Source organism: Pseudonocardia sp. ICBG601 (genome assembly GCF_020496245.1).
In genome coordinates, this window is the sequence record NZ_JAHLJA010000178.1 from 56,835 (window position 1) to 98,305 (window position 41,471).

The following is a 41,471-nucleotide window of genomic DNA, read 5'->3' on the forward strand; positions in this document are numbered from 1 at the left end:
GTTCTTGCGCATCAGCGTCACCACCATGGCCACTGACCGGAACAAGCCCAACGCAACAGGCCTACCTGCAGAAACGAACTTGCCGCCGCATCGGGCGTGTACTCTCACCACCAGATCGGTGAGTTGTCTATCGTCCAACCCTGTCATAGCTTTGAATCGCAACAGCTCTTCGCCGATCCTCGTTCGATGCCTGGGAACACCGAACAAACCGGCAAGGGCTGTTGCACTTCAAGCGCGACACACCGCCGTGCCGGTATCGAGACAAAATCGCCGGTGACGGCTTCCGTAGATCAACAGAATTACTCCCTTGTGAATAAGCCCCCGGCGTGGACCTGTTCTACGCGGTCAAGGCGAATCCGGACCCACGGCTCGTCGCATTCCTGGTCGGTCTCGGCGCACGATTCGACGTCGCCAGTCGGCCGGAGCTGGAACTGTGCCTGGCGGCCGGTGCCCGGCCCGCGGACATCTCCTACGGCAGCACCGTCAAGAAGGAACGCGACATCGCGTTCGCGCACCGCAGCGGCGTGCGCCGGTTCGCCGTCGACTCGGCCGCCGAGCTGGCGAAGATCGCCCGGTGCGCGCCGGGTGCCGAGGTGTTCGTCCGGGTCGCCTGCAGCGGCGCGGGCTCCTGCTTCCCGCTGGACCGCAAGTTCGGGTGCTCGCCCGCCGCGGCCGCGTCGCTGCTGCTCGACGCCGACGCGGCCGGGCTGCTCGCGGCGGGTGTGTCGTTCCACGTCGGCTCCCAGCAGCTCGACCCGGGAGCGTGGCGGGCCGGGATCGCCGACGCCGCGGAGGTGTTCCGCAGGGTCCGCGCCCGTGGTCTGCGGCCGTACCTGCTCAACCTCGGTGGCGGCTTCCCCGCGCACTACGACGCGCACGTCCTCCCCCTGGCGGACTACGGCGTCGCGATCCGGGACGCGGTCGCCGCGGAGTTCGGCGACGACCGGCCGGAGCTGATGATCGAACCGGGCCGGGGCCTCGTCGCCGGCGCGGGGACGCTCTACAGCGAGGTCGTGCTCGTGTCCGACCGGGACGGCGACGCCGGTCCGCGCTGGGTCTACCTCGACATCGGCCGCTTCGGCGGGCTCGCCGAGACCGAGGGCGAGCTGGTGCGCTACCCGATCCGCACCGCCCACGACGACGGTCCCCGCTCGCCGGTCGTCCTGGCCGGACCGACCTGCGACAGCGCCGACGTGCTCTACCGCAGGCACCCCTACCTGCTCCCCGACGACCTGTGCGCCGGTGACGTGGTCCGGCTGCTGCACACCGGTGCCTACACCACCAGCTACTCCTCGGTCGGCTTCAACGGGTTCGCCCCGCTGCGCTGCGTCTGCACCGGGGACCCCGCCACGGGCGGGTCCGGAACGTCGGTGCGTGCGGCTAACGTCGCCGTGTGAGCTTCCTGCGCCATCCCCACCTGTCGGGTGACACGCTCGTCCTGGTCGCGGAGGACGATCTGTGGACGGCTCCGGTCGCGGGCGGGCGGGCCCACCGCCTGACCCGAGTTGCACAGGTAGTCAGGGGTCGTGAGCCGTCGGTGCTGGTCAGCTGGCTGCTTGATCGGAGCAATCGTCAAGACCTGTGGATGAAGATCTTTTAGGCGGCTTCGGTGTGGGTGTGGGCATCGGGTCGTTCGACGAGGCGGCCGGCGTCGAATCGGGCTCCGGCTCGGACGAGGGCGACCAGGTGCGGTCCGTTCACGGCGCGCCATCGGTTCTGGGCGGCCTCGATGAGTTTGAACGCCATCGCCAGTCCGGCCGCGCGTGACCCGGGCCCGCGGGTGACCCGGGTGCGGTGGCGGACGGTCGCGAACGTGGACTCGATCGGGTTCGTGGTGCGTAGGTGTTGCCAGTGTTCGGCGGGGAAGTCGTAGAAGGCGAGCAGTTCGTCGAGGTCGTCACCGATCTTCGTGACGGCCTTGCCGAACTTCGCCCGGTAGGCGGCCTCGAAGCGGGCCACGGCGTCGAGGGCTCTGCGCTTGTCCTCGGCGTTCCAGATCTCGGTCAGCGCCTTCTTCGCCCCCGGATGCGCTGACTTCGGCAGCGCGGCAAGGACATTGGCGGTCTTGTGGACCCAGCAGCGCTGCTCGCGGGTCTGCGGGAACACCTCGCGCAGCGCGCCCCAGAACCCGAGCGCGCCGTCAGCGACCGCGAGCACGGGTGCTCGCATGCCGCGCCGCGCGCAGTCGCGCAGCAGATCGGCCCAGGACTCGCTCGACTCGCGGTAGCCATCGGTCAGGGCGACGAGTTCCTTGCCGCCGTCCGCGCGGACTCCGATGAGCACGAGTAGGCACAGCTTGTGTTCCTCGAGGCGGATGTTGACGTGGATCCCGTCGGCCCACAGGTAGACGTAGTCCACACCGGACAGGTCTCGGCGGGAGAAGGTCTGCTGTTCGGTCTTCCAGGTCTCGGTCAGTCTGGTGACCATCGACGCCGACAGGCCCGCGGTGGAGCCGAGGAACTGCCCGAGCGCGGGCACGAAGTCCCCGGTCGAGAGTCCGTGCAGATACAGCAGCGGTAACACCTCGGTGATCTTCGGAGTGCGGCGGCACCATCGCGGCAGGATCGCCGAGGAGAACCTGCAGCGGTGCCCGGTCTCGGGATCGATGCGGCGGTCGTCGACCCGCGGCGCCCGCACCTCGACGACGCCCGCGGCCGTGGCCACCTCGCGGGGCTGATGCGAGCCGTTGCGCACCACCAGCCGGTGGCCGTCGGTGTCGCGTTCGTCGGCGTGGCGGGCGACGTAGGCGTCGACCTCAGCCTGCAGCGCTTGCGCGAGCATCCGGCGGGCGCCTTCGCGGACCAGGTCGTCGATCAGCGAGCCGCCGCCCCGGCGGGGTTCATCGGTGTCAGCAGCTCCAGGAACTACGGTGAGCACGGGTCGTACCCTTCCGGCCGGCGTTGACCCGCCGGCCTTGCTTCAGAGCCTCAAGATCACCGGGAGGGTACGGCCCCTCCAGGTCATCCACAGGTCTCAAGCATTGCTCGCTTGATCGGGATCTGGGGCACTAATCGGTAGTCTCGGGTAGTGCCGTTCGTTCGGAAGGTGAAGACGGCCTCCGGGGCGACAGCGGTGCAGGTCGTGGAGAAGCGCCACGGCGTCCGCCGGATCGTCGCCCACGTCGGCTCCGCGCACGATGACGCCGAGCTCGCAGTCCTGATCGCCTCAGCACGAGACCGCATCCATGCAAGCCAACAGGCGCTGGACCTGGACACCCCGGCCGCTGGGGGTGCAGGTGGGGCGATCGTGACCGAGTCGTCGAGCGAGGTCCTGTGGAACGTCCTGATCGAGGCCTACCGTCGCCTCGGCTTCGACCAGCTCGCAGACGAGGCGTTCCGGGCACTCGTGCTCGCGCGAATCGTCGAGCCCACCAGCAAGTCCGCCGCAGTAGGGGTCCTCGACGAGCTCGGCGTGGCCGCGCCGCACCGCAACACCTTCACCGCGGCGTTGCGCCGCTGCGTGGACAAGGACTACCGAGCCGCCCTCGCCGCCGCCTGTGCTGCGGCCTCGCGCCGGTCGGGTCCGGTGTCGCTGGTGCTCTACGACGTGACCACGCTGCACTTCGAGGTCGAGAACGAGGACAAGCTGCGCAAGGTCGGGATGAGCAAGGAACGCCGGGTCGACCCGCAGATCCAGGTCGGGCTGCTCGTGGACCCGTCCGGGTTTCCACTCGAGGTCCGCTGCTTCGAAGGGAACAAGGCCGAGACCACCACCCTGCTCCCGGTGCTCGACGAGTTCCGTAAGCGGCACCAGGTCAGGGACATGGTCGTCGTCGCGGACGCCGGGATGTTGTCCGCGAGCAACCTAAACGCGTTGGAGGACAACGAGTTCTCGTTCATCGTTGGGTCGAGGATCAGCAAGGCGCCCTACGACCTGGCCATGCACTTCGAACGCCACGGCAACGCCTTCGACGATGGCCAGATCCTCGAGTCACGCCGCGACATAGGGACGGGTAAGGCGAAACGCTCGCGCCGGACCGTCTACCAGTACCGGTTCGCCCGGCACAAACACGACGACCGGGCGATCAACGCCATGGTCGACCGCGCCGAGAAGGTCGCCGCCGGCACCCGGCCGTTGAAGAAGGACCGCTTCGTGCGCATCGCCAACAGCGGAACCGAGGTCGACTGGGCCCTGGTCGAACGCGCCCGCCAGCTCGCGGGTTTGAAGGGCTACGTCACCAACCTGCCAGAGGCCACCATGGGTGGACTCGCGATCGTGGCCGCCTACCACGACCTGTGGCAGGTCGAGGCCAGCTTCCGCATGACCAAATCCGACCTACGCGCCCGGCCGGTCTTCCACCGCGAACGCGACACCATCGAAGCCCACCTCACCGTCGTCTTCGCCGCCCTCGCGGTCTCGCGGCACCTGCAGGACGCCACCGGAGTGACCATCAAGACACTGATCAGGACCCTGCGTCCGCTACGCACCATCCGCGTCGACGTCGGCGGTCACCCGATCACTGCAGCGCCGCAGATCACCGACCAGGCCCGCGCCATCCTCAACCGGCTACCCGCCATCAACGCCCCGGGGCACTAAACCTGTGCAACTCGGGTCCGACGGCCGGTGGCATCGCCGGGTTCGTTCGGCCCCGATTCGGGCGCCGAGCGGCGGCCGGGATCGAGATGGTCCTGCTCGGCACCGTCAGCCTGGGCATGCCGGCCATCGCGTTGAGCGGCGGTGGCTACCTGGCCGCGGCCGTCGGTGCCCCTGCGAACACCGCGTGGATAGGCGCGGTCCTGCTGTTGCTGCTGGTGACCGGAACGCTCTGTGTCGGTGCGGCCCTCTCGGCTCGCCTGCAGACCGTGTTGGCCATCGTCCTCACGATTGCTCTCGTTGCTGTCGGCCTCGTCGGTCTTCTGTCACCGGCGGCGGAGTTCACTCCACCGTCGTTCACGGTGGCAGGGTGGGAGAACGCCCTCGGGGTGGTGGGAGTGCTGTTCTTCGGGTTGACCGGCTGGGAGATCGTCGCGTTCACGCTCGGGGAGTACAAGAATCCGAAGCGGGACTTTCCTCGTGTGGTCGCCCTGAGCTTCGTCATCGTCATCGGTGTCTACCTGGTACTGGCCGCGGGTATTCAGGCGATCCTTCGCCCGGGGGATGCGACGAACGAGACTGCACCCGTCGCCGAGCTGGTCAGCCGGGCGGTCTCCCCGGAGGCGGCCGTGTTCGTCTCTGTCCTCGGGGTCGTCATCCTCGCGGCGAACCTGGTCGGGGCCATGTGGGGCGCGTCCCGGCTGGTCCACTCCAGCTCGGGCGAAGGGTTGCTTCCGCGAGGTCTGTTCCATGTCGCAGGCGCCAGCCGGACTCCTCGTCGGGCCGTTCTGGTGGTCGGAGGCGTCTTCGCCCTCCTGGTCGGTGCCTCGGCGCTGGGCCTGATCAGCGTCACGACCATGTTCGAGGTCGCCGGCCAGAACTTCTTCCTGCTCTACGTGGTGACCGCCGTCGTCTACGGACTCGAAGCGCGCAGCCGGGTTGGGCGATGCTTCGGATTCCTGCTGGCCGCCGCTCTCGCAGTGGTTGCTCTGCTGGGGTTCGACCCCCTCGCCCTGTGCTACCCCGCCGCCCTGTTCATGATCGGTTATCTGATCTTTCGGTCGCGAGCCTGAGCCGGAGCGCTCGTCACTCTTTCCACTCTGACCGCCGGTGAACACCCTCCACTCGGCAGTGGAAGTAAGTGATCACATTCACGATCTCATCCTCTCGAACACGCTCCTGGCTGGAGCGTTCCACTATGAAAGATCTAACCTCGAAAAGTGGCGGTCTTGGCTTTATTCAGAACCTTTGAGACTAATTGCGCATCGGCTTCGATCACGTGGGGGCCCCTCTAGGACGCCACAAGCACGACACCCGACGAAAGAGCTCTCCTGTGACGACAACCCTCCGCGCTCGTGACATCCGCCTCGCAGCGCCCCCCGCAGCCGCAGCAGCGCGGAGGTACTGCGAGGGTGCCATATCGATCTGCGGGGTGGCGGGCTCACTGCGGTGGTGGGCCCGTCGGGATCCGGGAAGTCGTCACTGCTGGCGTGTCTGAGCGGACTCGACCGGCCGACCGGCGGCATCGTCGAGATCAACGGGCGCGACGTCTACCGGCAGTCCACGGCCGAGCGCGCGGCCATGCTTCGCTCGGAGGTCGGGTTCGTCTTCCAGCAGTACAACCTCGTGCCGTTCCTCACCGTCGACGAGAACATCGCGCTCCCGTTCCGGCTCGATCACGCGAGAGTCCCGCGCGGCGTCGTCGACGATCTGATCGCCTCTTTCGGGCTGGGCGAGCGACGCCATGCTCCGGCTCGCACGCTGTCCGGCGGAGAGCAGCAGCGCACAGCCCTGTGCCGGGCGCTCGCCCGGCGCCCGGCGATCGTGTTCGCCGACGAGCCGACAGGTGCGTTGGACTCGCGCAGCACACAGCTCGTGCTGGGGACCCTGCGACGGATGGCCGACGACGGGCAGATGATCGTGATGGTCACCCACGATCTGGACGCCGCGGCCCTGGCCGACTCCGTCGTGGTGATGCACGATGGCCGCACCGTGCGCACCACCGGCCGCACCACCAGCCGCGCGTTGCTGGACCTCATGACCGAGCCGGGGGCGTGACCGCGTGTCGCGCTACGCGCTCAGAATGGTCGCCGACGAGTGGCGGCAGTGGTCACCCGCCATCGCCCTGATAGCGGTGATCACGACCATGGTGGGCCTGTGCGTCCACCAGTTCGCCTGGACCGCCGACCCGGCGTTCCGTGCCGCCGTGGCCACCGCCGGTGTCCCCTTGGCGGAGTTCCAGATCGTCTCGATCACCGTCTACACCGTGGTCGCCCTCGTCGGCTGGGTCGGTCTGACCGTGGTCGGACGGGCGAGCGTCCAGGCGACGCGCCGGACCCACGCGCTCTGGTTGCTGCTCGGGGCCGCCCCCGCCACCGTGTTCGGCGCGACGCTGCTCGTGCTGGCTGTCGTAAGCCTGTGCGGGGCGGTCCTCGGTGCACTCGCTTCGACGATTCTGGCGGCAGGGGCCGTCCCGGCGTTCAACGCCGCAGTCTCGTCCGCGGTCGAACAGCCGGAGTTCACGATCTCGCCGTGGGCGCCGGCGGTCACCGTCGTGCTCGGCACGGCGACAGCTCTGGTGGGCGGTCTCCTGCCGGCGCGCCACGCCTGCCGGACATCACCGATCGCCGCCCTCCGAAATCCGGACGAGCCGGCACCCCGCTCCGCGAGGACCGTCCTGCGCATCGCCGGCGGCCTGATATTCCTGCTGATCGCGGGGGCACTCGTCGCAGCCGCCGGCTTCGCCGACCAGCTGGGAGCAACGGGTCCCGCCCCGATGGTCAACCTCGCCCTCGACGCAGGCGGCAGCGCGCTCGTCGGCGTCTATCTCCTCTGTCCGCAGATCGTCGGCGTCGTCCTGCGAGCGCTCCACAGGACCTTCCGAGCGCCGGGTCTGATCGTGCCTGCCGTGGGCGCCCGCGCCGCCGCGGCCCGCGTTCAGATCAGCGCGACCACCGTCGCACCCCTGGCAGCCGGTCTGGGAGGCATCGGGGTCCTGCTGTGCGCCGTCAACTCTGCCGTCGCCCTGACTGAGGCGCTCCAGCCGGGCCTCCCGACGGACCTGGCCGACGTGTGGACGATCATCGCCGTCGTCGCGGTGTCGATGCTCGCCACCAGCGCCGCCGTGGTCGCGCTGTCGGCCCGCGGGCGGGAACGCGAGATCGCCCTCCTGCTGGCGGCCGGTATGCGGCCGCGCCAGGTGACGGCGTTAGTTGCATCGGAGAGCTTCGCGATGGCCCTCGCCGCATCGATCACGGCCGCCGTCCCGGTCGTCGTCACCGGGCTCGTCTGCGGCCTCGTCGCCCGAGCGGTGCTGGGGGACCGGGCCACGGTGGCGTGGCCGGTCGGGACCATGCTGCTGGGGCTAGCCGGTTCCTGGCTCGTGCTCCTGGCCATCCTCCTCGTGCCCGCGAGCGCGCAGCTGCGTTCCCAGCCTGGTGCGCGGCTACGCGAACAACACGGAGCATGACGAGAAGGTCGCGGAGGCGCGGAGACCGCTGCGGCTGGTTCCCGTCCTTGAAGTGCCCCCGGCAGGATTCGAACCTGCGGCACCCGCTTTAGGAGAGCGGTGCTCTATCCCCTGAGCTACGAGGGCGCGAGTGCAGGTTACCCGGAAGCCCCGGGCTCCACCTCGCCGCCGTCATCGCCCGGGACGGCGCCGGCGTGAGAACGCCGAACCGGAGAGGGGGTCCCGTTTCCTCCGGAGGGTGCGGAATCGCGGCGGCGTCCATTCGTGATATCAGCCACTACGACATCGGAAGGCTCCTGCGAGCGAGCGGCGACAGCGATTCTCTCGCAGCTCGTGCGCCCGTTCATGGGGCGCTGACCAGCGGATTCGTGCGCCGTCGACGCGCCGGGTCGCTGTCGCCGGAAAGTCGCAGATCGCGTTGTCCGGCTGATGCTCAGGATCGGCAACTGCTCCGTGGGGGCGATGGGTAAATCGTTCTAGGGTGCCCGCAGTCGACGGGGGAGGGTCAGTGCGATCGCTGTTCCGGAACACGCGGTTCCGTCGGTTGTTCACGGCCCAGGTCGTCGCGCTGGTCGGGACCGGGCTCACGACGGTCGCGCTCGGGCTCCTCGCCTACGACCTCGCCGGCGAGCGGGCCGCTCTCGTCCTGGGCTCGGCGCTGACGATCAAGATGGCGGCCTACGTCGTCGTGGGGCCGGTGGTCGGCGCGGTCGCCGACCGGGCCCCGCGGCGGATGCTGATGGTCGCTGCGGACGTCGTCCGCGCTGCGGTCGTGCTCGTCCTGCCCTGGGTGAGCGAGATCTGGCAGGTGTTCGCCCTGGTCGGGGTGCTGCAGGTCGCCTCGGCGACGTTCACGCCGGTGTTCCAGTCGGTCATCCCCGACGTCGTCCCCGACGAGCAGGGCTATGCCGGAGCACTGTCGGCCGCACAGCTCGCGAGCAGCGCGGAGACGGTGCTGAGTCCGTTGCTGGCCGCGGCGGCGGTCGCGGTGACGAGCTACTCGACGCTGTTCGTCGGCACCTGCGCCGGGTTCGTCCTCTCCGCGGTCCTCGTGGCGTCGACGGTCGTCCCGCCGGTCGCGGGTCGTGCCCAGGGTGACTTCGCGACCCGGCTGCTGCTCGGGGTCCGGCTGTTCCGGGCGATCCCGCAGCTGCGGGGGCTGCTGGCGCTGAACGTCGTCGTCGCCGCGGTGGGGGTGGTGTCGCTCGTGACGACGGTGAACGTCGTCCGCGACCTGCTCGGGGGCACCGAGGTCGACGTCGGGCTGCTGCTCGCGGTGTCCGGCGCGGGGACGGCCGCGGCGGCGCTGACCTCCCCGTGGCTCGCCCGACGGCTGCCGGCCCGGACGGTGATGCTGGCCGGCGCGACGATCTCCTGCCTGGCGGCCGGGGCGACCCTGCTGCTGGCGGCGGCGCCGTCGTGGACGACCGCGGCGCTCGCGTGGGCGCTGATCGGCTTCGGCCCGGGGTGGATCATGGTCAACACCGGTCGTCTGCTGCGCACCTCGGCGGGGCCCGGTCAGCGGCCCGCCCTGTTCAGCGCGCAGTTCTCGCTCTCGCACGCCTGCTGGCTGGTCACCTACCCGCTCACCGGCTGGCTGGCGGTCTCGGCCGGCTGGACGGTGACCTGGTCGGTTCTCGCCGCGCTCGCCGTCGTCGCGCTCGGGGTGGCGGTGAGGGTCTGGCCGACGGCCGGCGCCGACCTCGTCCGGCACCGTCACGACCACGACGCCGATCACGCCCATGTCGTCACCGCGCGCCGGTCGGTGCACGGCTGGACGCACGCGCACCGGCTCGTCGTCGACGACCAGCACCCGCACGGACCCGTCCCGGTGTGACCGTTCAGGCCGCCGGGAGCAGACCGTCGGCCACCTCCCGGGCCGCGCGGATCGGCCCCGGCCCGCGCTCGACCACCGCCGTCGCGACCGCGCCCTCCAGGAGGATCATCAGGGTCCCGGCGAGCGCGGCCGGATCGGCCGTGCCCAGCCGCTCGACCTGGGCCTGCAGGTAGCTGCGCAGCGCGGTCTTGTGGTGCCGGACGACCTCGCGGGCCGGGTGGTCGAGCCGCGGCAGCTCCGAGGCCGCGTTGAGGAAGGCGCAGCCGCGGAAGTCCTCCCGGGACTGCCAGGTCTCGTAGGCGTCGAAGACGGCGAGGATCCGGTCCCGCGGCGACGCGTGGTCGGCGGTGATCCGGTCGATGTCGGACTGCCATCGGCGGTCGCGGTCCCGCAGGTAGGCGACGACGAGCCGGTCCTTCGAGCCGAAGTTCGTGTACAGCGCCGTCTTGGTGACGCCCGCCTCCGCGGCGACGGTGTCGACCCCGACCGCGTTGATGCCGTCCCGGTAGAAGAGCCGGGACGCGGCGTCGAGCACCTTGGCCCCGGCGTCGCCACGCCGTGTGCGTGCCATGCGGCCCTCCTCGGACAACCGAACGGTCTGTTCTTTTCACGGACCCTACCAGCGGCAACTGCTGCATCGGGCAGTTCGAGTTGCAAACAAACAGACAGGTCTGTTCACTAGCGGCATGACGGCGACCTGCGAACGCTCCGCGCCCACGACCGACCGGCCCTGGTGGACGACCGCGCTGCTCGGCGCGGGGGTGATCGCGCTCTGCTACGGCGTCGCCCGCTACGCCTACGGGCTGTTCGTGCCTCGCTTCACCGAGACGTTCGGCCTGACCCCGGCCGCGGTCGGCGTGCTCGGCGGGCTCTCTACGGCCGGCTACGTCCTCGGGTTGCTCGCCGCTCCGGCGCTGTCGGCGCGGTCGGCGCGCGGTGCCACGGTCGCGGCCGCCGTCTCCGCGACGGTGGGGCTGCTGCTCATGGCCCTCGCCCCGGGAGTGGTGGTGTTCGGTGTCGCGATCGTGGTGGCGGGAGCCGGGGCCGGCATCGCCACCCCGGGGGTGGCGCAGCTCGTCGTCGAGGCGGTCGGTGTCGCCGCGCGCACCCGGGCGCAGTCCTGGGCGAACACCGGCACCGGGGCGGGGCTCGCGCTGACCGCGTTCACGCCGCTGCTGCCGGGGGACTGGCGGGCCGTCTGGCTCGGGTTCGGCCTGGTCGCGGTCGTCGCCACCGTTGCCGCCGCATGGCTGCTGCCGCGGGGCGTTCCCGAGGCGGCGCCCACGGAGCGGGGGCGCGGCCGGGTGCTCCCGCTGCTGGTCGTCGCCGGGTTGCTGGGGGTGGTCAGCGCGCCGTACTGGACCTTCTCGACCGCGCGGCTCGACGAGGTCAGGGCCGGGCCGGTCCTCGGCACCGTCGCGTGGTGTGCGATCGGTGTGGTCGGCGTGCTCGGCGGCGCGGTGGGACGGGCGGCGCAGCGGCACGGGCTGCGGGCGGTCGGGCTCGTCGTCTGGACCCTGTTCTCGGCCGGGATCGCCCTGCTCGCCCTGCCGGAGCCGGGCCTTCTCGGCGCGATCGTCTCGGCGGGCCTGTTCGGCGCGGGCTACATCGGGCTGACCGGGCTGTGCATCCTGTGGGCCGCCCACATCGTCCCGGGTGCTCCCGCGCGTGCGGTGACCTGGGCGTGCCTCGCCCTGGGTGTCGGTCAGACGGTGGGCTCGCCGCTGGCCGGGGCCCTGGCCGGCCGGATCGGGACGGCGGGGACGCTCGCCGTCGCCGCCGCGCTGGGCCTGCTTGCCTGGGCGCAGCTGCACCCGCGGCTGGCGCCGCCGGACGCGTACCGGGCCTGAACGACGACGTGTCCCCCGGTGCGGACGTGCCGCACCGGGGGACGGGATCAGGCCGGGATCAGCGACGGCTCGGGGTGCGGCCGTGTGTGACGGCGTTCCAGGTGTCGATGCCCACCCAGATCTCGCGGAGCACGTTCCCGGTGCGCTGGGCGGCGTCCCGCAGGGTCTCGGGCCAGGACGGCGTCGGGGTCTCGTGGGTGGTCATCGGCTACCTCCTCGTAGTGGTCGACTCGGAAGCTGGTCTGTCCGATTCGCACCACGAGAGTAGCCAGTGAGACTCCGATGTCTCAAGGGTGACGATCGTGTGTCACGCCTCATCCGCTCGGAGCAGCGGTCTCCACGACCCCGGCCAGCAGGGTCCGCTCGGTGACCCCGACGATCTCCTGCCGGGCGAGCCTTCCGTCGTGGGCGGCGAGCACCGACCGGGTCAGCAGGGCGTAGAGCGCCTCGGTCATCCACGTCGCGGACAGGGTCACGCAGAAGACCCCGCTCCGCTGGCCGCGCTGGAACAGCTCGACGAGCAGGGTGTCCATCTCGGCGTAGCGGGCCAGGACCTCGTCGCTGGACTGGATGCGCTCGGCGAGCACCCACAGGTCCACCGAGGGCAACAGGCCGACGATGACCCGGCGCACCGCCTCGATCGGGTCGCTCTCGTCGGTCCGGGCCTCCCGGATCGCGGCGATCCCGCGCTCCACGCCCATCTCGCTGAGCTCCTCGAGGAGCGCCTCCCGACCGTCGACGAGCCGGTGCAGGGTCGCCCGGCTGATGCCGGCGCCGGTCGCGATCTCCGACATCGACGCGGCCGGGTTCTGCACGAGCACGGTCGCGGCCGCGAGGAGCACGTCGTTCCGCTCGATGGCCACGCCGGAGACGGTAGACCTCCGTGCGTCAGACCATCGCAGCCGTTCCGACCTGCGGATTCTCCCGGAAGAAGCGGACCATCGCGTCGACGTGCTCCTCGAAGGGCGGGCAGTGCACGCCCAGCGGGCCCAGCATCGCGGTGGTCGCGTCGGTGTCGTAGTGCGACGGGTGGGTCAGGTACTCCAGCGTGCTGGAGGGGACCTTGAACAGCCGTCCGACGCCGGGCACGTGGTCGATGGAGAACGCGGCGAGCCCGACCGGCATCGGCACCACGCGCAGGCGCTTGCCGAGCCGGTCGGCGAACACCTCGCACATCTCGGTCACCGTCGGCGGGGCCGGCTGGGCCAGCGCGAACGTCCGGTTCACCGCCGGACCGTGCCCGGCCAGCGCGGCGATCCCGTCGACGACGTAGTCCGAGGGCACCAGGTTGAACCGGGTCCGCGCCGCCGCCCGGGGGAGCGGCACGAACGCCGTCCGGCCCTGCCGGGCCATCAGCTGCAACAGGTAGTACGGGCCGTCGAACTTCTGCGTCGCCCCGGTGACCGAGTCCCCGACGACGACCGACGGCCGGTAGATCGACACCGGCAGGCCGGCGTCGCGGGCCTTGACCACGACGCGCTCGGCCTCGTGCTTGGTGTGGTCGTAGTGGTTGGCGAAGGGCTGGCCGAGCTCCAGGTCGGTCTCGGAGAAGATGCCGTCGTAACGGCCCGAGACGTAGCAGGTCGACACGTACTGCAGCCGGACCAGCTCCGACGCGGCCTCGGCGAACCGCACGACGTGCCGGGTGCCCTCGACGTTCACCGACCACGCGATGTCCGCCGGCACCGAGAGGTCGTAGACCGCGGCCAGGTGGAAGACCTCCAGCGGCCCACCGAGCAGTCGCTCCCGTTCGGTCTGCTCCAGTCCCAGCCCGTCGACGGTGATGTCCCCGACGACGAGGTCGGTGCGCCCGGCGATCTCCGGCGCCTCGCGCTCGATCCGCGCCAGGGTCGTGCGGGCCTGGTCCAGGAACTTGGCCTGCACCAGGGCGACCGCGCGCGAGTCCGGCGCGCGGCGCAGTGTCCGCGGCAGCAGAGCCGACCCGAGGAAACCGGGGAACCCGGTGAACAGCACGACACTCATCCCGGCACCGCCCTTCCGCGCGGCGTCCGTGCCGCGCCGTCGCTCCGTGGGACGGTATCCGGTACCGCCCGTACCAACCGGGTGACTGTGACCGACATCAGCCGACCGGGGCAGTCGACCGGGATATGCCCGCCGGGATCGGCCGTCCGGGATCAGTCGGCCCGGATCAGCGACGCGGCGTGGTCGGGCACGTCGCGCTGCACCTCGCGCGGCGGACGCTCGTAGCCCGTCGACGGCACCCGGTCCGGCAGGGTCAGGACCCGTCGCTCCACCGGCTCCCAGGGGATCGAGCCCAGCAGGTGGTGGATCATGTTGATCCGCGCGTTGCGCTTCTCCTCGGCCTCGACGATCCACCACGGCGCGTGGTCGGTGTCGGTGTGGATCAGCATGTCGTCACGGGCGCGGGAGTAGTCGTCCCACCGGGTCATCGACTCGAGGTCCATCGGCGAGAGCTTCCACTGCTTGAGCGGGTTCTCCAGTCGCTCGGCGAACCGCCGCGCCTGCTCATCGGCGCTGACCGAGAACCAGTACTTGCGCAGGTGGATGCCGTCCTCGACGAGCATGTTCTCGAACACCGGCGCCTGGCGCAGGAAGCGGCGGTACTCGGCCTCGGTGCAGAAGCCCATCACCCGCTCGACGCCGGCGCGGTTGTACCAGGACCGGTCCATCAGCACGATCTCGCCGGCCGCGGGCAGCTGCTCGACGTAGCGCTGGAAGTACCACTGCCCCTTCTGCCGCTCGGTCGGAGCGGGCAGCGCGACGATCCGCGCGAACCGCGGGTTGAGGTACTGGGTGACGCGCTGGATCGCACCGCCCTTGCCGGCGGCGTCGCGCCCCTCGAAGACCACGACGACCCGTGCGCCCGAGGCCCGGACCCACTCCTGCATCTGCAGCAGCTCGCCCTGCAGGCGGAGGAGCTCGGCGTCGTAGATCTTGCGCGGCAGTTTCCTGGTCGCCATCGGGACACCCAACCAGATCGGTGCACCCGTCCCTAGCGACCCGCCCGGCGCAGTGCCTCGGAGAACACCTCGGCGATGGCGGCGTAGCCGCGGTCGTTGGGATGGAACCGGTCGGAGGCCAGCTTGCCGCGCCAGTGCCGCGTCCGCGGGTCCCGCAGCTCGGCCAGTACGAGCCCGCGGTGCCGCACGGCGTCGTCGATTAGGCCGTTGACCTGCAGTGCCGCCGCGAACGTTCCCGGTTGGTTCCCGATGACGGTGCCCGGAGGAAGCCGGTCGACCAGCGCCGCGTACCGGTGCCCGACGCCGTCCTGGTGCCGTGGCTGCATCAGGTCGTTGGACCCGACCAGGCACAGCAGCAGCTCGGGGTGCAGTCCCTCGGCGACGGGGAGCTGGGCGTCGAGGACGTCGTCGACGCGGGCGCCGTACTGGGACAGGTTCACCAGCCGCCACCCGGGCAGCCGACCGATCAGCTGCCCGGCCCACCCGCGCTCGGGGTGCGAGGCGCCGATGCCCTGGGCCATCGAGTCGCCGAGGACGACGCAGAGCGGGCCGGTCCGGGACAGCTCGGTGCGGTTGCGTTCCTCCCAGTGCGCCGCGTACGGCTCGATCTGCTGCTGCACGCGGCGGATCCCGGGCACGAACCGGGAGACCGCGGTGATGATCCGGCCCGGCGGGCGCCCGGTCCGGTTGGAGAAGACGGGCTCACCCGTGTCGGCCACGGCCCCAGTGAAGCAGGTTCCGCGGCGCCGGTGACCCCGGCGGGACCACCGTCGCGGATCTACCGTGGACGCCATGACGACCGTCGCACTGCTGGGGACCGGGATCATGGGCGCCGGGATGGGGCACAACATCCTCGCTGCCGGGCTGGACCTGCGGGTCTGGAACCGGACCGCGGCCAAGGCGCAGCCGCTCGCCGACGCGGGCGCGGCCCTGCACACCGACCCGGCCGACGCCGTCCGCGGCGCCGACGCCGTCCGCGGCGCCGACGTCGTCGTGACGATGCTGGGGAACGCCGACGACGTGACCGCCGTCCTGGAGCAGGCCGCCGACGGTCTCGCGCCGGGCCAGGTGTGGCTGCAGACCACCACCGTCGGCGTCGAGCCGTTCGACGGGCTCCGCGCGATCGCCGAGCGCCACAGCCTGACCCTGCTCGACGCGCCGGTGCTCGGCACCCGCGCGCCCGCCGAGGCCGGGCAGCTGACCGTGTTCGTCGCCGGCGACCCCGCGGCGCGCCCGGTCGTCGACCCGGTGCTCGACGCCGTCGGCCGGCAGACCGTGTGGGTGGCCGAGGACTGCGGGTCCGCGCAGGCGAGCCGGCTCAAGCTCGTCGCCAACAGCTGGGTGCTGGCGATCACCGCCGCGACCGGGGAGTCCGTCGCGCTCGCCCAGGGGCTCGGGGTGGACCCGCAGGCCTTCCTCGACGCCGTCGCCGGCGGCCCGCTGGACCTGCCCTACCTGCAGAACAAGGCGAGGGCGATCCTCGACGACGACTTCACCCCCAGCTTCACGGTGGACAACGCGGCCAAGGACGCGGGACTGATCGTCGCCGCGGCCCAGGCCTCGGGCACCCGGCTCGACGTCGCGCCCGCGGTGCGGAACCGGCTGCTGCGGGCGTCGGAGCGCGGCCACGGCGGCGAGGACATGGCCGCCGCCTACAAGGCGTCCTGACCGCCGGGCCCTGATCACCATCTGCCGATCAGGGCCTGCTCAGGTTCCTCTCAGAGCCGTCGGCGAGACTGGCGCCCATGCGCATTCTGGTCGTCGACGACGACAAGGCGGTCCGGGACTCGCTGCGTCGTTCGCTGGCCTTCAACGGCTACCAGGTCGACCTCGCCGAGGACGGCCAGGTCGCGCTGGACAAGATGCTCACCGACCGGCCGGACGCGCTCGTCCTGGACGTGATGATGCCGCGCGTCGACGGTCTGGAGGTGTGCCGGCGGCTGCGCAGCGCCGGTGACGCGCTCCCGATCCTCGTGCTGACCGCACGCGACGCGGTGTCCGACCGGGTCGCCGGGCTCGACGCCGGCGCCGACGACTACCTGCCCAAGCCGTTCGCGCTGGAGGAGCTGCTGGCCCGGCTGCGTGCGCTGCTGCGCCGCCGCACCCCCGACACCGACGACGACGCCGGCACCAGCCCCGCGCTGACCTTCGGCGACCTGTCGCTGGACCCCGACACCCGTGAGGTGACCCGCGGCGGACGGCCGATCAGCCTCACCCGCACCGAGTTCTCCCTGCTGGAGCTGCTGCTCGCGCACCCGCGCCGGGTGCTGACCCGCGCCCAGATCCTCGAGCAGGTGTGGGGTTACGACTTCCCGACCAGCGGCAACGCCCTGGAGGTCTACGTCGGCTACCTGCGCCGCAAGACCGAGGCCGAGGGCGAGCCGCGGCTGATCCACACGGTGCGCGGCGTCGGCTACGTCCTGCGGGACACCCCGCCGTGACCCAGCCGCTCCCGCTCGACGAGGAGCGGGCCGAGCGCTGGTGGCGCCGCGGGCCCGCGGCCGAGCCGGACCGCGAGCGGTTCACGCTGCGCGCCCGGATCGGGGTGCTGGCCGCACTCGTCGCCGCCGCGATGGTGCTGCTCGTGTCCGCCGCCGCGTTCCTCGTGGTGCGCCAGAACCTCACCAGCTCGCTGGACGAGACGCTGCGCCAGCGTGCCTACGCCGCCGCGCAGAGCGACCTGATCGACCCGCGGCTGCTCGCCGCGCTCCCGCCCGACGTGCTCGGCGCCGCCGACCTGCACATCGCGCTCGTCTACTCCTCCGGCATCGCGACCTCGGCCGACGAGTCGTCGCGGCCGCCGCTGGGGGAGCCGGAGGTCGCCGTCGCCCAGGGCGGGCCGACCCAGCCGGGACGCACCGCCGATCTCGACGGCGTGCCGTACCGGATCGTCGCCGTCCGGGCCGGGGACGGCCGTGCGCTGGTGCTGGCCCAGCGGCTCGACACGATGACCCGGGTGGTGACCCGGATGGGCACCGCGCTGCCGATCGTCGGGCTCGGCGGTGTCGTGCTGGCCGCGCTCGCCGGGGTCGCGGTCGCCCGGACCGGGCTGCGGCCGGTGCTGCGGCTCACCGCGGCGACCGAACGCGTCGCCAAGACCGGTGACCTGCGTCCGATCCCGGTCTCCGGGTCCGACGAGCTGGCCCGGCTCACCCAGTCGTTCAACACGATGCTCGGCGCGCTGGCCGCGTCGCGGGAACAGCAGCGCCGGCTCGTCGCCGACGCCGGGCACGAGCTGCGCACCCCGCTGACCTCGCTGCGCACCAACCTGGAGCTGCTCGCCTCCGCCGACCGGCCGGACACCCCCGACCTGCCGGCCCAGGACCGCACCGAGCTGCTCGACGACGTCCGCGCCCAGGTCGAGGAGCTGTCCCACCTCGTCGGGGACCTCGTCGAGCTCGCCCGCGACGACGCCCCGACCATGACGAGCGAGGCACTGGAGCTCACCGAGATCGTCGACCGCGCCCTGGACCGGGTGAAGCGACGGGCGGGGGAGGTCGAGTTCGAGGTCCACCGGACCCCGTGGATCCTCGACGGCGACGCCAGCGCGCTCGAACGTGCCGTCCTCAACCTGCTCGACAACGCCGTGAAGTGGAGCCCGCCCGGCGGCACCGTGCGGCTGTCGATGGTGCCGATCTCGCCGGAGTGGCTGGTCATCGAGGTCGCCGACGAGGGCGACGGGATCGCCGCCGAGGACCTGCCGCACGTGTTCGACCGCTTCTACCGGGCCGACACCTCGCGCACCATGCCCGGCTCCGGGCTGGGGCTGTCCATCGTCGCGCAGGCGGCGGCGCGGCACGGGGGAGAGGTGCGGGCCGGGCGGGCCCCGGAGGGCGGTGCGCTGCTCTCGATGGCCCTGCCGGGCCGGTACGTGGCGGAGCCGGACAGCCCATAACCTGGTGCGACACCCCCGTGACGGGGTGGTGCTCCTGTGAGACGACGGACGGTGGACGCATGACCCAGGACAACCCGCCCGACGAGCCGACCCGCACCGCAGCGGGGACGTCCGGCGGGGACTCCGGGGGCGGTTCCGGCCGCGACGGCGCGACCTCCGCCCCCGCGGGACCGGCGGGGCCCTCCGGCGACACCGACACCGAGCAGGACGGACCACGGTCCTCCTCGTCCGGGGCCCCGGTGACGGATCTGCGTCGGACGGGTCCGCCGACGGCCCGGCCACCGGCTCACCGGGCGCTGCCGGGGACGGTGTCGACGCGGGCCCGGCCGACGGCACCGCCGCGGCCGGTCCGGGTGGGGAGTCCGCGCCGGCACCTGCGGCCTCCGACGGCGGCGCGTCCACCGGATCCGGCGTGACCGCCGCGTCGACGGCCGGCGCGACCGGCATGTCCGGCACGGCTCCCGAGTCCACCGGCACCCCGGCCGACGAGGCCGCTGCCCCGTACCCCGACCACGGCCCCGACACCGAGGCCGTCTCCACCCAGGACCCGCCCACCGACCGCTGGGCCGTGCCCGCCAACCCGTGGGCCCGCCCCGGCTCCACCGCCGCCGACGCGCCCGCCACGGGCTCCGGCGGCGCCGCGCCCAATGCGGACACCCGGGACAGCCCGACGGACACGACGCCGGTGCCGGCGGACGGCACCCGGGAGCTCCCGGCGCACCCGGACGCGGCCGGCGCACCGGCCCCCGGTGGGCCCACCCCGCCCCCGTGGGCCGTCGGCGCCCCACCCGCCCCGCCGCGTCCGCCCGGCCGCGGACGCCGAGGAGTCGTCCTGGTCGCGGCCGGGCTGCTCATCGCGCTGGTCGCGGGTGCCCTCGGCGGGCTGGTCGGCACGCGCCTCGCGGGCGGGTCCGGGGGTACGGCACCGGCCGGATCGATCGAGGCCGTCGCCGAGAAGGTGCTGCCCGCCGTCGTCCAGATCAGGGTCGACGGCGGTGCGGGCAACGTCGGTGACCGCGGCGAGGGCTCCGGCATGATCGTCGGCAACGACGGCCTGATCCTGACCAACAACCACGTCGTCGCCCCGGCGGCGCAGGGCGGGACGCTGCGCGTGGTCCTGCAGGACGGCCGCTCCGCCATCGGGTCGATCGTCGGGCAGGACCCGCAGTCCGACATCGCGCTCGTGCGCACCGACCTGCCCGGCCTGAACACGGTCGAGCTCGGCGACTCCGACCGCGTCCGGGTCGGCCAGCAGGTCACCGCGTTCGGGTCGCCGCTCGGGCTCGGCGGTTCGGTCACCACCGGCATCGTCTCGGCCGTCGACCGGGCCGTCGGCATCCCCGCCGAGTCCGGTGCGCCGGGGGCCAGCGACACGGTGCTGAACGCCATCCAGACCGACGCCGCCATCAACCCCGGCAACTCCGGGGGCCCGCTGGTGGACGCCGACGGCCGGGTCGTCGGCATCAACTCCGCGATCGCGACGGCCGGGCCGGGCGGCGGCTCGATCGGCGTCGGCTTCTCGATCCCGATCAACCAGGCCCGCCGCATCGCCGACCAGCTGCGTTCCGGAGGCAAGGCCACGCACGCCGTGCTCGGCGTGACCGTCGGCAACGACCCGCAGCTGCGCGGCGCGGTGATCCAGGAGGTCACCCCGGACGGCGCGGCCGCGAAGGCCGGGCTGCGTCTGCAGGAGATCGTCGCCCGGCTGGGTGACCAGCGGGTCACCACCGGCACGGACCTGCAGGCCGCGGTGCGGTCGCAGCCGCCGGGCAGCGTCGTCCAGCTGGAGGTCCTCGACGCGGGCGGGGCGACCCGGACCGTCGAGGTGACGCTGGGCGAGCAGTGACGGCCCGCCCGGGTGGACGTCGTCCGACCGGACGGGGCCGTGCGGGTGGTGCGAACGGCAGGTCGTTGACGGGTGAAGAACCGTCGTGATGGGGTGGTTCGGCATTCGGTGGTGCCCCATCGAATGCGCCCGGAGTGTCGTGCCGGTGCCGGTCCCCCCTCCCGGCACCGGCACGGCCTCCCCCGGGGTGGCCCCGGGCCGGCGCTAGGGTGACGGCATGGAGATGTCGGGTCCGCAGATCGGCCGTGCTCTCGTGGTGATCGTCGACGACCGGGTCAGCGCGGGTGAGCGGTCCGACGGCACCGGTCCGCTGGTCACCGAGCTGCTGGAGGAGGCCAACTTCCTCGTCGACGGCGTGGTCTCGGCCCCCGGCGACGTGGTGGCCATCCGCAGCGCGCTGAACACCGCCGTGATCGGCGGCGTCGACCTGGTCGTGACCGTCGGCGGAACGGGCGTGTCCCCCCGCGACGTCACCCCGGATGCCACCACCGGTGTCCTCGACCGGCCGGTGCCGGGCATCGCCGAGGCCATCCGCGCCTCCGGTCTCGCCGCCGGAGCGGTCGACGCCGGAGTGTCCCGGGGCGTCGTCGGCGTCTCTGGCAGCACGCTGGTGGTCAACCTGGCCGCGTCCCGCGCGGCCGTCCGCGACGGCATGGCGACGCTGACCCCGCTCGTCCCGCACGTCATCTCGGAGCTGTCCGGCCTCGACGACTGACCCGGTCACACGGCGGCCGGTCCCACGACCGGAACGGGCCCAGGCGGATGCCGGGGCCCGTTCGTCGTGTGGTCAGCTCGCCGGGGGCACCGGCGGGACGCCGCCGTCGTCCTTGCGCTCCGGCGGGACCGGGGGCACGGCCGGCGGCTGCTGCGACGCGGCCGGGTTGCCCTGCGGCTTCAACGCGTCACCGCCGGGCGGGGCGGGCGGCACCGGCGGGACGGCGTCGCCGTGCGTGCCGGCGCCGGGAGCGGCCGGGTCGTGGTGCCCGAGCGCGCCCTCGACCTTGCCCTTCACCCCGTCGATCTGCTCCGAGTACTTGCCGCCCGTGGCCTGGTCGACCTTCTCCGCGGCCTTCCCGACGAGCGGGCCCGCCTTCTCCTTGGCCTTCTCCAGGTGCGGGCCCGCCTGCTCCAATGCCTTGTCCAGGTGCGGCTTCGCCTTCTCGATCGCGTTCTCGGCAGCCTCGCGTGCCTTGTCCAGGAACCCCATGAGCGGTCCGCCTCTCCTGTCGCCGCCCGGGGAACCCCGGGCGGATGCGTACGGCTGCCTCCATGGTGGCACCCGGACGGGTCGTCGTGGGGCCCCGCGAGCCCGGCACGGCACGGTGACGCGGGATCGGTGTCCACCCGCGCCGCCCGCGCACGGCACCATGGAGCCATGAGCGAGCCCGCGGACCGGATGCGCCGACGGATCGAGGAGATCTTCGGCGACGACCCCTCGACCACCGCCGACGAGCGGGCCGACTACGGCGCCGCCGACGAGCGCGACTCCGCGGACCCCGACCGCTGGTTCACCGAGAACCGCCCCCCGCACCACGGCGGCTGACCCGCCGGGCCCGGCGGCTCAGAGACCGAGCGCGGCCCGCACCGCCGGGACGGCGCGGCGCGACACCGGGATCCGTTCGGCACCGGCCCGGTCGGTGGCCACCGTCATGCCGTCCGGTCCGCGGTGCACGCTCCGGATCCGCGCGGCGTTCACCAGGTGTCCACGGTGCACCCGGAGGAACCCGGCGGGCTCCAGCTCGCGGGCCAACCGGTCGATCCCGCGGTGCGCCGCCCGCAGCACACCGACGTCGGTGACCAGCCAGACGTCGTGGCCGTCGGCGCGGGCGTGCCGGACGTCGTCGCAGGCCAGCAGGTGCAGCCGTCCGCCCCGTCCGACCGCGGCGACCCGGTCCGGCGCGTCCCCGGCGGGGGTGGGAGCCGGGACCGGCAGCACGTCGTCGGTGCCCGCCCCGGCGCCGTCGGCGACGGCGAGGAAGCCGACCGGACCCGCGTCACCGGGCACCGGGCGCAGCCGGAACACCAGCGGGTCCGCGCCGCCGGCGCCACCGGTGCCACCGGCGCCGCCGGTGTCACCCGCGGCGCCGACGAGGACCGTCCCCGACCAGGTGTCGCCCCCGCTGGCCCGTATCAGCGCCGGTGCGACGGCCCGGCCGAGCGCCCGGCCGCCGTCGGAGCGGGGGAGCAGGCCCCGCCGGCGGGCCGCCGAGTTCGCCGCGACGACCCGGCCGCCGCCGTCGAGCGCGAGCAGCGGTCGCCGTTCGCGCCGGTCCAGGTCGACGAAGGCACCCGCCAGCACGGCGCTGGAGCGGGCCGCGGCGTCGCACAGCACGCGGAGCGCTGGGCCGGTGGCGAGGAGCAGGTCGTCGGGGCGGACCGGCAGGCAGTGACCCCGGGTGGAGACGGTCAGCGCCGCCACCGCCGTGCCGAGCACCGGGTCGCACACCGCCGTCGACACACAGCTGTGGTCGTGCAGTGCCGAGCTCCAGTGCTCCGGCCCCCGCACACAGACCGCCCGCGGGTGGGCGAGCGCCGTCCCGGCACCATTGGTCCCGGCCCGCGCCTCGGCCCAGACGCTGCCCGGGGCCGGGGCGCACTCGCTCGAGCCGCGTGCCGCCCACGAGGCCAGCACCCGGCCGTCGCCGTCGGTGACCGCGGCGACGCACCCGTCGTGCCTGCCGGCGATCCCCGCCGCGACGGCACCGAGCATCGTGAACACCGAGGCGTGCTCCCGGCGGTAGACCACGTCGTCCCGCACGGGGGCCTGCACCGGCGCCAGCGGGTCGAGCCGGTGGTGGTCCCGGCAGCGCAACCAGGACAGCGCGATCGACAACGGCACGTCCGCGGGCACCTCGTCGCCCGCCGCGAAGCGCTCCCACGCGTCCCGGGTGCGGGTGAAGGCCGATGAGCCGTCCCGGTCGGGCATCAGCGCACCCCCGGAACGGTGCCGATGCCCTCCATGGATCGGGTGAAGGGGAGCGGGTCGCCGTCGGCGAAGACGTCGGGGTCGTAGCCGGGGTCGGTCATGACGCCCCAGGTGCGACGGCGCTGCATGGCCAGGTTGCCGGCGTCGTAGAGGGGGAAGACGGCGGCCTCGCGGTAGAAGCGCTCCATCGGGAACCGGCGGTCCAGGGCGTTCACCCCGACCACCCGCATGCAGTCGTTCACCACCTGGCTGACGAGCTCGGTGCAGAACGTCTTCGACATCCCGGCGAGCGCCTGACCCTGCCCGTCGTGCCGGTCCAGGTAGTGCGCGGCCTTCCAGCACAGGTAGCGGGCCGCCTCGATCCGCGCCGCGACGTCGGCGAGCAGGTTCCCGACCGCCTGGTGCTCGATCACCGGCGCCGAGCCGCCGCCGGTGAAGGTCCGCGCCCACTTGAGCGTGAACTCGAATGCGGCCCGCGCGACGCCGACCGCGGCGATCCCGGCGATCGGGCCCGACCAGGTGAAGGCCCGGTTGATGAGCAGGTCCCCGTCGCCGTGGGCGAAGACGTTCTCCTCGGGGACACGGACGCCGCGGAAGGTCATCGTCACGTTCTGGCAGGTGCGGTGGGCCATCTTGTCGATCACCTCGAACGACAGCCCCGGCGTGCCCCGCTCGACGACGACGGCGCTCAGAGCGTGTTTGGAAATGGTGGGTGTGTCGGGATGGTCGACACGGCTGGGGTGCTCCATCGTGGTCGGCATGCAGGAACGACCGCGCCGGTACCCCTCGGACACCAGTGATGCCCAGTGGGTGGTGATCGAGCCGTTGTTACCGCCGCTCGCGCGGCGGGGGCGGCCTGTTGCTCATGCTCGTCGGGACGTGCTGGACGCGATCTTGTATGTCGTGCGGACCGGGTGTGCCTGGCGGGCGTTGCCGGTGGACTTCCCGCCCTGGCAGACCGTCTACTGGTACTTCAACCAGTGGGAACAGCAGAAGGTCACCGAGAAGATCCTCCCGGTCGTGCGGGGGCAGTTACGTATCGCCGAGGGCCGTGATCCGGAGCCGAGTGCGGGGATCATCGATTCCCAGTCGGTCAAGGGCGCCGACACCGTCGGCCAGGACTCCCGCGGCTACGACGCCGGGAAGAAGACAGGCGGACGGAAACGGTTCATCGTGACCGACACCCTCGGTCTGCTGCTGACCACGATGGTGTGCTCGGCCTCGGTACAGGACCGCGACGGCGCCAAGCCGATCCTGCTCAACCTCTACCTGCGCACCAGGGTGCGGTTCGTCTACGCCGACGCCGGCTTCGCCGGGCGACTGCTCGACTGGGCCGCCACGATCCTGCAGACAACGATCGAGATCATCCGCAAGCCACCCGAGCAGCGCGGATTCACCGTCCTCCCACGAAGGTGGGTGGTCGAACGGACCCTGGCCTGGCTCACCGCACACCGACGCCTGGCCCGAGACTACGAACGCCACCCCACCACATCCGAAGCCATGATCCGCTGGGCCGCGATCAACACCATCACCCGCCGCATCGCCCGTGGATACCCCGCCACCCGCCAGCAGAAACACACGACACCCTCAACCCACTAGAATTTCCAAACACGCTCTCAGTGCCGAGGTCCCGCCCGCGGTGCGGTCGGTCCGCACGATGCAGACGCTCAGGTCGGCGCCCCGCAGGTCCCAGCCGCCCGCGTTGCACGGCCAGTGCTTCTCCCCGTGCAGGACGTACTCGCCGCGGGCGCGGTCGTGGGTGGCGACGAGCTGGATGCCGGCCCGCCGGTCGGGGTGGTCGAAGTTCGCGGTCCCGCCCCGCTCGCTCACCGCCCACCCGGCCAGGAAGCGACCGGTGGGGTCACCGGTGGCGCGCCGGATCCACCGGTCGCGCAGCTCCTCGGGGGCGGCCCAGAGCAGCGGCTTCAGGGCGAGGCCGTTGACCAGCAGGGTCGTCGCGAAGCCGGGATCGACCGCGCACAGCTCCTCGACCGCGATCAGGAAGTCCACCTGGGACAGCCCGCCGCCGCCGAGCTCGCGGGGCAGGAACAGCGTGGTCAGCCCCGCGGCGTAGGCGGCCTCGTAGGCGGGTCGGGTCGCCCGGAACGCCTCCTGCGGGTCGGGCAGCGACTCGGCCCGCTCGACGACCGGGCGCAGCACCTCCCGGGCGAACTCACGAGCCCGGCGCTTCAGGTCGCGTTGGGAACGGGAGAGCGTGAAGTCGACGGCCATCGGTCACCTCCTGCGGCTCCGGTCACCGGGGGGAGTCGGGCCCGTGGCCGCGGAAGCCGGTCCCGGTGAGCTCGAGGGCTCCGCGCAGCCCGATGTCGTTGTCCGCGATGTCGTCGAGGGTCGCGGCGTCGAGCACCGCGAAGTAGGCGTCCAGCGCATCGGAGAACACGTTCCGGGCCCCGCACACCCCCGCGATCCGGCAGTAGCGCGCCGACCCCAGGCACTCGACGACGGCGAAGTCGCTCTCCATCGCCCGCATCACCGCCCCGACCGTGATCGACGACGGCCGCGCGGCCAGCCGCACACCGCCGCCCCGCCCGCGGGAGGTCGCGACGAGCCCGGCGGCGGCGAGCCGCTGGACGACCTTCTCCAGGTGGTGGCGGGAGACGCGGTGGGCGTCGGCCATCTCGCCGACCGAGCCCCGCCCGCCCGGGGCGACCCGGAGGTACATGAGGACACGGAGGGCGTAGTCGGCGTGGCTGGTGTGTTTCACGGGCGCGTGTGCTCCTCGTCGCCGGGGATGAAAGCAGTATTCGATCTACCGGTTACCGCTGTGTTTCCCCAGGTGAAGCTCGTGTGGCGGCCCTCGGACCGGTGCCGTCGACGCCGCCGTGGCACTCCCGGGCGTTGCACGAGGGTGTCGCGACACCGCACGTGACCGGGGTGGCGCCGCTCGTGACACGGACCTTCCGTCGACGGCGCCGCGGGCCCGATGGTCGGCGGCCACCGAGCCAGTTCCGAACCGGTACGCCGGGTACCGGTTCCGGCCCGGTGCCGTCCCCGATCCCGATGCGAAGGGAAGCGCCATGCCTGTCGACTTCACCTTGTCCGACGAGCAGCGCAAGCTGCAGCACGACGTCCGTGCGTTCTCCGAGAACGTCCTCCAGCCGGTCGTCGCGGCGGCGGACGCCGAGCCCGACCCGCTCGAGGGCTTCCGGATGACCAAGGGCGCCTACGTCGAGGCGTACAAGGCGGGCATCGCCATGTGCATGCTGCCCGCCGAGTACGGCGGCGGAGGGGTCTCCTGCGTCGACCTGGTCATCGCCGCCGAGGAGATCTGCGCTGTCGACCCCGGCTTCGCCTGCACCGTGCTCTGCAACGGCCTCGGCCTCATGCCCATCGCCTGGTACGGCAGCGACGAGCAGAAGGAACGCATCCTGCGGGCCGCCACCTCCGACCCGACCGGCACCTACCTGGGCGGGTGGACCGCGAGCGAGCCGCCCGGCAACCCGGCCGGCACCGCGAACTTCGACATCCCGCTGCCGCGCCCGGCCGGCGTCGGACTCACCGCCGTCCGCGACGGCGACCACTTCGTCGTCAACGGGCGCAAGTACTGGCCGTCCTCGGCGGGGTGGGACGAGAACGGCGTGAACGCCGGGACGCTCATCGTCCGGACCGACTCCGAGGTGGGCGGCACCGAGGGACTGTCCGCGCTGATCCTGGAGGGCGGCACGCCGGGCGTCACCTTCCGCCACCTCGACAAGATCGGTCACCGGCTCGCGTCGAACGCCGAGATCGTGTTCACCGACGCCCGGATCCCGGTGGAGAACCTCCTCCCCGGCGCCGAGGGCAACGGCGACCTCGTGATCAACCGGAACTTCGCCTGGTCCGGACCGGTGGCGGCGATCGCGGCGGTGGGCATGGCCCGCACCGCCTACGAGACGGCCCTGGACTTCGCCCGCAACAACACCGCGGGTGCCCTGAAGCCGATCATCGAGTTCCAGAACGTCGGCTACGTGCTCGGCGACGTCGCGTCGAAGATCGAGATGGCGCGCTACTTCTGCTGGCGGGCCGCCGACTACCTGGACAAGCACGACCAGCACGCCGAGCTGGTCGGCGCGATGAACAAGATCCAGGTGACCGAGATGATGATCGACTGCGTGTACAAGTGCATGCAGATCGTCGGCGTCAACAGCCTGGAGACCGCCAACGGCTTCGGCAAGCTGCTGCGCGAGGTCGCGGTGCTCCCGATCTACGACGGCGGCAACATGGGCATGCAGCGCCGCCGCGTGCACGGCATCCTCGCCGACCCGCTGTTCAACCCCCGGGCGATCATGGACGACGACATGGTCGTCTTCGGCAAGCAGCACGAGTCGATCGGCACGATCGCCGGCTGACCGACCGGGTGCCCGGCCGCGTGCCGGGCACCCGACGCCTGCGGCCCGTGGTGCCGCCGCGGTCATCGCAGGGTCACCGTGACCTCGCCGGCCAGCGTCGCCGCCGCCACCGCGGTCGCCTCCGCCTCGGGCAGCGCGACCAGCACCAGCGGCCCCGGGTCCGCCCGCGCTCCGGCGGCCCCCGTGGCGGGCGGCAGCACCGCCACCACCCCGGCCCGGGCGGCCAGCACACGCGCGCCGTCCGGGCCGCCCGCCACGACGTCCACCCGGGAGCCGGGGGACAGCAGTGCGGCCACCGCCGGGTCGGCCGGGCGCAGCGGCACCGCCGAGGCGCCCGGCCCGCCGGTGACGACGGCGAGCGCGGACCCGACCAGCCGCAGCTCACCGATCGGCTCGCCCGCGGCCACCGGTCCGGCGAGCAGCCGCCCCGCCACGGCGGCGGGCGCGGTCAGTGCACCGGCGGGGGCGAGGGCGGGCGGCCAGGCGGCCACGACCACGTCGGCCGGGCCCAGCGCCGTGCCGGGGGCGAGGTCGCGCGCCGCGACCAGCACCGGGACCCGCTCGTCACCCGCGGCGGGGAGCAGCGCCACCACCACGGCCGCGACCGCGAGAGCAGCGGCCAGCACGCGGCGGGCCAGCAACGCCCGTGACCAGGAGGGCCGCCGCAGCAACCGCTCCCACGGGCGGTCCGCCCGCTGTGTCTCCTCCGCCATGACCGTCCCTCCGCCGTCGTGGTTCCGACGCTAGGGCGGGACGCGGCTCAGAACGGGCCGATCCACCGGCCTGTGGACAACTCGGCCGGTTGTGGACGGATCAGGAGGCGGCGGCCTTCGAGGACGAGGCGGTGGACGACGTCGAGGACGACGAGCTGCCCGAGTCCGAGGAGGAGGACGAGGAGCCCGACGAACCCGACGAGGAGTCCGACGACGAGCTCGACGAGGAGCTGTCGGACTTCGCCGACTCGGAGGAGGACCCGCTGCTCACCGAACCCGAGCGGGAGTCGGTGCGGTAGAAGCCGCTGCCCTTGAAGACGATGCCCACCGAGGAGAAGACCTTGCGCAGCTTCCCGCCGCAGTTCGGGCAGGTGCTGAGGGCATCGTCGGAGAACGACTGCACCGCCTCGAAGCGGTGGTCACACGCGGTGCATGCGTACTGGTAGGTCGGCACAACATCCTCCGGACGAACTGGGGCGGTGCCCGCCCATGGGCTGGCACTCGACGAGAGCGAGTGCCAGCATACTCCGCGGCGACGGGCGGGCCGACCCGTCCACACGGTCAGGGCGAGAGATGCACCACCCCGTCACCGGGCAGGACGACCGCCCCCACCGCCACGTCGTGGTCCTCGGCCGGGACCTCGTCGCGCAGCTCGCCGTCGTACAGCGGGACGACCAGCAGGGCGCCGGGCGCGGCGAGCGCGAGCGTCCGGTCGTAGAAGCCGCCGCCGCGGCCCAGCCGTCGTCCGCGCCGGTCGACGGCCAGCGCGGGCACCACGACCAGGCCCGCCGTCGCGAGCGCGGCGGGTCCGAGCCGGGGACCGGTCGGTTCGACGACCCCGAGCGGCCCGGGCGCCAGGTCGTCCGGCCCCCGGTAGACGGTCCAGTCCAGCGGCCCCGGCTCGTCCGGCACCACCGGGGCGAGGAGCTCGTGGCCCACGGCGACCAGGGCGTCGGGCAGTGACGGCACCCCCGATCCCGCCCCGCCGGGTTCGGTGCCGATCGGCAGGTAGCAGGCCACCGGGCCGGGCGTCGCGGCGGCGAGCGCGCACAGGTGCACCGACAGCGCGGCGGTCGCCGCGGCCCGGTCGGTGACCGGGCGCCCGCGACGCTCCGCCAGCAGCAGCCGCCGCAGTGCCCGCTTGGCCTCACCGGGTCGTCCACCCTGATCAGGCGATGATCCACCCCCGTCCCCCGCGCGAGCCGTCACGGCTCCAGGCTAGAGCTGTGGCTAGGCTCGCCGACCATGAGCGTGCAGACGTCCAGCGGCACCGGGGCCTTCCGCACCGCCGTCGTCCCGGCGGCGGGTCTGGGCACCCGGTTCCTGCCGACGACCAAGGCCGTGCCGAAGGAGCTGCTCCCCGTCGTCGACACGCCCGGGATCGAGCTCGTCGCCGCGGAGGCCGCCGAGGCCGGCGCACAGCGGCTGCTGGTCGTGACCTCTCCGGGCAAGGACTCGGTCGCGGCCTACTTCCGCACCGACGACGAGCTGGTCAAGACCCTGGAGGGCCGGGGCAAGGGCGAGCTGGCCGACAAGGTCCGCCGCGCCCCCGGCCTGCTCGAGGTCGAGTCGGTGTACCAGTACGAGCCGAAGGGCCTCGGCCACGCCGTCGCCCAGGCCGGCCCGGCGCTGGCCGACGACGAGCAGGCCGTCGCCGTCCTCCTGCCCGACGACCTGGTCCTCCCGACCGGGGTCCTCGCCCGGATGGCGCAGGTCCGCGAGGAGCACGGCGGCAGCGTGCTCTGCGCCTTCGACGTGCCGCGCGAGCAGATCTCGGCCTACGGCGTCTTCGAGGTCTCCGACACCGGCGCCGACGACGTGAAGCAGGTCCACGGGATGGTCGAGAAGCCCGCCCCGGACGAGGCGCCGTCGACCCTGGCCGCGGCCGGTCGCTACCTGCTCGACCGCGCGATCTTCGACGCGCTGGACCGGATCACCCCGGGCGCGGGCGGTGAGCTGCAGCTGACCGACGCCGTCGCGCTGCTGATCTCCGAGGGGCACCCGGTGCACGTGGTCGTGCACCGCGGCGGGCGCCACGACCTGGGCAACCCCGCCGGGTACGCGCGGGCCTACGTCGACTTCATGCTGCAGCACCCGGAGTACGGCGAGGATCTGCGGACCTGGCTGAACGAGCGACTGAAGGACTGAGAGTGCGCACGGTCACCGATCACCTGTCCCGGATCCTGGACGTGGCGGTGCGCCCGGCCCCGGTGCGCGTCGCGATCACCGACGCGCAGGGGCTGCGCAGCGCCGAGGAGGTCGTCGCGGCGCGTCCGCTGCCGGTCTTCGACCAGGCGGCGATCGACGGCTACGCGGTGCGCAGCGTCGACGTCGCCGGGGCCAGCGACGCCTCCCCGGTCACCGTGCCGGTGGTGGGCGAGATCGCCGCCGGGTCGCGGCAGCCGCTGCGGCTGCAGCCCGGCCAGGCCGTCCGTGTCGCGGCGGGGGCGCCGCTGCCGACCCTCGCCGACGCCGTCGCCCCGCTGGGGTGGACCGACGGCGGCGCCGCGCGCCTCACGATCCGCCGCGGCGTGCCGTCGGCGGGCTTCGTGCGCCGGGTGGGGGAGGACGTCCAGTCCGGCGACGTCGCCGTCCGCGAGGGTGACGTCGTCGGCTCGGCCCAGGTCGCGATGCTCGCCGCCGCGGGCCGGGACAAGCTGCTCGTGCACCCGCGGCCGCGGGTCTCGGTCGTCTCGGTCGGCGACGAGCTGGTGGAGGTGAGCCGCTCGGCGGCGTCCGGGCAGGTCGCCGACGTCTGCTCGCACGCGGTGGTCGCCGCCGCCCGTGAGGCGGGCGCGGAGACCAACCGGCCCCGCACCGTCGGCGGCAGCGCCGCGGAGATCCGCGGTGCGGTCGAGGACCTGCTGCCGGCGTCGGAGATCGTCGTGGTCTGCGGGGCGGGCGGCGGGACGACCGCGGCCGAGGCCAAGAGCGGGCTGGCCGACCTCGGCGGCATCGACGACACCCGCGTCGCGATGCACCCCGGTTCCGCGCAGGGCTACGGCCGGCTCGGCCCGGACGCCGTGCCGGTGTTCCTGTTCCCGTCGCACCCGGCGACGGCGCTGGTGCTGTTCGAGGTGTTCGTCCGGCCGCTGATCCGGCTGGCGCTGGGCCAGGAGCCGCTGCGGCGCACCTGGACCGCGCGGCTGACCTCGCCGATCGTCTCGCCGGCCGGGCGGCGGTCCTACATCCCGGCACGGCTGCTGCGGTCCGACGACGACGGCGAGCTGCTCGCCCAGCCGCTCGGCGCGTCGGGTACCCACCTGCTGGCCGTGCTGTCCGAGGTCAACGCCCTGGCGGTCATCGACGAGGACGTCACCGAGATGACCGTCGGTGAGCACGTCGAGCTCGTCCCCCGCGGGCGGAACTGAGCCGAGTGCCGCCGCCCGTCGTCCCCGAACCGCCTGGCGGCCACCCCGGCTGGCCCGCCGTGCTCGGGCCGCTGCGGGTGCGCGGGCACGAGGTGGGGCTGCGCCCGGTCCGGCTGCGCGACGGCGGTGACTGGGCCCGGATCCGGGTGCGGGACGAGCACTTCCTGCGCCCCTGGGAGCCGACGACCTACGGCGGATGGGCCCGCCGCAACTCCGGTGTGGAGTGGCCCGGCCGGTGGTGGCTGCTGCGCGGGGCCGCCCGGCGCGGGCTGTCGCTGCCGTTCGCGATCACCGTCGACGGGGCGATGGCCGGGCACGTCATGGTCGGCAACGTCGTGCGGGAACCGCTGTTGTCGGGCTACGTCGGCTACTGGCTGGACTCGACGCTGGGCGGGCGCGGGATCACCACCGCGGCGGTCGCGCTCGTCCTGGACCACTGCTTCGGCCCGGTCCGGCTGCACCGCGTCGAGGCCACGGTCCGCCCGGAGAACGCGGCCAGCATCGCCGTGCTCGCCCGGCTCGGGCTGCGCCGCGAGGGACTGCTCCAGCGCTACCTCGACGTCGACGGCGCCTGGCGCGACCACTACGCCTACGCCGTGACCGCCGAGGAGGTCCCGCCGGGTGGTTTCGCGGCCCGGCTGGTGCGCCACGGCCGCGCGTCGCGGTCCTGACCCTGCGCAGCCCCCGCACCTCGTTCGATCACTCACCGGAGTCACACGTGTACCGCACGTCTCTGGTTTCGCACCGTCCGTCCGAGGGACCACGGCGCGTCGCGGCCCGGGTACGGGCACACGCCCGATTACGGTGATCGGTGGTGGCGCGGGTCGGGGCCGTTCCACCGGGTGGACTGCACCGGTCGGGGAGGAGGCAGCCGTGCCCAGCTCTGTGATCTTCGTGGGTCTGGTCGTGCTCTGGCTGCTGATCCTCGTTCCGACCGTCGCCCGGCGCCAGCAGGAAGTGGCCCGGCTCAGCCCGGCGCTGCTGTCCGGGCGGGTGCTGGAACGTCCCGCGCGGCATCGACACCCGGAGGTTCTTGTGACACAGCGATCCGGTCCGACCACGGTCGGCGAGCTGGCGGAGGCGCGGGACGACGTCCCCGCTCCCCGTGGGCGCTCCGACGAGGCCGACCAGTACGCCTACGACGACGCCGAGGACGTCTACGACGACGCCGAGATCGACGACGACGGCCGGGTCCGCGGGCCCGGGGGCGCCGATCTCGACGACCGCGACGATCGCGATGACGATCTCGACCGCGCCGATCTCGAACGCGACGACGACCGCGCCGATCTCGACCACGACCTCGTGGACCACGACGAGGCCGGCCTCGACGAGCGGGTCCGGTCGGACCGGGAGCGCGACCCCCGGTTCGACGAGGACCACGCACCCGCCGACCTCGTCGACGCCGACGACGAGCACGGGATCGACGCCGACGGGATCGGCGAGGTCGACGAGGACGGCTGGTCCCGCCCGCCGGCCCGCTACCGGCCCGGCCGCGGGGGCTTCGACCCGGAGGCCGCCGCCGCGGCCGCGCACGCCAAGTACGCGTTCCGCCAGCGCGTCGTCCTCGGTCTGCTCGTGCTGCTGCTCGCCGCCGGCGCGGCCGCGCTGCTGGTCTCGACGGTGTTCTGGTGGGTCACCGGCGCCGTCGGCGTCGGCCTGGTCGGCTACCTGACCTACCTGCGTCGCCAGGTCCGGATCGAGGAGGGCATCCGAGCCCGCCGTGCCGCACGCCTGGCCGGCACCCGGCAGTCCCCGGCCGCCGACGACCCCGAGCTCGACGAGTGGGCCCACCGCGGCCGCGAGGCCTCCACCGGGCGGGCCGACGACGAGATCCGCGCGACCGCCGCCCCCGACACCGCGGTCACCGACGAGGACGACGACTGGACCGCCGACGACGGCGAGCCCACCCGCGTCCGCGGCACCGGCGAGCCGCTGGGCGTGCTCCCGGCCCGCGGACGCACCGTCGAGGGGCCCGTCGGGACCGAGCACGAGTCGTCGCTCCCGCGCCTCGCCGCGGCCCCGCCGCCGCCCGTCCCGGCCGGGACGTCGCTGGTCGACGTGGACGCCGAGGAGGAGCCCGACGAGTTCGACGCGGGTACCCCCCACCGGCGTGCGGTGGGGGAGTAGGGGTCTGTTAGGGTTCTTCAGGTCAGCCCGCGAGGGCGGGCCTGATACACCTGGGGCTGTAGCGCAGTTGGTAGCGCGTCTCGTTCGCATCGAGAAGGTCAGGGGTTCGATTCCCCTCAGCTCCACCACAAGGTCGTTGTTCACACCGGCGACATCACCGCTGTGAGTTCCACCTTCCCGCCGCCTGTCCTGTCCGGCGGATGACGAGGGTCTGGACCTCCTGTTCGGATGCGAGCGGTCGAGGGGCACGGTTCCCGCGTAGCGAGCCTGCACCAGCCTGGCGCGTTCATCGCGCAGCGCGTCACGTTCGATTTCGTACCCCTGGCTCTCTTGTTCGGCGATCGCGCCGGCTCGGAGTGGACCGTTTCGGCGAGCGGGCCATGAGGGGGTGTCATCGAGTCCGGGACGTCGTCGCCTCAGCTCCGGCGGACTGACTCGCGCGCGGGGTCTTGATGAACAGCGACAGCGCGGCGGCGGCGAGCACCGTGACGATGGCGACGGTGAAGACCGTGTCGAGGGCGTTCAGGAACGTCAGGTGCGCCGCGTGGATGACCTCGCCGGCGAGGGGACCGCCGAGTTGCTCGCGGAGCTGTTCCTGGGTTCCGGCGGGAAACCCGAGCGCGACGCTCTCGTGCAGGCCGGCGTCGGCACCGAGGTCACCGACGAGTTCGGCGGGTGCGCTGGTCGCCCGGACGGCTTGGGCGAAGGTCTGGGCGACGATGCTGGAGATGATGCTCCCGAACACGGCGATGCCCAGGGTGCCGCCGAGCTGTTGGGTGGCTTGTTGGATCCCGGAGGCGACACCGGACTGCGCCTCGGGGGCGCTGCCGACGACGAGGTTGATGGCCGGGACCAGCAGGAACCCGGCGCCGGCGCCGGCCAGCAGCAGTGCGGGTGCCAGCGACAGCACCGAGGAGTCGGTGTCGAGGCCGAGCAGGATGAGCAGTGATGCGGTGATGGTGCCGGCTCCGATGAGGACCGTGCCGCGGCTGCCGAGGCGTTCGGTGGTCCATCCGGCCAGGGGCGAGGCGATGGTGAAGATCGCGGTCAGCGGCAGCATCGCCAGGCCGGTCGCGATGGCCGTCCTACCTTGGAGGCCCTGGAAGAAGAACGTCAGGTAGAACATGATCGCGAAGAACACGAACATGGTCACCACACTGAGCACGCACCCGATGGCGAAGGTCCGGTCGCGGAACAGCGCCAGGGGCACCATCGGGCGGCGCACCCGGGCCGCGATGAGGATGAAGCCCGCCAGCAGGACGAGCCCGGCGACCAGGAAGCCGATGGTGCCCGCCGTCCAGCCGTTCTCCTGGATGGCGGTAATGCCCCAGATGACAGCGACCATCGAGGCCACCAGGGTGACGGCTCCGGCGAGGTCGAGCCGCTCGCGGGACTGCGGCGGTGAGTGCTGCAGCACCCGAGCGCCCACCAGCACGGCCAACAGCCCGAAGGGCAGGTTGACCAAGAACACCAGGTGCCAGCTACCCAGCGCCATCAGCGCCCCACCCAGGAGCGGACCCGACGCAAGGGCGGCAGCGGTGACCGCGCCGAAGACGCCGAGTGCACGAGACAGCGCGCCGGCGGGGAACGCGGTGCGGATCAGCGCGAGTCCGGCCGGGCCGATCGCGGCGGCGAAGACCGCTTGTAGGACGCGCCCGGCGATCAGCATCTCCACGCTCACCGACACCCCGCACAACAGTGAGGCAAGGGTGAAGCCGCCGACGCCGATGAGGAAGACCCGCTTGTGCCCGAGCCGGTCGGCCACCGTGCCCGCGGGGATCAGCAGACCGGCGAAGACCAGCAGGTAGCCGGTGGTGACCCACTGGATCTGAGTCGGGCTGGCTTCCAGATCCGCGGCGATCGCGGGGTTGGCGACGGAGACGATCGTGCCGTCGAGCTGGATCACCATGATCCCTAGCGCGACCGCCAGCAGTGTCAGCCACGAACGCCTGCTCACTGCTGCGGGAGCGGTCGATGGGCTGTCGTGGTCGGGTGAAGCCGTCATCGCGGTTCCTTCCTTGTGCACTGCGCAAGTTTGACTTGCGCACCGTACAAGAGACTTGCGCAGTGCACAAGAAGGTTCGTAGGGTAGGGCTCGTGGCCACCGAACGACTCGACCGGCAGCGCGTCATTGCCGCCGCCGTCGCCCTTCTGGACGCCGAAGGTCTCGACGCGCTGAGTACTCGGCGACTCGGCACGGTCCTGAACGCCTCGGCGAACGCGATGTATTGGCACGTCGGCAACATGGACAACCTCGTCGGTCTCGCCGTCGACACGGTCTTCGCCGAGCTCGAACTGACCAGCGGCGACGAGTCGTGGCGGGGTCGGCTTGCCGCCACCGCCCGCGAACTGCGCGGACTGTTCACCGGCCACCCCTGGCTGACCGCAGCATTCAGTGCCAATCCCCGCATCCACGGACCAGGCATCGTGCGGTTCCAGGACCACCTGCTCCAGGTCTGCCACCAGGCCGGCTTCGCCGGATTCGACCTCGACTGGGCCGGTGCGACCGTGTTCTCCTACGTCGTCGGTGACGCCTGGGGGCGGACCCCGCCGCCCGGCAGCGAGTCAGCGGATGCGGCCGAGCTGGTCGAGCAGGTCAAGGCCGACCTCGCCGACCACCCACTGCTCCTGGAGCGCTACATCGCCCTCGCCGGCGCTGACCCGGCCGACGTCAACGACGCCAGCTTCGAGTTCGGACTCCGCACCCTGCTCGACGGGCTCCAAGCCCGCCTCGAACACCACGGTCAGGGTGTGCCGCCGGCGAGCTGACCGGCGTCTGACGTTCATCTGCATGGCCGGCCGTGCCGCCCACGGCCCGCATCGGATCAGCGAGGCAGCCCACCGCAGCGCGACGGCGAGAAGCGCCGGCACCGTACTGACGATGGCCGTGCCCAGCGCACCGATGGCCTCCATGGCGAGGCCGCCGGTAACGCCGACAGCTTCACCGGGCTGCTGGCTTCGCGGATCGTCGCGACGCCGGCGAACGCAGGCTTCTTCATCGTCCGGCCGCCGCGGCGCGTTCGCGGTTGGCACGGATCTCGTCGTGGTGGTCGGCAGCCCAACCGATCAGGGAGGTGACGATCTCGTGGAGGCCGTGCCCCAGCGGGGCGAGGGCGTACTCGACGCGCGGGGGGACCTCGGCGTAGGCGGTGCGGGTGATCAGGCCGTCCTGGTGGAGCTGGCGCAGGGTGAGGGTGAGCATGCGCTGGGAGATGCCGGGGACCTGTCGTTGCAGGTCGGTGTAGCGCAGTGGTCCTGACTGCAGGACCGCGATGATCAGCAGGCTCCACTTGTCGCCGACGCGGTCGAGGGTCTGGCGGATGAAGTCCATGTGTTCGGCAGGAATGGCCGCACACGGCCCGATCGCCGCCGCTCCTGCTGCCGTCTCTCGTTCCGCGGTCGTCTCCATGACGCACATTCCTCTCCGGCACGCACACCGATGTGCCTTTTGTATCGCCTCCCATGCTGGTCCATCATGGCGTTACGCACAAGTCGTAAGTAATGGAGGCGCGTGATGAAGGTGGAGATCTGGTCCGAGGTGACCTGCCCGTGGTGCGGGCTGGGGAACCACCGGGTGGCCAGGGCCGTCGAGCGGTTCGAGCACTCGGACGAGGTGGACCTGGTCCACCACTCGTTCCCGCTCAGCGGCAGCTTCCCGGAGGGGCGCACCTTCTCCGTCCGTGAGGCCCTGCTCCGCCAGCACGGTATCGGCGGCGACCGGGCCGAGGCCTCGACCCGGCGGATCGAGAAGCTCGCCGAGAGCGAGGGCCTGACCCCCTACCGGGTGCTGGACAACGAGGTCGGCAACACCGATCTGGCGCACGAGTTCCTCGCCCACGCCAGCGCCCAGGGCCGCAACCGCGAGGCCTGGGACCTGATCTTCGGGACCTACTTCGGCAGGGCCGAGCCGGTCTTCTCCCCGGAGGACCTGCTGGGTCTGTCCGACGAGCTCGGCCTGGACCGCGAGCAGACCCGCCAGGCCCTGACCGACCGCCGCTACCGCCGGCAGGTCCGCGACGACGCGGCCCGCGCCCAGCGCCTGGGGGCGGCCGGTGCGCCGTTCATCGTCGTCGACGGCCGCTACGGCGTGCCCGGCGCCCAGGACAGCGACAGCCTCCTCGAGCTGCTGCGCACGGCCTGGGACGACAGCCCCCCCCTGACCCTCGCCACCGCCGGCGGCGATGCCCCGGTCTGCGGACCGAACGGCTGCGCCGTCCCCGAGCGCGCCTGATCCACCCCCTGAACTCACCCCTGCACTCCTCGAAAGGCACTGCGATCACCATGAGCACCCTGCTGGTCCTCGGCGGCAGCGGCCGCACCGGCGCCCACGTGCTGGAGCATGCGGCCCGGCGCGGCCACCTCGTCCGCGCGCTGGTCCGCAACCCCGACGCGGTGCGGGCGCCGGCCGGCGTCGAGCTGGTCCAGGGCACCCCCGCGAACATCGACGACATCCGCCGGGCCGCGAAAGGCACCGAGGCGGTGATCAGCGTGCTGAACAACGCCCGCGCGTCCGACAACCCGTGGGCCAAGCCGGTCAGCCCGCCGACGTTCATGGCCGACGCCGCCCGCGACACCCTCACCGTCATGGGCGAGCAGGGCATCCGCCGCATCGTGTTGACCTCCACCCAGGGCGCGGGCGACGACTGGGCTCGGCTCAACCCGCTGGTCAAGGCGTTCATCACGCTGTCGAACGTCAAGGTGGGCTTCGACGACCACACCGGCGTCGACCAGGTCGTGCGCGCCTCGTCCGACGTCGACTGGACCCTGGCTCGCGCCGTCGCCCTGACCGACAAGCCCGCCTCCGGTCCCGTGCGAGCGGCCGAGGCCGGCACCGAGAAGCCCGGCACGACGATCAACCGCGCCGACCTCGCCCGGTTCCTCGTCCAGACCGTCGAGGACGACGCCTGGATCCGCCAGGCGCCCCTGGTCTGGAACGCACGCCGCTGACCCACTCCGTGATCCGCATCCGCCTCATGCGCAACAGCGCTCCGAGCTCGGATGCGCCGTCCGTCGATCGCGACGCCGGACCGGAGTGACCTGACAGCAACCGGCACCCCACCTCCCGAGGAGCGCGAGGACACCAGCATGACCAGCACACTCAGCGGCAAGACCGCCCTCGTCACCGGATCCAGCCGCAGCATCGGCCGGGCCATCGCGCTCGGCCTCGCCCGCGAGGGGGCCCTGGCCGCCGTGCACTACGGACGCGACGAGCAGGCCGCCGAGCAGACCGTCGACCTCATCGAGAAGGAGGGCGGCCGGGCCTTCGCCGTCGGCGCGGAGCTGGGCACGCCCGGCGCCGTCGACCAGCTCCTCCACCAGCTGGAGGCAGGACAGCGCGACCACACCGGGGAGGCCGTCCTGGACATCCTGGTGAACAACGCCGCCGCGACGACGCCCGCCGGCAGCGCCCCGGAACAGGTGCCCGCCGAGCAGATCGACGAGATCTTCGCGGTCAACGCCAAGGCCCCCTTCTTCCTCGCCACCGACCGGGCGCGCTGGATCACCGGAGCCGCCCTCGACGCCACCGGCGGCAGCCTCCTCGGGGCGCAGCCCGCTCCGCCCCGTCCCGGCTCTTCCCCTCTCCCCGAAGGAGTCCACCGCTGATGAACGTCTTCCTGTGGATCGTGCAGGTCGTACTGGCCGGCATGTTCGCCATGGCCGGTGTCATGAAGGTCGCGCAGTCCAAGGACAAGCTCGTCGAGAAGCTGCCCTGGGTGGCCGACTTCTCGGCCGGCACCGTCCGCTTCATCGGCATCGTGGAACTCGCCGGCGCCCTCGGGCTGATCCTGCCCGCGGCCACCGGTATCGCCACCGTGCTGACGCCACTGGCCGCCGTCGGCCTCGGAGCGACGATGCTGCTCGCCGCGACGTACCACGCCCGGAAGAAGGAGTTCTCCGCGATCGGCTTCAACGCCGTCCTGCTGGTCCTCGCCGTCCTGGTGGCCTGGGGCCGCTTCGGCCCGTACGGCCTCTGAAGCCGCCCGTCACGAGAAAGAGAGTTCCCTGGATGAATGCCGGACAGGTCGACGCCGATCGATCCTCGAAGAAGGCTCGGTTCATCAAGCTCGGACCGGGCGAGGCCCTGGAGACCCGCGTCGACATCGCACCGCTCTACCTGCTCAAGGCGGGCGCCGCTCACACCGACGGCCAGTACTCGGTCCTCGAGGTGTCGGTGGGTCACGAACTCCCACTCCACATCCATGAGACCGCCGACGAACTCTTCTTCCTGTTGGACGGCACGCTCCGGGTGACCTTCGACGACGAGCAGCACGAGGTCGGCCCGGGCAGCTTCATGTTCCTGCCGGCGGGGGTTCCCCATGCGATCAAGCCGCTGGGGGAGCAGGGCCCCGGCAAAGTCGTGATGGGTGGGTCCTGAGCTGCGGTGATGTGGGGGGTGGGGGTGGGTGCGGACACAGGCTTGGCGTGATCATGAGGGTGTCGAATCCTTGCTCACGTCAGGAAGCCTGTGTCCGCAGTGTCAGTGTCTCCGATCGTTGCTGCTCTGGAAGGCCTGGAGGTCGGTCCTGACGCGGGGAGAGCCGCGCCGGTCGGTGAGGCGGCGGGGTTGTCGCTGGTGGAGGCCCTGTCGCGAGTGCCGGACCCGCGGAAACCACGCGGTGTCCGCCACGGTGTCCTCGCGGTGTTGCTACTGGGGGCGTGCGCGGTGTTGGCGGGGGCCCGGTCGTTCACCGCGATCGCCGAGTACGCCCATGACGTCGGCCGCGCCGTGCTGGACGTGCTCGGGGTGGGCGCGGTCGCTCCGCACGAGTCGACCATCCCGCCGGGTCCTGCAACGGGTCGACGCCTCGGCGCTGGAGGCGGCGTTGCAGTCCTGGGTGTTGCCCCAGCTCAGCGCCCAGCCGGCGGCGGAGGGCACACCCCGGCGAGAACAGCGTCGCGTGCTGGCCTTGGACGGCAAGACCCTGCGCGGCGCCCGCGTCCGTGCCGCCGACGGCAGGGTCTGGCTTCCGCATCTGGTGTCGGTGCTCGACCAGACCAGCGGTGGCGTGCTCGGCCAGGTTCAGGTCGCAGAGAAGGGCAGCGAGATCACCGCGTTCACCGCGCTGCTCGACCCCCTCGACCTCGACGATGTACTGGTCACCGCGGACGCTCTGCACACCCAGCGAGCCCACGCCGACTACCTACACCGCACGCGGCGGGCACTACCTGATGACGATCAAAGCGAACCAGCCCACGCTGCTGGCACGGGTACGGGCGCTGCCCTGGACCCAGATCGGCGTCGCTGATCGTCAACGCGGGCGTGGGCACGGCCGCGTCGAGACCCGCACGATCAGCGTGGTCAGCCTGCACCCCTGTCCCGACCTGGGCGCAGAGTTCTTCCCCCACGCATCCCAGGCGATCAAGCTGGTGCGCCGGCGTCGCCCACTGCGGCCTGGCGGGAAGTGGAGAACCGAGACCGCCTACGCGATCACCAGCCTGACCAGCACCGACGCCGATCCAGGACTGCTCGCCCGCTGGATCCGTGGGCACTGGTCGATCGAGAATCGCCTGCACTGGGTCCGTGATGTCTGCTTCGACGAAGACCGCGCCACCGCCCACACCGGTCACGCCCCGCAGGTCATGTCGGCGTTGCGGAACCTCGCGATCACCGC

Annotated in this window: 45 protein-coding genes, 2 tRNA genes and 2 pseudogenes (1 of these 49 only partly in view); 30 read left to right on the forward strand and 19 right to left on the reverse strand. The window is 72.5% G+C overall.

Features of this window, described 5'->3' with window-relative positions:
* Positions 1–27: the start of a transposase family protein gene (locus KPL57_RS57730; RefSeq protein ID WP_226358569.1), read on the reverse strand. Its footprint begins 156 nt before the window's first position; the window shows 27 of its 183 coding nt (coding positions 1–27); the start codon lies at positions 25–27; its stop codon lies off the left edge, out of view.
* Positions 28–326: 299 nt separating this feature from the next.
* Between KPL57_RS57730 and KPL57_RS57735 the strand changes: the two genes are divergently transcribed.
* Together KPL57_RS57735 and KPL57_RS57740 are read left to right on the forward strand one after the other, a co-directional pair.
* Positions 327–1,397 carry a type III PLP-dependent enzyme gene (locus KPL57_RS57735; RefSeq protein WP_226358570.1) on the forward strand — a complete coding sequence of 357 codons (1,071 nt, stop codon included), beginning with the start codon at positions 327–329 and terminating at the stop codon, positions 1,395–1,397.
* Positions 1,394–1,600: a hypothetical protein gene (locus tag KPL57_RS57740; RefSeq protein WP_226358571.1), complete on the forward strand. Its 207-nt coding sequence runs from the start codon at positions 1,394–1,396 to the stop codon at positions 1,598–1,600. The genes KPL57_RS57735 and KPL57_RS57740 overlap by 4 nt, the downstream gene beginning before the upstream one ends.
* Here the strand turns inward: KPL57_RS57740 and KPL57_RS57745 are convergent.
* Positions 1,597–2,877: an IS256 family transposase gene (locus tag KPL57_RS57745; protein ID WP_226358572.1), complete on the reverse strand. Its 1,281-nt coding sequence runs from the start codon at positions 2,875–2,877 to the stop codon at positions 1,597–1,599. The two genes, KPL57_RS57740 and KPL57_RS57745, sit on opposite strands and share 4 nt — an antisense overlap.
* 150 nt (positions 2,878–3,027) lie before the next feature.
* Between KPL57_RS57745 and KPL57_RS57750 the strand changes: the two genes are divergently transcribed.
* The 4 genes from KPL57_RS57750 to KPL57_RS57765 all read left to right on the forward strand — a co-directional run bounded on the left by KPL57_RS57750 (position 3,028) and on the right by KPL57_RS57765 (position 8,002).
* A complete protein-coding gene (locus KPL57_RS57750) occupies positions 3,028–4,536 on the forward strand; it encodes an IS1634 family transposase (RefSeq protein ID WP_226352429.1) in 1,509 nt (502 codons plus the stop codon).
* An 86-nt stretch (positions 4,537–4,622) separates the two neighbouring features.
* A complete protein-coding gene (locus KPL57_RS57755) occupies positions 4,623–5,606 on the forward strand; it encodes an APC family permease (protein ID WP_374203943.1) in 984 nt (327 codons plus the stop codon).
* Between the two features lie 346 nt (positions 5,607–5,952).
* The gene (locus KPL57_RS57760; RefSeq protein ID WP_308253174.1) at positions 5,953–6,591 is read left to right on the forward strand and encodes an ABC transporter ATP-binding protein; all 639 of its coding nucleotides are present in this window, start codon (positions 5,953–5,955) and stop codon (positions 6,589–6,591) included.
* 25 nt (positions 6,592–6,616) lie between these two features.
* Positions 6,617–8,002 carry an FtsX-like permease family protein gene (locus KPL57_RS57765; RefSeq protein WP_226358573.1) on the forward strand — a complete coding sequence of 462 codons (1,386 nt, stop codon included), beginning with the start codon at positions 6,617–6,619 and terminating at the stop codon, positions 8,000–8,002.
* Between the two features lie 53 nt (positions 8,003–8,055).
* On the opposite strand, the gene KPL57_RS57770 is transcribed toward KPL57_RS57765, so the two are convergent.
* Positions 8,056–8,128: transfer RNA gene (locus KPL57_RS57770), tRNA-Arg, on the reverse strand.
* Between the two features lie 418 nt (positions 8,129–8,546).
* Here KPL57_RS57770 and KPL57_RS57775 point away from each other — a divergent pair.
* Positions 8,547–9,839, forward strand: coding sequence for an MFS transporter (locus KPL57_RS57775; protein ID WP_308253173.1), 1,293 nt, complete (start codon positions 8,547–8,549; stop codon positions 9,837–9,839).
* 4 nt (positions 9,840–9,843) lie between these two features.
* Here KPL57_RS57775 and KPL57_RS57780 read toward each other — a convergent pair whose 3' ends face one another.
* Positions 9,844–10,410 (reverse strand): TetR/AcrR family transcriptional regulator, encoded by a 567-nt coding sequence (locus tag KPL57_RS57780; RefSeq protein WP_226358575.1) that lies wholly within the window; start codon positions 10,408–10,410, stop codon positions 9,844–9,846.
* A gap of 115 nt (positions 10,411–10,525) precedes the next feature.
* Here KPL57_RS57780 and KPL57_RS57785 point away from each other — a divergent pair, with 115 nt between their 5' ends.
* Positions 10,526–11,689: a YbfB/YjiJ family MFS transporter gene (locus tag KPL57_RS57785; protein WP_226358576.1), complete on the forward strand. Its 1,164-nt coding sequence runs from the start codon at positions 10,526–10,528 to the stop codon at positions 11,687–11,689.
* A gap of 58 nt (positions 11,690–11,747) precedes the next feature.
* Here the strand turns inward: KPL57_RS57785 and KPL57_RS57790 are convergent, their stop codons facing one another.
* The 5 genes from KPL57_RS57790 to KPL57_RS57810 all read right to left on the reverse strand — a co-directional run bounded on the left by KPL57_RS57790 (position 11,748) and on the right by KPL57_RS57810 (position 15,350).
* Positions 11,748–11,894 (reverse strand): hypothetical protein, encoded by a 147-nt coding sequence (locus KPL57_RS57790; RefSeq protein WP_020623819.1) that lies wholly within the window; start codon positions 11,892–11,894, stop codon positions 11,748–11,750.
* Between the two features lie 109 nt (positions 11,895–12,003).
* Positions 12,004–12,552 (reverse strand): TetR/AcrR family transcriptional regulator, encoded by a 549-nt coding sequence (locus KPL57_RS57795; protein ID WP_226358577.1) that lies wholly within the window; start codon positions 12,550–12,552, stop codon positions 12,004–12,006.
* A 25-nt stretch (positions 12,553–12,577) separates the two neighbouring features.
* The gene (locus KPL57_RS57800) at positions 12,578–13,672 is read right to left on the reverse strand and encodes an SDR family oxidoreductase (RefSeq protein WP_226358578.1); all 1,095 of its coding nucleotides are present in this window, start codon (positions 13,670–13,672) and stop codon (positions 12,578–12,580) included.
* A gap of 152 nt (positions 13,673–13,824) precedes the next feature.
* Entirely contained in the window at positions 13,825–14,631 is an 807-nt protein-coding gene (gene ppk2, locus KPL57_RS57805; protein WP_226358579.1) for a polyphosphate kinase 2, read from the reverse strand.
* 32 nt (positions 14,632–14,663) lie between these two features.
* Positions 14,664–15,350, reverse strand: a complete 687-nt coding sequence (locus KPL57_RS57810; protein WP_075308440.1) for an SGNH/GDSL hydrolase family protein — start codon at positions 15,348–15,350, stop codon at positions 14,664–14,666.
* Positions 15,351–15,423: 73 nt separating this feature from the next.
* Here KPL57_RS57810 and KPL57_RS57815 point away from each other — a divergent pair, with 73 nt between their 5' ends.
* From KPL57_RS57815 to KPL57_RS57835, 5 genes are all read left to right on the forward strand, one after another.
* Positions 15,424–16,299, forward strand: coding sequence for an NAD(P)-dependent oxidoreductase (locus tag KPL57_RS57815; protein WP_226358580.1), 876 nt, complete (start codon positions 15,424–15,426; stop codon positions 16,297–16,299).
* A gap of 77 nt (positions 16,300–16,376) precedes the next feature.
* Positions 16,377–17,072, forward strand: coding sequence for a response regulator transcription factor (locus KPL57_RS57820; RefSeq protein ID WP_060713345.1), 696 nt, complete (start codon positions 16,377–16,379; stop codon positions 17,070–17,072).
* The gene (locus KPL57_RS57825) at positions 17,069–18,526 is read left to right on the forward strand and encodes a cell wall metabolism sensor histidine kinase WalK (protein ID WP_020623812.1); all 1,458 of its coding nucleotides are present in this window, start codon (positions 17,069–17,071) and stop codon (positions 18,524–18,526) included. The genes KPL57_RS57820 and KPL57_RS57825 overlap by 4 nt, the downstream gene beginning before the upstream one ends.
* Positions 18,527–18,938: 412 nt before the next feature.
* Complete coding sequence (locus KPL57_RS71135) at positions 18,939–20,372, forward strand: S1C family serine protease (RefSeq protein WP_226358581.1); 1,434 nt, start codon at positions 18,939–18,941, stop codon at positions 20,370–20,372.
* A gap of 223 nt (positions 20,373–20,595) precedes the next feature.
* Positions 20,596–21,087, forward strand: coding sequence for a molybdenum cofactor biosynthesis protein B (locus KPL57_RS57835; RefSeq protein WP_369804864.1), 492 nt, complete (start codon positions 20,596–20,598; stop codon positions 21,085–21,087).
* Between the two features lie 72 nt (positions 21,088–21,159).
* Here KPL57_RS57835 and KPL57_RS57840 read toward each other — a convergent pair whose 3' ends face one another.
* Positions 21,160–21,579, reverse strand: coding sequence for an antitoxin (locus KPL57_RS57840; RefSeq protein ID WP_075332959.1), 420 nt, complete (start codon positions 21,577–21,579; stop codon positions 21,160–21,162).
* Positions 21,580–21,747: 168 nt separating this feature from the next.
* On the opposite strand from KPL57_RS57840, the gene KPL57_RS57845 reads away from it, so the two are divergent.
* The gene (locus tag KPL57_RS57845; protein ID WP_020625817.1) at positions 21,748–21,915 is read left to right on the forward strand and encodes a hypothetical protein; all 168 of its coding nucleotides are present in this window, start codon (positions 21,748–21,750) and stop codon (positions 21,913–21,915) included.
* A gap of 18 nt (positions 21,916–21,933) precedes the next feature.
* Here the strand turns inward: KPL57_RS57845 and KPL57_RS57850 are convergent, their stop codons facing one another.
* Together KPL57_RS57850 and KPL57_RS57855 are read right to left on the reverse strand one after the other, a co-directional pair.
* The gene (locus KPL57_RS57850) at positions 21,934–23,298 is read right to left on the reverse strand and encodes a DNA-binding protein (protein ID WP_226358582.1); all 1,365 of its coding nucleotides are present in this window, start codon (positions 23,296–23,298) and stop codon (positions 21,934–21,936) included.
* Positions 23,298–23,930 carry an acyl-CoA dehydrogenase family protein gene (locus tag KPL57_RS57855; RefSeq protein WP_226358583.1) on the reverse strand — a complete coding sequence of 211 codons (633 nt, stop codon included), beginning with the start codon at positions 23,928–23,930 and terminating at the stop codon, positions 23,298–23,300. The genes KPL57_RS57850 and KPL57_RS57855 overlap by 1 nt, the downstream gene beginning before the upstream one ends.
* A 73-nt stretch (positions 23,931–24,003) precedes the next feature.
* Here KPL57_RS57855 and KPL57_RS57860 point away from each other — a divergent pair.
* Positions 24,004–24,913, forward strand: a pseudogene (locus KPL57_RS57860) (IS5 family transposase); the annotation flags it as partial.
* Here KPL57_RS57860 and KPL57_RS57865 read toward each other — a convergent pair.
* Positions 24,886–25,530: an acyl-CoA dehydrogenase family protein gene (locus tag KPL57_RS57865; protein ID WP_226358584.1), complete on the reverse strand. Its 645-nt coding sequence runs from the start codon at positions 25,528–25,530 to the stop codon at positions 24,886–24,888. The pseudogene KPL57_RS57860 and the gene KPL57_RS57865 sit on opposite strands and share 28 nt — an antisense overlap.
* 22 nt (positions 25,531–25,552) lie before the next feature.
* The gene (locus KPL57_RS57870) at positions 25,553–26,023 is read right to left on the reverse strand and encodes an Rrf2 family transcriptional regulator (protein ID WP_226358585.1); all 471 of its coding nucleotides are present in this window, start codon (positions 26,021–26,023) and stop codon (positions 25,553–25,555) included.
* Positions 26,024–26,336: 313 nt separating this feature from the next.
* On the opposite strand from KPL57_RS57870, the gene KPL57_RS57875 reads away from it, so the two are divergent.
* Positions 26,337–27,647, forward strand: coding sequence for an acyl-CoA dehydrogenase family protein (locus KPL57_RS57875; RefSeq protein ID WP_226358586.1), 1,311 nt, complete (start codon positions 26,337–26,339; stop codon positions 27,645–27,647).
* Positions 27,648–27,709: 62 nt separating this feature from the next.
* Here the strand turns inward: KPL57_RS57875 and KPL57_RS57880 are convergent, their stop codons facing one another.
* The 3 genes from KPL57_RS57880 to KPL57_RS57890 all read right to left on the reverse strand — a co-directional run bounded on the left by KPL57_RS57880 (position 27,710) and on the right by KPL57_RS57890 (position 29,569).
* Positions 27,710–28,360 carry an SAF domain-containing protein gene (locus tag KPL57_RS57880; protein ID WP_226358587.1) on the reverse strand — a complete coding sequence of 217 codons (651 nt, stop codon included), beginning with the start codon at positions 28,358–28,360 and terminating at the stop codon, positions 27,710–27,712.
* 100 nt (positions 28,361–28,460) lie between these two features.
* On the reverse strand, positions 28,461–28,814 hold the full coding sequence (locus tag KPL57_RS57885) for an FmdB family zinc ribbon protein (RefSeq protein WP_226358588.1): 354 nt from the start codon (positions 28,812–28,814) through the stop codon (positions 28,461–28,463).
* A 107-nt stretch (positions 28,815–28,921) separates the two neighbouring features.
* The gene (locus KPL57_RS57890; protein WP_226358589.1) at positions 28,922–29,569 is read right to left on the reverse strand and encodes a 5-formyltetrahydrofolate cyclo-ligase; all 648 of its coding nucleotides are present in this window, start codon (positions 29,567–29,569) and stop codon (positions 28,922–28,924) included.
* 36 nt (positions 29,570–29,605) lie between these two features.
* Between KPL57_RS57890 and KPL57_RS57895 the strand changes: the two genes are divergently transcribed.
* The 5 genes from KPL57_RS57895 (at position 29,606) to KPL57_RS57915 (ending at position 33,986) form a co-directional block, all read left to right on the forward strand.
* A complete protein-coding gene (locus KPL57_RS57895; RefSeq protein ID WP_020627027.1) occupies positions 29,606–30,508 on the forward strand; it encodes a UTP--glucose-1-phosphate uridylyltransferase in 903 nt (300 codons plus the stop codon).
* Between the two features lie 2 nt (positions 30,509–30,510).
* Complete coding sequence (gene glp, locus KPL57_RS57900; protein ID WP_082375558.1) at positions 30,511–31,731, forward strand: gephyrin-like molybdotransferase Glp; 1,221 nt, start codon at positions 30,511–30,513, stop codon at positions 31,729–31,731.
* Between the two features lie 5 nt (positions 31,732–31,736).
* Positions 31,737–32,402 carry a GNAT family N-acetyltransferase gene (locus KPL57_RS57905; protein ID WP_075308419.1) on the forward strand — a complete coding sequence of 222 codons (666 nt, stop codon included), beginning with the start codon at positions 31,737–31,739 and terminating at the stop codon, positions 32,400–32,402.
* 202 nt (positions 32,403–32,604) lie between these two features.
* The gene (gene glpR, locus KPL57_RS71140) at positions 32,605–33,858 is read left to right on the forward strand and encodes a gephyrin-like molybdotransferase receptor GlpR (RefSeq protein WP_308187884.1); all 1,254 of its coding nucleotides are present in this window, start codon (positions 32,605–32,607) and stop codon (positions 33,856–33,858) included.
* A gap of 52 nt (positions 33,859–33,910) precedes the next feature.
* Positions 33,911–33,986 (forward strand) — tRNA-Ala (locus tag KPL57_RS57915).
* 263 nt (positions 33,987–34,249) lie between these two features.
* On the opposite strand, the gene KPL57_RS57920 is transcribed toward KPL57_RS57915, so the two are convergent.
* The gene (locus KPL57_RS57920; protein ID WP_226358590.1) at positions 34,250–35,863 is read right to left on the reverse strand and encodes an MFS transporter; all 1,614 of its coding nucleotides are present in this window, start codon (positions 35,861–35,863) and stop codon (positions 34,250–34,252) included.
* 92 nt (positions 35,864–35,955) lie between these two features.
* On the opposite strand from KPL57_RS57920, the gene KPL57_RS57925 reads away from it, so the two are divergent.
* Entirely contained in the window at positions 35,956–36,627 is a 672-nt protein-coding gene (locus KPL57_RS57925) for a TetR/AcrR family transcriptional regulator C-terminal domain-containing protein (protein WP_226358591.1), read from the forward strand.
* A 226-nt stretch (positions 36,628–36,853) separates the two neighbouring features.
* Here KPL57_RS57925 and KPL57_RS57930 read toward each other — a convergent pair whose 3' ends face one another.
* Positions 36,854–37,267: a helix-turn-helix domain-containing protein gene (locus KPL57_RS57930; protein WP_308187883.1), complete on the reverse strand. Its 414-nt coding sequence runs from the start codon at positions 37,265–37,267 to the stop codon at positions 36,854–36,856.
* A 105-nt stretch (positions 37,268–37,372) separates the two neighbouring features.
* On the opposite strand from KPL57_RS57930, the gene KPL57_RS57935 reads away from it, so the two are divergent.
* The 8 genes and pseudogenes from KPL57_RS57935 to KPL57_RS68490 form a co-directional block, all read left to right on the forward strand.
* Complete coding sequence (locus KPL57_RS57935; protein WP_226358593.1) at positions 37,373–38,089, forward strand: DsbA family protein; 717 nt, start codon at positions 37,373–37,375, stop codon at positions 38,087–38,089.
* Between the two features lie 50 nt (positions 38,090–38,139).
* Positions 38,140–38,805, forward strand: coding sequence for an NAD(P)-dependent oxidoreductase (locus KPL57_RS57940; RefSeq protein WP_226358594.1), 666 nt, complete (start codon positions 38,140–38,142; stop codon positions 38,803–38,805).
* A gap of 138 nt (positions 38,806–38,943) precedes the next feature.
* Positions 38,944–39,462 (forward strand): SDR family NAD(P)-dependent oxidoreductase, encoded by a 519-nt coding sequence (locus tag KPL57_RS57945; protein ID WP_226358595.1) that lies wholly within the window; start codon positions 38,944–38,946, stop codon positions 39,460–39,462.
* Positions 39,462–39,833, forward strand: a complete 372-nt coding sequence (locus KPL57_RS57950) for a DoxX family protein (protein WP_226358596.1) — start codon at positions 39,462–39,464, stop codon at positions 39,831–39,833. The genes KPL57_RS57945 and KPL57_RS57950 overlap by 1 nt, the downstream gene beginning before the upstream one ends.
* A 32-nt stretch (positions 39,834–39,865) precedes the next feature.
* Entirely contained in the window at positions 39,866–40,234 is a 369-nt protein-coding gene (locus KPL57_RS57955) for a cupin domain-containing protein (protein ID WP_226358597.1), read from the forward strand.
* A gap of 216 nt (positions 40,235–40,450) precedes the next feature.
* Positions 40,451–40,576 (forward strand): annotated as a pseudogene (locus KPL57_RS73250) (transposase family protein); the annotation flags it as partial.
* Positions 40,569–41,105, forward strand: coding sequence for an ISAs1 family transposase (locus KPL57_RS68485; protein ID WP_264199875.1), 537 nt, complete (start codon positions 40,569–40,571; stop codon positions 41,103–41,105). The pseudogene KPL57_RS73250 and the gene KPL57_RS68485, both read left to right, overlap by 8 nt.
* Positions 41,029–41,471 (forward strand): ISAs1 family transposase (locus tag KPL57_RS68490; RefSeq protein WP_264199876.1); only part of this gene is annotated, 443 nt, incomplete at its 3' end. The genes KPL57_RS68485 and KPL57_RS68490, both read left to right, overlap by 77 nt.

Bases quoted from the DNA above. Each gene is read 5' to 3' on its own strand.
- KPL57_RS57865 (WP_226358584.1), bottom strand. From the start codon at position 25,530: ATGGCCGTCGACTTCACGCTCTCCCGTTCCCAACGCGACCTGAAGCGC.
- KPL57_RS57920 (WP_226358590.1), bottom strand. From the start codon at position 35,863: ATGACGGCTTCACCCGACCACGACAGCCCATCGACCGCTCCCGCAGCA.
- KPL57_RS57755 (WP_374203943.1), top strand. From the start codon at position 4,623: ATGGTCCTGCTCGGCACCGTCAGCCTGGGCATGCCGGCCATCGCGTTG.
- KPL57_RS57950 (WP_226358596.1), top strand. From the start codon at position 39,462: ATGAACGTCTTCCTGTGGATCGTGCAGGTCGTACTGGCCGGCATGTTC.
- KPL57_RS57840 (WP_075332959.1), bottom strand. From the start codon at position 21,579: ATGGGGTTCCTGGACAAGGCACGCGAGGCTGCCGAGAACGCGATCGAG.
- KPL57_RS57955 (WP_226358597.1), top strand. From the start codon at position 39,866: ATGAATGCCGGACAGGTCGACGCCGATCGATCCTCGAAGAAGGCTCGG.
- KPL57_RS57765 (WP_226358573.1), top strand. From the start codon at position 6,617: ATGGTCGCCGACGAGTGGCGGCAGTGGTCACCCGCCATCGCCCTGATA.
- KPL57_RS57935 (WP_226358593.1), top strand. From the start codon at position 37,373: ATGAAGGTGGAGATCTGGTCCGAGGTGACCTGCCCGTGGTGCGGGCTG.
- KPL57_RS57895 (WP_020627027.1), top strand. From the start codon at position 29,606: ATGAGCGTGCAGACGTCCAGCGGCACCGGGGCCTTCCGCACCGCCGTC.
- KPL57_RS57945 (WP_226358595.1), top strand. From the start codon at position 38,944: ATGACCAGCACACTCAGCGGCAAGACCGCCCTCGTCACCGGATCCAGC.
- KPL57_RS57845 (WP_020625817.1), top strand. From the start codon at position 21,748: ATGAGCGAGCCCGCGGACCGGATGCGCCGACGGATCGAGGAGATCTTC.
- KPL57_RS57785 (WP_226358576.1), top strand. From the start codon at position 10,526: ATGACGGCGACCTGCGAACGCTCCGCGCCCACGACCGACCGGCCCTGG.
- KPL57_RS57820 (WP_060713345.1), top strand. From the start codon at position 16,377: ATGCGCATTCTGGTCGTCGACGACGACAAGGCGGTCCGGGACTCGCTG.
- KPL57_RS57800 (WP_226358578.1), bottom strand. From the start codon at position 13,672: ATGAGTGTCGTGCTGTTCACCGGGTTCCCCGGTTTCCTCGGGTCGGCT.
- KPL57_RS57790 (WP_020623819.1), bottom strand. From the start codon at position 11,894: ATGACCACCCACGAGACCCCGACGCCGTCCTGGCCCGAGACCCTGCGG.
- KPL57_RS57855 (WP_226358583.1), bottom strand. From the start codon at position 23,930: ATGGCCCACCGCACCTGCCAGAACGTGACGATGACCTTCCGCGGCGTC.
- KPL57_RS57850 (WP_226358582.1), bottom strand. From the start codon at position 23,298: ATGCCCGACCGGGACGGCTCATCGGCCTTCACCCGCACCCGGGACGCG.
- KPL57_RS68485 (WP_264199875.1), top strand. From the start codon at position 40,569: ATGACGTCGGCCGCGCCGTGCTGGACGTGCTCGGGGTGGGCGCGGTCG.
- KPL57_RS57940 (WP_226358594.1), top strand. From the start codon at position 38,140: ATGAGCACCCTGCTGGTCCTCGGCGGCAGCGGCCGCACCGGCGCCCAC.
- KPL57_RS57815 (WP_226358580.1), top strand. From the start codon at position 15,424: ATGACGACCGTCGCACTGCTGGGGACCGGGATCATGGGCGCCGGGATG.
- KPL57_RS57880 (WP_226358587.1), bottom strand. From the start codon at position 28,360: ATGGCGGAGGAGACACAGCGGGCGGACCGCCCGTGGGAGCGGTTGCTG.
- KPL57_RS57835 (WP_369804864.1), top strand. From the start codon at position 20,596: ATGTCGGGTCCGCAGATCGGCCGTGCTCTCGTGGTGATCGTCGACGAC.
- KPL57_RS57930 (WP_308187883.1), bottom strand. From the start codon at position 37,267: ATGGAGACGACCGCGGAACGAGAGACGGCAGCAGGAGCGGCGGCGATC.
- ppk2 (WP_226358579.1), bottom strand. From the start codon at position 14,631: ATGGCGACCAGGAAACTGCCGCGCAAGATCTACGACGCCGAGCTCCTC.
- KPL57_RS57875 (WP_226358586.1), top strand. From the start codon at position 26,337: ATGCCTGTCGACTTCACCTTGTCCGACGAGCAGCGCAAGCTGCAGCAC.
- KPL57_RS57780 (WP_226358575.1), bottom strand. From the start codon at position 10,410: ATGGCACGCACACGGCGTGGCGACGCCGGGGCCAAGGTGCTCGACGCC.